The 55,831-nt window shown below is 66.7% G+C and carries 55 protein-coding genes (2 of these 55 cut by a window edge); 30 read left to right on the top strand and 25 right to left on the bottom strand.

What is annotated here, in order from left to right:
• On the top strand, window positions 1-204 hold the 3' end of the coding sequence (locus G342_RS0103715) for a polysaccharide deacetylase family protein (RefSeq protein WP_026304085.1). Its footprint begins 882 nt before the window's first position; 204 of the gene's 1,086 nt are visible here — the last part of the coding sequence; its start codon lies off the left edge, out of view; its stop codon occupies window positions 202-204.
• Here G342_RS0103715 and G342_RS0103710 read toward each other — a convergent pair.
• A complete protein-coding gene (locus G342_RS0103710) occupies window positions 167-382 on the bottom strand; it encodes a DUF2842 domain-containing protein (RefSeq protein WP_018181758.1) in 216 nt (71 codons plus the stop codon). The two genes, G342_RS0103715 and G342_RS0103710, sit on opposite strands and share 38 nt — an antisense overlap.
• Window positions 383-596: 214 nt before the next feature.
• Between G342_RS0103710 and G342_RS0103705 the strand changes: the two genes are divergently transcribed.
• Window positions 597-1,688 carry a COX15/CtaA family protein gene (locus G342_RS0103705; protein WP_051094086.1) on the top strand — a complete coding sequence of 364 codons (1,092 nt, stop codon included), beginning with the start codon at window positions 597-599 and terminating at the stop codon, window positions 1,686-1,688.
• Between the two features lie 64 nt (window positions 1,689-1,752).
• On the opposite strand, the gene G342_RS0103700 is transcribed toward G342_RS0103705, so the two are convergent.
• The gene (locus G342_RS0103700) at window positions 1,753-2,847 is read right to left on the bottom strand and encodes a M24 family metallopeptidase (RefSeq protein ID WP_245557208.1); all 1,095 of its coding nucleotides are present in this window, start codon (window positions 2,845-2,847) and stop codon (window positions 1,753-1,755) included.
• A 137-nt stretch (window positions 2,848-2,984) separates the two neighbouring features.
• Here G342_RS0103700 and waaC point away from each other — a divergent pair, with 137 nt between their 5' ends.
• A complete protein-coding gene (gene waaC, locus G342_RS23160) occupies window positions 2,985-4,031 on the top strand; it encodes a lipopolysaccharide heptosyltransferase I (protein ID WP_018181755.1) in 1,047 nt (348 codons plus the stop codon).
• Here the strand turns inward: waaC and G342_RS0103690 are convergent, their stop codons facing one another.
• From G342_RS0103690 to G342_RS23150, 7 genes are all read right to left on the bottom strand, one after another.
• Window positions 4,032-5,156, bottom strand: coding sequence for an AGE family epimerase/isomerase (locus tag G342_RS0103690; RefSeq protein ID WP_018181754.1), 1,125 nt, complete (start codon window positions 5,154-5,156; stop codon window positions 4,032-4,034). It abuts the gene before it with no gap.
• Entirely contained in the window at window positions 5,153-6,592 is a 1,440-nt protein-coding gene (gene rfaE1 / locus G342_RS0103685) for a D-glycero-beta-D-manno-heptose-7-phosphate kinase (RefSeq protein ID WP_018181753.1), read from the bottom strand. The genes G342_RS0103690 and rfaE1 overlap by 4 nt, the downstream gene beginning before the upstream one ends.
• Window positions 6,593-6,601: 9 nt before the next feature.
• Complete coding sequence (locus G342_RS0103680; protein ID WP_018181752.1) at window positions 6,602-7,138, bottom strand: D-glycero-alpha-D-manno-heptose-1,7-bisphosphate 7-phosphatase; 537 nt, start codon at window positions 7,136-7,138, stop codon at window positions 6,602-6,604.
• Window positions 7,135-8,145: an ADP-glyceromanno-heptose 6-epimerase gene (gene rfaD, locus G342_RS0103675; protein WP_018181751.1), complete on the bottom strand. Its 1,011-nt coding sequence runs from the start codon at window positions 8,143-8,145 to the stop codon at window positions 7,135-7,137. Before rfaD ends, G342_RS0103680 begins: the two co-directional genes overlap by 4 nt.
• Before the next feature lie 87 nt (window positions 8,146-8,232).
• Window positions 8,233-9,291 carry a lipopolysaccharide heptosyltransferase II gene (gene waaF / locus G342_RS0103670; protein ID WP_018181750.1) on the bottom strand — a complete coding sequence of 353 codons (1,059 nt, stop codon included), beginning with the start codon at window positions 9,289-9,291 and terminating at the stop codon, window positions 8,233-8,235.
• Window positions 9,292-9,342: 51 nt separating this feature from the next.
• Window positions 9,343-9,684, bottom strand: a complete 342-nt coding sequence (locus tag G342_RS23155) for a hypothetical protein (RefSeq protein WP_018181749.1) — start codon at window positions 9,682-9,684, stop codon at window positions 9,343-9,345.
• Window positions 9,685-9,735: 51 nt separating this feature from the next.
• Window positions 9,736-12,474: a DUF2339 domain-containing protein gene (locus G342_RS23150; RefSeq protein ID WP_018181748.1), complete on the bottom strand. Its 2,739-nt coding sequence runs from the start codon at window positions 12,472-12,474 to the stop codon at window positions 9,736-9,738.
• 170 nt (window positions 12,475-12,644) lie between these two features.
• On the opposite strand from G342_RS23150, the gene G342_RS23145 reads away from it, so the two are divergent.
• The 4 genes from G342_RS23145 to G342_RS0103640 are packed head-to-tail and all read left to right on the top strand — an operon-like array spanning window position 12,645 to window position 16,395.
• On the top strand, window positions 12,645-14,360 hold the full coding sequence (locus G342_RS23145; RefSeq protein ID WP_198010729.1) for an ArnT family glycosyltransferase: 1,716 nt from the start codon (window positions 12,645-12,647) through the stop codon (window positions 14,358-14,360).
• Entirely contained in the window at window positions 14,357-15,310 is a 954-nt protein-coding gene (locus G342_RS25110) for a phosphatase PAP2 family protein (protein WP_018181746.1), read from the top strand. The genes G342_RS23145 and G342_RS25110 overlap by 4 nt, the downstream gene beginning before the upstream one ends.
• Window positions 15,267-16,064, top strand: coding sequence for a glycosyltransferase family 2 protein (locus tag G342_RS0103645; protein WP_018181745.1), 798 nt, complete (start codon window positions 15,267-15,269; stop codon window positions 16,062-16,064). Before G342_RS25110 ends, G342_RS0103645 begins: the two co-directional genes overlap by 44 nt.
• Window positions 16,054-16,395, top strand: a complete 342-nt coding sequence (locus tag G342_RS0103640; RefSeq protein WP_040878130.1) for a lipid-A-disaccharide synthase N-terminal domain-containing protein — start codon at window positions 16,054-16,056, stop codon at window positions 16,393-16,395. The genes G342_RS0103645 and G342_RS0103640 overlap by 11 nt, the downstream gene beginning before the upstream one ends.
• On the opposite strand, the gene metC is transcribed toward G342_RS0103640, so the two are convergent.
• Window positions 16,388-17,566 carry a cystathionine beta-lyase gene (gene metC, locus G342_RS0103635; RefSeq protein ID WP_018181743.1) on the bottom strand — a complete coding sequence of 393 codons (1,179 nt, stop codon included), beginning with the start codon at window positions 17,564-17,566 and terminating at the stop codon, window positions 16,388-16,390. The genes G342_RS0103640 and metC overlap by 8 nt on opposite strands.
• Window positions 17,567-17,898: 332 nt before the next feature.
• Between metC and G342_RS0103630 the strand changes: the two genes are divergently transcribed.
• The 4 genes from G342_RS0103630 to G342_RS0103615 all read left to right on the top strand — a co-directional run bounded on the left by G342_RS0103630 (window position 17,899) and on the right by G342_RS0103615 (window position 22,423).
• Window positions 17,899-18,921 carry an amino acid ABC transporter substrate-binding protein gene (locus tag G342_RS0103630; RefSeq protein ID WP_040878129.1) on the top strand — a complete coding sequence of 341 codons (1,023 nt, stop codon included), beginning with the start codon at window positions 17,899-17,901 and terminating at the stop codon, window positions 18,919-18,921.
• A 130-nt stretch (window positions 18,922-19,051) separates the two neighbouring features.
• Window positions 19,052-20,263 carry an amino acid ABC transporter permease gene (locus G342_RS0103625; protein ID WP_051094084.1) on the top strand — a complete coding sequence of 404 codons (1,212 nt, stop codon included), beginning with the start codon at window positions 19,052-19,054 and terminating at the stop codon, window positions 20,261-20,263.
• A gap of 9 nt (window positions 20,264-20,272) precedes the next feature.
• Window positions 20,273-21,607 (top strand): amino acid ABC transporter permease, encoded by a 1,335-nt coding sequence (locus G342_RS0103620; RefSeq protein ID WP_018181740.1) that lies wholly within the window; start codon window positions 20,273-20,275, stop codon window positions 21,605-21,607.
• A gap of 18 nt (window positions 21,608-21,625) precedes the next feature.
• Window positions 21,626-22,423, top strand: coding sequence for an amino acid ABC transporter ATP-binding protein (locus G342_RS0103615; protein ID WP_018181739.1), 798 nt, complete (start codon window positions 21,626-21,628; stop codon window positions 22,421-22,423).
• Window positions 22,424-22,490: 67 nt separating this feature from the next.
• Here G342_RS0103615 and G342_RS25105 read toward each other — a convergent pair whose 3' ends face one another.
• From G342_RS25105 to G342_RS0103570, 9 genes are all read right to left on the bottom strand, one after another.
• Entirely contained in the window at window positions 22,491-23,750 is a 1,260-nt protein-coding gene (locus tag G342_RS25105; protein ID WP_051094082.1) for an OmpA family protein, read from the bottom strand.
• Window positions 23,751-23,912: 162 nt separating this feature from the next.
• The gene (locus G342_RS0103605) at window positions 23,913-24,455 is read right to left on the bottom strand and encodes an MOSC domain-containing protein (RefSeq protein ID WP_018181738.1); all 543 of its coding nucleotides are present in this window, start codon (window positions 24,453-24,455) and stop codon (window positions 23,913-23,915) included.
• Window positions 24,456-24,471: 16 nt separating this feature from the next.
• Entirely contained in the window at window positions 24,472-25,329 is an 858-nt protein-coding gene (sseA, locus tag G342_RS0103600; RefSeq protein WP_018181737.1) for a 3-mercaptopyruvate sulfurtransferase, read from the bottom strand.
• A gap of 39 nt (window positions 25,330-25,368) precedes the next feature.
• On the bottom strand, window positions 25,369-26,085 hold the full coding sequence (locus tag G342_RS0103595) for an alanyl-tRNA editing protein (RefSeq protein ID WP_018181736.1): 717 nt from the start codon (window positions 26,083-26,085) through the stop codon (window positions 25,369-25,371).
• Between the two features lies 1 nt (window position 26,086).
• Window positions 26,087-27,124 (bottom strand): cysteine synthase A, encoded by a 1,038-nt coding sequence (locus tag G342_RS0103590; protein WP_018181735.1) that lies wholly within the window; start codon window positions 27,122-27,124, stop codon window positions 26,087-26,089.
• Window positions 27,125-27,265: 141 nt separating this feature from the next.
• A complete protein-coding gene (locus G342_RS0103585; RefSeq protein ID WP_018181734.1) occupies window positions 27,266-28,696 on the bottom strand; it encodes a cryptochrome/photolyase family protein in 1,431 nt (476 codons plus the stop codon).
• Between the two features lie 3 nt (window positions 28,697-28,699).
• The gene (locus tag G342_RS0103580) at window positions 28,700-29,719 is read right to left on the bottom strand and encodes an acyltransferase family protein (RefSeq protein WP_026304079.1); all 1,020 of its coding nucleotides are present in this window, start codon (window positions 29,717-29,719) and stop codon (window positions 28,700-28,702) included.
• A gap of 104 nt (window positions 29,720-29,823) precedes the next feature.
• Window positions 29,824-30,186: a hypothetical protein gene (locus G342_RS0103575; protein ID WP_018181732.1), complete on the bottom strand. Its 363-nt coding sequence runs from the start codon at window positions 30,184-30,186 to the stop codon at window positions 29,824-29,826.
• 93 nt (window positions 30,187-30,279) lie between these two features.
• Entirely contained in the window at window positions 30,280-31,422 is a 1,143-nt protein-coding gene (locus G342_RS0103570; RefSeq protein ID WP_018181731.1) for a Gfo/Idh/MocA family protein, read from the bottom strand.
• A 95-nt stretch (window positions 31,423-31,517) separates the two neighbouring features.
• Between G342_RS0103570 and G342_RS0103565 the strand changes: the two genes are divergently transcribed.
• The 9 genes from G342_RS0103565 (at window position 31,518) to mfd (ending at window position 41,588) form a co-directional block, all read left to right on the top strand.
• A complete protein-coding gene (locus tag G342_RS0103565; RefSeq protein ID WP_245557206.1) occupies window positions 31,518-32,384 on the top strand; it encodes a sugar phosphate isomerase/epimerase family protein in 867 nt (288 codons plus the stop codon).
• 19 nt (window positions 32,385-32,403) lie between these two features.
• Entirely contained in the window at window positions 32,404-33,480 is a 1,077-nt protein-coding gene (locus tag G342_RS0103560; RefSeq protein ID WP_018181729.1) for a Gfo/Idh/MocA family protein, read from the top strand.
• Window positions 33,480-34,304, top strand: coding sequence for a sugar phosphate isomerase/epimerase family protein (locus G342_RS0103555; RefSeq protein ID WP_018181728.1), 825 nt, complete (start codon window positions 33,480-33,482; stop codon window positions 34,302-34,304). The genes G342_RS0103560 and G342_RS0103555 overlap by 1 nt, the downstream gene beginning before the upstream one ends.
• Window positions 34,301-35,128, top strand: a complete 828-nt coding sequence (locus tag G342_RS0103550) for an alpha/beta fold hydrolase (protein ID WP_018181727.1) — start codon at window positions 34,301-34,303, stop codon at window positions 35,126-35,128. Before G342_RS0103555 ends, G342_RS0103550 begins: the two co-directional genes overlap by 4 nt.
• The gene (locus G342_RS0103545) at window positions 35,125-35,856 is read left to right on the top strand and encodes a ribulose-phosphate 3-epimerase (RefSeq protein ID WP_018181726.1); all 732 of its coding nucleotides are present in this window, start codon (window positions 35,125-35,127) and stop codon (window positions 35,854-35,856) included. The genes G342_RS0103550 and G342_RS0103545 overlap by 4 nt, the downstream gene beginning before the upstream one ends.
• Window positions 35,853-36,815 (top strand): ROK family protein, encoded by a 963-nt coding sequence (locus G342_RS23130; RefSeq protein WP_018181725.1) that lies wholly within the window; start codon window positions 35,853-35,855, stop codon window positions 36,813-36,815. The genes G342_RS0103545 and G342_RS23130 overlap by 4 nt, the downstream gene beginning before the upstream one ends.
• Window positions 36,812-37,630 carry a DeoR/GlpR family DNA-binding transcription regulator gene (locus tag G342_RS0103535; protein ID WP_018181724.1) on the top strand — a complete coding sequence of 273 codons (819 nt, stop codon included), beginning with the start codon at window positions 36,812-36,814 and terminating at the stop codon, window positions 37,628-37,630. Before G342_RS23130 ends, G342_RS0103535 begins: the two co-directional genes overlap by 4 nt.
• A 161-nt stretch (window positions 37,631-37,791) precedes the next feature.
• Window positions 37,792-38,079: an FAD assembly factor SdhE gene (locus G342_RS0103530; RefSeq protein WP_018181723.1), complete on the top strand. Its 288-nt coding sequence runs from the start codon at window positions 37,792-37,794 to the stop codon at window positions 38,077-38,079.
• Window positions 38,080-38,084: 5 nt separating this feature from the next.
• Entirely contained in the window at window positions 38,085-41,588 is a 3,504-nt protein-coding gene (mfd, locus tag G342_RS0103525; protein ID WP_018181722.1) for a transcription-repair coupling factor, read from the top strand.
• Between the two features lie 263 nt (window positions 41,589-41,851).
• On the opposite strand, the gene G342_RS0103520 is transcribed toward mfd, so the two are convergent.
• Window positions 41,852-43,687, bottom strand: coding sequence for an extracellular solute-binding protein (locus G342_RS0103520; protein WP_018181721.1), 1,836 nt, complete (start codon window positions 43,685-43,687; stop codon window positions 41,852-41,854).
• A gap of 245 nt (window positions 43,688-43,932) precedes the next feature.
• On the opposite strand from G342_RS0103520, the gene G342_RS23125 reads away from it, so the two are divergent.
• The 3 genes from G342_RS23125 to map all read left to right on the top strand — a co-directional run bounded on the left by G342_RS23125 (window position 43,933) and on the right by map (window position 45,815).
• The gene (locus G342_RS23125; protein WP_018181720.1) at window positions 43,933-44,616 is read left to right on the top strand and encodes an invasion associated locus B family protein; all 684 of its coding nucleotides are present in this window, start codon (window positions 43,933-43,935) and stop codon (window positions 44,614-44,616) included.
• Window positions 44,617-44,805: 189 nt separating this feature from the next.
• Window positions 44,806-45,018, top strand: a complete 213-nt coding sequence (locus tag G342_RS0103510) for a ParD-like family protein (protein ID WP_018181719.1) — start codon at window positions 44,806-44,808, stop codon at window positions 45,016-45,018.
• Complete coding sequence (map, locus tag G342_RS0103505; RefSeq protein WP_018181718.1) at window positions 45,015-45,815, top strand: type I methionyl aminopeptidase; 801 nt, start codon at window positions 45,015-45,017, stop codon at window positions 45,813-45,815. The genes G342_RS0103510 and map overlap by 4 nt, the downstream gene beginning before the upstream one ends.
• A gap of 141 nt (window positions 45,816-45,956) precedes the next feature.
• On the opposite strand, the gene hspQ is transcribed toward map, so the two are convergent.
• The 4 genes from hspQ to G342_RS0103485 form a co-directional block, all read right to left on the bottom strand.
• On the bottom strand, window positions 45,957-46,289 hold the full coding sequence (hspQ, locus tag G342_RS0103500) for a heat shock protein HspQ (RefSeq protein WP_018181717.1): 333 nt from the start codon (window positions 46,287-46,289) through the stop codon (window positions 45,957-45,959).
• An 88-nt stretch (window positions 46,290-46,377) separates the two neighbouring features.
• The gene (locus G342_RS0103495; RefSeq protein WP_018181716.1) at window positions 46,378-47,538 is read right to left on the bottom strand and encodes a UbiH/UbiF family hydroxylase; all 1,161 of its coding nucleotides are present in this window, start codon (window positions 47,536-47,538) and stop codon (window positions 46,378-46,380) included.
• A complete protein-coding gene (locus G342_RS0103490; RefSeq protein ID WP_018181715.1) occupies window positions 47,535-48,011 on the bottom strand; it encodes a DUF6691 family protein in 477 nt (158 codons plus the stop codon). The genes G342_RS0103495 and G342_RS0103490 overlap by 4 nt, the downstream gene beginning before the upstream one ends.
• Window positions 48,008-48,445, bottom strand: coding sequence for a YeeE/YedE family protein (locus G342_RS0103485; RefSeq protein ID WP_018181714.1), 438 nt, complete (start codon window positions 48,443-48,445; stop codon window positions 48,008-48,010). The genes G342_RS0103490 and G342_RS0103485 overlap by 4 nt, the downstream gene beginning before the upstream one ends.
• 192 nt (window positions 48,446-48,637) lie before the next feature.
• Between G342_RS0103485 and G342_RS0103480 the strand changes: the two genes are divergently transcribed.
• The 4 genes from G342_RS0103480 to G342_RS0103465 all read left to right on the top strand — a co-directional run bounded on the left by G342_RS0103480 (window position 48,638) and on the right by G342_RS0103465 (window position 52,528).
• On the top strand, window positions 48,638-49,333 hold the full coding sequence (locus G342_RS0103480; RefSeq protein ID WP_156830772.1) for a CDP-alcohol phosphatidyltransferase family protein: 696 nt from the start codon (window positions 48,638-48,640) through the stop codon (window positions 49,331-49,333).
• A 21-nt stretch (window positions 49,334-49,354) separates the two neighbouring features.
• Window positions 49,355-50,074 carry a TerC family protein gene (locus G342_RS0103475; RefSeq protein WP_018181712.1) on the top strand — a complete coding sequence of 240 codons (720 nt, stop codon included), beginning with the start codon at window positions 49,355-49,357 and terminating at the stop codon, window positions 50,072-50,074.
• A 171-nt stretch (window positions 50,075-50,245) separates the two neighbouring features.
• The gene (locus G342_RS23120; RefSeq protein WP_018181711.1) at window positions 50,246-51,439 is read left to right on the top strand and encodes an MFS transporter; all 1,194 of its coding nucleotides are present in this window, start codon (window positions 50,246-50,248) and stop codon (window positions 51,437-51,439) included.
• A gap of 96 nt (window positions 51,440-51,535) precedes the next feature.
• Complete coding sequence (locus tag G342_RS0103465; RefSeq protein ID WP_018181710.1) at window positions 51,536-52,528, top strand: quinone oxidoreductase family protein; 993 nt, start codon at window positions 51,536-51,538, stop codon at window positions 52,526-52,528.
• A 22-nt stretch (window positions 52,529-52,550) separates the two neighbouring features.
• Here G342_RS0103465 and G342_RS23115 read toward each other — a convergent pair whose 3' ends face one another.
• Window positions 52,551-53,501: a LysR family transcriptional regulator gene (locus G342_RS23115; RefSeq protein WP_198010728.1), complete on the bottom strand. Its 951-nt coding sequence runs from the start codon at window positions 53,499-53,501 to the stop codon at window positions 52,551-52,553.
• Between the two features lie 255 nt (window positions 53,502-53,756).
• On the opposite strand from G342_RS23115, the gene uraH reads away from it, so the two are divergent.
• The 3 genes in view from uraH to xdhB are tightly spaced (at most 5 nt apart) and all read left to right on the top strand, a layout consistent with a single transcriptional unit that may run on beyond the window.
• Window positions 53,757-54,107, top strand: coding sequence for a hydroxyisourate hydrolase (gene uraH, locus G342_RS0103455; RefSeq protein ID WP_018181708.1), 351 nt, complete (start codon window positions 53,757-53,759; stop codon window positions 54,105-54,107).
• Window positions 54,108-54,112: 5 nt separating this feature from the next.
• Window positions 54,113-55,597: a xanthine dehydrogenase small subunit gene (gene xdhA / locus G342_RS0103450; protein WP_018181707.1), complete on the top strand. Its 1,485-nt coding sequence runs from the start codon at window positions 54,113-54,115 to the stop codon at window positions 55,595-55,597.
• Window positions 55,584-55,831 carry the start of a xanthine dehydrogenase molybdopterin binding subunit gene (gene xdhB, locus G342_RS0103445; protein ID WP_018181706.1) on the top strand. The gene runs 2,071 nt beyond the window's last position, so only the first 248 of its 2,319 coding nucleotides appear in the window; its start codon is at window positions 55,584-55,586; its stop codon lies off the right edge, out of view. Before xdhA ends, xdhB begins: the two co-directional genes overlap by 14 nt.

Here is a 55,831-nt window from a genome sequence, read left to right as displayed (position 1 = left end):
ACGGCGGTGACGACCCGCCGGGGCGTCGTCGATGCCGACAGCCGCCTGACGGCCTTGCCGCGCATATCGGTGAACGGGCATTTTCAATCGCGGCACTATGTCGACGTGCTGCTTTCCGGCGTTCCCTTTTCGCTGGAGCGCCGGCTGCGGAACTGGCGGAGGCCCGCTAGTTCCTTGGCTCCTGAGGCTTCTGCATCCACTTGATGAGGATGCCGGCCGGGATCACCCAGGCCAGTCCGACGACGACATAGTAGATCATCTGCACATAGCGCGGCGCGTCGGGCAGCTTCAGCTGCGCGATCACCATCGCCGTGAAGGCATAGACGACCACCAGGACGACAAGCGCGATCATGCCGATGAATTTGCGGAGCCGGATGGGCATGATGAGCCTTTCATGATTGCCTTGGCGTCGGCATAGCGCGTTCGAGCGCGAACTTCAAAGCCGGACACGCCGGTGCCCCGCTTGCCAGCGGTCGAGGTTTGGCTGACGTTGCGCGACCCGATGTCGCGCGGCCGATTGGCGTCCGCCGAGGCGGCTCTGTTGTTCGCGCCGGGACGAGCCGCTAATCCAGCCGTTGAAATATTCGAGGTGCGCAATGACGACTGATGGATTGGCCGCGAATGGCACGCTGCAACGGGCTCCCGGGCGGGACAGGACGCGGGATCGCTCGCTGATCCGGATCTGGCTCGGCGCGGTGATTCTGATGGTCATCGCCATGATCGTCGTCGGCGGCGCCACGCGGCTGACGGGCTCGGGTCTGTCGATCACCGAATGGAAGCCGATCCATGGCGTCATCCCGCCGATCGGGGAGATCGAGTGGCAGGAAGAGTTCGCCAAGTACCAGCAGATTCCCCAGTATCAGATCGTCAACAAGGGCATGAGCCTTGGCGAGTTCAAGGAGATCTTCTGGTGGGAATGGGGCCACCGGCTGCTCGGGCGCATGATCGGCGTGGTGTTCTTCGTGCCGTTCCTCCTGCTCTGGATCACCGGCAGGATCGAGCGCCCGGTAATTCCGAGCCTGGTCGGCCTGTTCCTGCTCGGCGGCGCGCAGGGGGCCATCGGCTGGTGGATGGTCAAGAGCGGCCTCGCCGATCGCATCAGCGTCAGCCAGTACCGGCTGGCGACTCACCTCCTGATCGCCTGCCTGATCCTCGGCGCCGCCGTCTGGATCAGCCGCGGCCTTGCTCCGGACAGGGGCGAGAACCGGGTTAAGGCAGCGCCGCTCAAGGGCATGGCGAGTTTCATCATCGTCATCGTGTTTCTGCAGATCTTCCTCGGCGGCCTCGTCGCCGGGCTGAAGGCGGGCATGACCTACAACACCTGGCCGCTGATGGATGGCAGCATCATCCCGTCCGGCGTCTTCGACTATGCGCCGCGCTGGCGCAGCGTCTTCGAGGACGTCATGACGGTGCAGTTCGACCATCGCGTTGTCGCCTATCTGCTGGTGATCGCCGCGATGATCCATGCCTTCCAGGCCTGGAAGCTGGTGCCGCGTTCGCCGGCGGCGCGCCGCGCCCGCCATCTGGCGGTTCTGGTCCTGGCGCAGGCCGGCATCGGCGTGGCGACCCTCATCGCCGTGGTGCCGCTCGACCTGGCCCTGCTGCACCAGTTCGGCGCGGCGGTCGTGCTGTGGGCGGCGGTCGCGCATCGGCGTGCGTTGAACGAACCGACGCCGGTGACCGCCTAGAGCAATCCAGGCGGCCTCCCGGCTCTTCGTTTGGTCGCGTTTTCTTCACGCGCTCCAGGCTGGCTCAGGCGTCGGTCGGCGCTACGAAGACATCGCGGGGCAGGCGGCTGACGATACGTGGGCCGTCCGCCTCGAGGATGACGATCTCTTCCAGCCGGATACCGAACTTGCCCTGCAAGTAGATGCCGGGCTCGATCGAGAACACCATGCCTTCTTCCAGGATCGTCTCGCTGGTCGAGGTCAGATAGGGCGGCTCATGCCCTTCGAGACCGAGACCGTGACCGGTGCGGTGGGTGAAGTAGGGGCCGTAGCCCGCTGCCGTGATGACGCCGCGCGCCGCCGCGTCCACATCCTTCGCCGCGACGCCCGGGCGAGCCGCCGCGCAGGCGGCCTGAACCGCCGCCTCGACGACAGCATGCACCTTCCGATACTCAGCGCTGGGCTCGCCGACAAACGCCATGCGCGTCAGGTCACTGGAAAACGCGCCGGAGCGCGCGCCGATATCCATGACGATCGCGTCGCCGACGGCCACTGGCTGGTCGCCGGTCGCATAGTGCGGAAAGGCGCCATTGCCACCGGCGCCAACGATAGTGAAGAGCGGCGTGGCGCCAGCCTCCTCGAACACGGCGCGGGCAGCGTCGGCGATCTGCCGCTCGGTGACACCGGGCCGGATCGCGGCGAACGCCGCTTCCATGGCGCGATCGTCGATCTCGGCATTGCGCAGGATCTCGGCTTTCTCGGCCTCATCCTTCGAAAGCCGCATCCGGCCGACGCTCTCGGCGGCAAATCCGGCCTTGGGCGAACCAAGTGCCTCGATCACCAGCAGGGCGAAATCGGCGCGCATGGTCTCGTCGACCTGGACGAGCTTCGTGCCTTTCTCGATGCCGAGCGATTGGATCAGCGCGGCGAGCGCGGCCTGCGGTCCGGTCGCGTCGGACCAGGTGAAGAAGGGCAGGTCGGTCTGCCGGCGCATCTCGTCGGCATTCAGCTCCGGCATCAGCACGCCGGCGCCGCTCGGCGTGGCGATCAGGAGGCAGGGCCGTTCGTCGGCGTGCGGATGGACGTCGGCGATATAGGCCATGTGCGGCCCCGGCCCGAGGGCGACGGCGTCGACGCCATTCTGGCGCAGCATCGATTGGAGGGTAGCGAGCCGGGTCATGGTGGTCTCCTGCATGAATTTCACTATTGGTAAAAACTCTGCCGGAAGCGGTCAACCGGCAAGGCTGTGAACGCGGCTTGCGGAGGCGGGCGGATTGCTGCATTGCCTTTGTCATCGGCCGAACCCACCACAGGCTCATGATGCGCGTCCTTCTCGTCAAATTGTCGTCGCTCGGCGATGTCGTGCACACCTATCCGGCGGTGACGGACGCCGTCCGTGCCGTGCCCGGCTTCGAACTGGACTGGGTCGTCGACGAGGCTTTCGCGCCGTTGGCGCGGCTGCATCCGGGTGTGCGCCAGGTCATCGCGCTGCCGATCCGTCGGATGAAGAAGGCACCCCGCGAAACCCTGGCCGAGATGAAGGCAGCGGTCGGCGCGCTCCGGGGCGGCGGTTACGATCTGCTGATCGATGCACAGGGGCTGATGAAGAGCGCGCTGGTCGGCGTGTTCTCCGGCGTCAAGCCGCGCCATGGCTTCGCCCGCGGCAGCGCGCGCGAGAGCATGGCGACCTGGTTCTATCAGGTCGGTCACGATATCCCCGAGACCGAGCATATGGTCACCCGCATCCGCAGGCTGTTCGCCGCTTCGCTCGGCTATCCGATGCCGACGACGGCGGCTGATGCCGGCCTCGTGCCGGATCTTGCCAATCGGGGTATCCGCGAGCGGAGCGGCGACGGCGTCGTGCTGATCCACGGCACCAGCTGGACCACCAAGACCTGGACCGTCGAAGGCTGGCGGGGTGTGGCGGAGCGCTGCGCCGCCGCCGGGCTCGACGTCAAGCTCTTCGCCCATGGCGCCACGGAGACGGAACGCGCGGCGAAGATCGCCGCCGGCCTGCCGAACGTCGAGCAGGTTCCCGCCGGCGGACTCGAAGGCCTCATCCCGGTGATTGCCAACGCAGCCGGCGTCGTCACCGTCGATACCGGCCTCGGTCATCTCGCCGCCGCCTTCGGCATTCCAACACTCGGTCTCTACGGCCCCACCAATCCCGGCCTGACGGGGCTGGTCGGGCCGGATGTGGAGGAGTTCGTGTCGACGCGGAGCTGCGCGCCCTGCGAGCAGACGTCCTGCCGGATCAAGCCGGATTTCGGCGAGGGACCGCCCTGTCTAGCCGACCAGTCGCCCGAGCGCGTGTGGCAGGCGCTGGCGGCGCGGCTGCGCCTGCCATCACCCGACGGGACCTGATCAGGCGAGCTGCTCGGCTTCGAGCAGAGCCCCCATGACGTGATAGAGCGTCGACGCCGGCATGTGATCGACCATAGGGGCACCATCGGCGTCGAACCGGTCGATCCAGCCGCCTTCCAGCATATCCGGACAGAAGGTCAGCAGGCTGGCGAGCAGGTGATCGGCCATTTGGGCAGCGCCCGACTGACCGGACTTCGCGGCCGTGACGAACGCCTTGACGCCTTCGGCATGCGGCCAGGAGCGGAAGCTCGGGCTCAGCATCGAGCCCGTCTCCGTGACGGCATCGACGATCAGGCCGCTCTCCTGATCGATACCATGATCGAGGCCGAAATCGAGCAACCGGTCGGTCACTTCCTCGGGTATCGCGCCGCCGAGCCGGCGATATTCGCCGAGCAGCCAGTACCACTCGAACTGATGACCGGGCTCGACGCGGTTGTGCCCGCGCGGTTGCAGCGGCCGCCAGTCCGGCGCGAAATCTTCGAGCAGCGCGCCGGCTTCCGCGTCGATGAAGCGGCTCGTCGCCAGCTCGACCAGGGCGCCGGCCCGCACGAGATCGCGCTCTCTGCCCGTCGCCTCATACAGCGCCAGCACGGCCTCCAGCAGATGCATATGTGGATTCTGGCGTCGCGTCGGATCGGAGGAGGGCGACGCGTCCAGATGGCCGCCGAGCGGCGCCGCCAGCGTCACGTCGATCTCGGCGAGCGTTTCGTCGGCAAGCCGGATCGCATGCGGATCGCCGGTCAGGCGATGGCTCCAGGCCAGCGCGTAGATGATGAAGGCATGCGCGTAGAGGTCGCGCACCCGGCTGGCGGGCTTGCCGTAAGGGTCGATCGAGAAGATCCAGCCAGGATGGCCGTCGGCGCGATGATAGAGGCGCTCGACATTGGCGAGGCATGCGGCCAGAACCGTTTCAGATCCGCTGTGCCAGCCGGCCAGGCTGGCGCGCGAGAAAGTGGCGATCTGGCGGGCCTGGACCATCAGCCGCGTCGCCGGCAAGGCGATCGGGTTTCGCTCGAAATCGAGACGCTCGTGAAACAGGCCGCGCGCCATGTCGAAGCCGACGCCGCTCCAGAGCGGCAAGGCGAGCTCCGTCGCCCAAGCCTTTGCAAAGGCGAAGCTCTTCACGACCGGGCCGCCGCGACGAGGGCGCTGGTCGAGCGACCGGGAATGATATTGGCCAGCACCAGCCGGCCGCCATGCGCCTTGACGAAATCGGCACCGACCACCTGGTCCTCGCGATAGTCCGCGCCCTTGACCAGGACGTCCGGCTTCAGCGCCTGGATCGTCTCGAGCGGCGTATCCTCGCCGAACAGAACCACGAGGTCGACGGCGCGCAGGGCTCCCATCACGCGGGCGCGCGCCTGCTCGTCCTGCAACGGCCGTGTCGGCCCTTTCAGGCGTTGTACCGAGGCGTCGGTATTGAGCCCGACGACCAGCCGGTCGCCCTCGCGCGCCGCGGCCTCGATCAGCGCGATGTGACCGGGATGCAGCAGGTCGAAACAGCCATTGGTGAAGACGACGCGCGAGCCGCGCGCCTGCCAGCGAGCGACAATCTTCGCCGCATCCTCCAGCGCGACGAGCGCGCCGGCATGGTCCTCGGCATGGCTGGCGCGATCGAGCGCGGCGGTAAGCTCCGCCCGCGTCACAACGGCCGTTCCGAGTTTGCTGACCGCGATGGCGGCGGCGGCGTTAGCGGTGATGACACTGGCTTCCAGCGGCTGTCCGACCGCGAGTGCTACGGCCAACGCCGCGACGACTGTATCGCCGGCGCCGGAGACGTCGAACACTTCGCGCGCCTCGGCCGCGACATGAGTAACGGATCCATCCTGGCGCCAGAGGGTCATGCCCTTTTCGGCGCGCGTGACGAGGACGTCACCGCCGAACTGGCGGCCGGCTTCCGCCGCCGCGCGCACGGCCTGGTCATCCGTGTCGTCGGCGAGACCGGTCGCCTCGAACAATTCCTTGCGGTTCGGCGTCACGATCGTGGCGCCGCGATAAGCTTCGAACGTGCGGCGCTTCGGATCGACGATGACAGGCACACCGCGCAATTGGGCTTCAGCGATCAGGGCCGTGACGACGGAATCCGACAGCACGCCCTTGGCGTAGTCGGACAGCACGACGACATCGGCGCCGGCGATGGCGCGCTTCCCCGATGCGATGAGCGCGGCCTCGGCTTCCGCTCCGGGCGCGCCGGGGCTTTCCGCGTCGATGCGCACGATCTGCTGGCGGCCGCTCATCACGCGGGTCTTGGTCACGGTGGGGCGCGCCGCGTCGATGACGAGATAGCCGAGATCGATGGCTGGATGGCTGCCGAGCGCGGAGCGAAGCTCGTCCGCTTCGGTGTCGGCGCCGACATAGCCGATGAGTGTGACGTCGGCCCCGAGGGCCGCGGCATTGGCGGCGACGTTGGCAGCGCCGCCAGCGACGATGCGGACATCGCCGTGCAGAAGGACGGGCACGGGCGCTTCCGGCGAGATCCGGCTGACAGACCCCGTGATGTAGCGGTCGACCATGACGTCGCCGATCACGGCAACCCGTCCGGAATGCAGTTCGTCCAGCATCGAATATTCCTATATCGGACTGTTGTCGGCGCTCGCCTGTAGGAGCACCGCGGCGACGAAATCGTCAAGGTCTCCACCGTGAAAGCGGTGTCCGGCGACGCCGGCGCCGCTGGCTGCCGCCATGTCGCTCGGCAGGTCGCCGATCAGGAACGACCGGGCGGGGTCGATCGGCAGCTGTCGCAGCGCCCGCAGGATCATGCCGGGCTTCGGCTTGCGGTCGGGATGGTCGACGCGATAGGCGGCGACATTCCCCTCGGCATGATAGGGGCAGGCATAAAAGGCATCGATCCGCGCTCCCGCTTTCGCCAGTTCGCGCTGCATATGGGCATGAAAGCGGGCGACGTCATCTTCCGTGTAATAGCCACGGGCGACGCCGGACTGATTGGTGACGACCACCACCAGATAGCCGGCCTCGTTCAGGCGGCGGATGGCGTCCGGCGCCCCCTCGACGAAGACGAGATCTTCGGGCCTGTAGGTATAGCCGTGATCGACATTGATAACGCCGTCGCGATCGAGAAATGCCGCCGGCTGGCGTTCACGGCTCAAAGCGCGATGCCCTTGGCGAGATAGTCGCCGACATAGCTGCGGATGCCGTCCTCGAGCGAGCGGAAGTCGGCATTGTAGCCGGCGCGGCGCAGCTTCGAGACGTCGGCCTCGGTGAAGTACTGGTAGGCGTTGCGGATCCGCTCCGGCATGTCGACATAGTCGATCCGCGGCTCGCGGCCGGACGCCGTGAAGACAGCGCGGGCGAGATCGGCGAAGCTCCTCGCCTTGCCGGTACCGACATTGAAGATGCCGCTGACGCTAGGACTCGTAATCAGCCAGCGGACGACGTCGACGCAATCCGCGACATGCACGAAATCGCGCAGCTGGCCGCCATCTTCGTAGTTCGGGTCGTGCGAGCGGAACAGGGTCACCGCCTCGCCGGCGGCGGCGGTCGGATAGATCTTGTGGATCACCGAGCGCATGTCGTCCTTGTGCGCCTCGAACGGGCCGTAGACGTTGAAGAATTTGAGGCCGGCCCATTGCGGCGGCGCGGCGCGGCCGGCCCGGACGTCGGCGATGATCTTACGGTCGACGGCGAGCTTGCTCCAGCCATAGGCGTTGAGCGGCCGCAGGCTGGCGAGATCGGCGGGATCCTCGCTGTCGACGAACCCGCCCTTGCCGTCGCCATAGGTGGCGGCCGACGAGGCGTAGATGAAGCGGATGTCGCGCGCGGCGGAGAGCGCCCAGAGATCGAGCGTGGCTCGGATGTTGCGTTCGAGGATCAGGTCGACGTCCTGTTCCGTCGTCGCCGAGATCGCGCCCATATGTACGATCGCCTCGACGCGGCGGTGGTTCTCGCCGAGCCAGCCGAGGATCGCCTCGGGCCGGATGACGTCGTCGAGCAGGATGTCGGCGACGTTGAGCCATTTGCGGCCGGTGCCGAACCAGTCCGCGACGACGACCCGCCAGCCCTCCGCCGCCAGGGCCCGGGCCATGTTGGATCCGATGAAGCCGGCGCCGCCGGTCACCAGGATCGTGTCGCGCCCGTCTCTCGCATTCGCGCTCATCGGCAATTCCTCAGGGCGAGCGACCGAAGGATCGCCGCAAGTTGTCGTTGCGCGGGTGGCACGCAATGGTCGGTTGGATAGCGCAAGTCAGGTGGCGATGGAACCGTCGGCCGCGGCCCTGGCTACGGTGATCACGCGCTCGACGGCGGAAAAGACCCGCTGCGCGTCGATGCCTTCCAGGCAGGCCAGCGTGCCGAGCGGACATTCCCGCTTGAAGCAGGGGCGGCAGGAGAGTTCGATCGAGACGACCTCGGCGTTCGGCGCGGTCGGCGGCGTCATCTTCTCGGAGCTAGAGCCGTAGACGACGACGAGCGGCCGATCGAGCGCGCCAGCGACATGCATCAGGCCCGAATCATTCGAGACGACGGCGTCGCAGCGTCCCAGCAGCGCCGCGGCCTCGACCAGCGAGGTCCGGCCGGAGATGTCTTCGACGGGCACGCCGGCGAGACGGGCGATCTCGGCCGAGATCGCCTTGTCCTTCGGGCCGCCGAACAGCCGCACCGCATAGCCGGCTTCCTGCGCAAGGCGGGCGAGGGCGGCGAACTTCGCGGCCGGCCACTGCTTGGCAGGACCATATTCTGCGCCGGGACAGAGACCGAGCACGGGCTTGCCGTCGCTCAGGCCGAATTTGGTGATCAGGGCGGCGATGTTGACGTCCGGCTGCTGGAGCCGAGGGCGGGGCGAGGCCGGCGGCTGACCGGCCGGGCCCGCGAGCGCGACGAAGCGGTCGATGGTGCGGGCGGTCTTTCGGGCCGAGTCGTTGCGCGCATCGGTAAGGAGCAGGCTGCGTCCCTCGGCAGCATAGCCGATCCGTTCCGGGATTCGCGCCGCGAAGGAGGGGATGGCGGCCTTGAAGGCGCGCGGCAGCACGATGGCGGTGCCGTAGCCAGCCGATTTTAACGAGCGGCCGATCTTCCAGCGCCCCGACAGGCCGAACTGGCCATGGCCGAAGCCGAGCGGGATGAGATTGCGCACACCCTCGATCAGTCCAGCAATTGGCAGCGAGGCCGGCGGCGCCAACACATCGACCGGGCGGCCGGGATAGCGCCGACGCAAGGCGGCGACGAGGCTCGCGGCCATGACCATGTCGCCGACCCAGGACGGGCCGACGAGAAGGATGGGGGAGGATGGATCTGTGGCGCGCATGTGTGGCTCGGGGCCTTCATGGCCCCGGCCCGGCCGGCCGTCAAGCGTGCATCAGGATCGGGGCTCGCCGATCGGGAATTCCTGCGGCGAATTGCCGGGGAGTTCCTGCGGGATCGGCTGGATGTCCGGCGGCCTGGGCGGCTGCTCCGGCTGCGGTTGCGGATCGTGGACGGGAGGAGCCGGGCGCGGCGGCGCAGGGGCTGGCACGTCGGGATTGCCCGGCAATTCCTGCGGCGGGACCGGCGGAATGTCGGGCGGTTTCGGCGGCTGGTCCGGCTGCGGTTGCGGATCGTGCACCGGCGGCGCCGGGCTGGGCGGGGCGGGATTCGGCGGCTGGCCGGGATCCGGCGCATCGGGGCCGGGCGCGGAGGTCGTACGATTCTGTTCGATCATTCAGGTCTCCCTTCGCCAGCCCAACGGGACAGGGCGAAGGGAGTTCCGTCTTCACGAACCGGTCGGTGCGCCCGGTTCGACCGTTGCATCCGGTGGCGACGGGTCGGCCTGCCCGCCGCCGAACAGCAGGCGCTGATAGACCAGGCCGATGCCGATCAGGACGGCGCCGAGTCCCATGAAGGAGAGGGCACGCCAGACGCCTTCGAGGTTCGACATGTCGATCAGGAAGACCTTCAGCACGGTGACGACGATCAGCAGCGCCGAGGCGAGCCGGGCCGCGCGCTGGCGGAAGACCAGGCCGAAGGCGAGCAGCAGGATGCCGAGAACCAGCCAGGCGGCCGAGTAGGTGTAGGACTCGGCCGATCCGATCGTGTCCCAGGAGAGATCCGGCGACGTCGCGAACAGGAAGCGGATTTCGAGCGTGACGGCGGCGAAGGCGAGGATCAGGGCGACCGCACCCGTCGCCGGCTGCAGCCAGCGCGGCCGGGCGACCGGCATCGTCCAGGCGACGAGCCCGGCCAGTATGGCCGGCAGGCCATAGGCGAGCAGGATCTCGTTGAAGATAGGTCCGCCGACGACGCGATCGCCCGTCACAAGCGGATTGGCGACAAAGCCGAGCCCAATCACGGCATTCAGCAAGCCTAGGATGCGTGCCAGCATGCCGCCGATACGGAAGACCGGGCTCGGCCGGCTGCGCGCCAGGCGCGTCAGGCCAAGCGCGAAGGCGAAGGCGGCGGCCGTCGTCAGGCCCTGTTCGCTGAGCGCGGTGGTCGGCGACAACAGGTCGCCGCCGAACACGATGGCACGGATCTCAAACATCACCAGCAGTGCGGAGAGGATCACCGCCAGCGCCTCGGCGGCGTAGACCGCGCGATCGACGCGGACGCGCCGGAGCAGGATCGAGGCGACGGCGAAGGCGGCGGCCGGAATGCCGTAGCCGATCAGGATCGACAGATAGATGCCGGACCCGGAGCGCACGCCGAAGATGTAGGGATCCCAGGCAACGCGGCCGAGGACCAGCAGCGCGAGGACAGCCACGGCATAGCGCAGCACGCCAATGGGCCGCCAGGTCTGCACCCAGGCGGCGCCGAGCCCCGCCAGCGCCAGCGCCGTGGTCAGCATGCCGCCTTCGAGCGCCATGGTGAGGGCGCTGGCGATGGCCGCGACCGCACCGGCCGCGAACACGCCGGTCGGTATGGCGTCGGTGACAAGGCCGGCCCGCTCCCGCCGCGCGAAACGCTCCGTCAGGAAGGCGTAGAGACCAGCCAGCGCCAGGGCGATGGCCGCGAAGCCGATGTTCGAAACGAAGCCGGCGATGCGCAGATAGGCGACGATCGCGACCAGCACCGGCCCGCCCGTCGCCGCCACGGCATGGGCTGTCGTGGCGAACACGCCGGATACCGGCGAGGCCTGCAAGCGTCCGAGCGCCGTCGCCAGCAGCGCCGCCGCGCCCAGAAGCGCAACGATGCCGAACATGCGGATGGCGTCCGGCATCGGGAAATAGTCCGCGAGGGCGTCGACAACATACGTCGTCGGCTCCAACGCCGCCTGCTGGGCTGCCGGCCAGAAGAAGAGCAGGGCGATCAATTGCGCCGCCGCAACCGGCGAAACGAGCGCCACCGCGTCATAGCGCCGGGCGAGAAGCAGCAGCATGGCGCCGCCGATCAGGTTGGCGGCGATGCTGGCCGAGGCAAAGTTGCTGGAATAGGCGCCGAGCAGCAGCAGGGCGGCGATGCCGGCGAAGACGCCGACGGCGAACCAGTCCGGCCGGTCCGTTGGCTCGCCACGCTGCACATCGACGACGAGGAACAGCGAGGAGAGCGCGAGCAGCACGATGGCGTAGATGCCGCTCTCGATCGCCGCGGCGCCGGCGCCGAACATCGCGACGCCCCACAAGATCGCGGCGACGCTGGCGGCGATCGCCAGCCAACGCCAGAGGCGCAGCCGCGCGAGGGCGAAGGCGAAGGCGGTCACGACGACCAGATAGATCATCAGCGCCAGGATGTTCGGCGCGTTGGTTTCGATGAGGGCCGGCGTCGCATAGGAGCCGACCAGGCCGAGCCCCGAGAGCCAGGCGCCATGCAGTCCGGCGGCCGCCATGGTCGCCATGCCGATCAGTGCCAGCAGGATGAAGGCCGTCGTCGGTCCGATCAGGTCGTAAAGCGCATAGGCGGCATAGACGGTGGCGAACAGGCCGACCGTGCCGGCGGCCGTCAGGATGCCGGGGATGTTGGCGGAGGGAATGCGCGAGATCGCCGTGATGCGGTCCGACCGGCGCAGCCATTCGCCAACGGCGAGCAGGGCGATCGAGAACAGCGCGCCGAAGGCGATGCGGACGCCGGGGCCGAGCAGGCCGGCCTCGATGGAGAAACGGACGAGGAAAATGGCGCCGAGCGCCAGCGCCAGGCCGCCGACCCAGACGGCCCAGCGGGCGCCGAGCTTCTGCTCGAAACTCTCGGCCGGCCGCTTGGCCGCTTGCGCGGGCAAGGGTTCGACAGGCTCGAACGCCTCTGGTGGCGGCGGCTCGTCCGGAGCTGCATCAGCCGTATCGGCGGCAAGTTCGATCGGCGCGGGTTCGTCCGGTGTCGGCTCAACGACGACAACGGCGTCCGAATCGTCGATCGCGGCTGCCGGCGCCTCCTGGCCGACAGGCCGGCTTTCGAGCGCGCGCAGCCGCGATTCGAGGGCGCGGATGCGTCCGCGCGCGCCGAGCGACATGACAAAGGCCGAAATCGCCATAATCGGCAGGGCGACGAGGGCGAGAATCCCGAGTGCGATCAATCCATCCATGCGATTCTGTTAGCATGACTGGGAGGTGAGGGCTGTGATCGAATTCGCACGCTATTTTCATGCCGCCCCTGCGGCCATCCCGCGCTGCCCTCCCTGCCGCTGTTGCCGCCGGACAGACTTCGCTATATCCCGCAGCCTTCGTGCGGGACACATCAATGGACGGTAATCGCGTGAGCAAAGCCGAAGCGACCGCAAGCGGGACGGGAACGATCTGGTCGCGCCTGGCGACAACGATCGAGAACGGGGTCGACCGCATTGCGAGTTCGTCGGCGATGAGCCTGGCGCTGATCGCGATCGTCGCGTTGCTGTGCTTCCTGCCCGGGCTGACGACCTTGCCGCCGGTCGACCGGGACGAGCCGCGCTTCGCCCAGGCCACGCACCAGATGGTCGAGACCGGCAACTATCTCGATATCCGCCTGCAGGAAGAGACGCGCTACAAGAAGCCGATCGGCATCTACTGGCTGCAATCGATCGCCGTCTGGGCGACGGGCACGGCCCCGGACGCGCCGATCGGCGTCTACCGACTGCCGTCCCTTCTCGGCGCCATTCTCGCCGCCTGCCTGACCTGGTGGCTGGCAATCGCCTTTGGCCGACCGCGCGTCGCGCTGCTGGCCGGGCTTTTGATGGCCTCGACCATCCTGATCGGCATCGAGGCGCGCCTTGCCAAGACCGATGCCGTGCTGCTGGCGACCATCCTCGCCGCGCATGGTGCGCTCGCTCGTGCCTGGCTTTCGAAGTCAGTGGAGCGCAACTGGCGCCTCGCCACGATCTTCTGGTCGGCGCTCGGCCTCTCGATCCTGATCAAGGGGCCGCTCGGACTGGCGGCCATCGCCTGTCCGCTCGTTCTCCTCTCCGTGATCGGCGGTTCGTTCCGTTGGCTGAAGCAGCTGGCGCCGCTTCCCGGCCTGATCTGGATGCTGGTGATCGTCGCACCCTGGTTCGTCGCGATCGGCATCGCCAGCAAGGGCGCCTTCTTCGAGGAAGCGGTCGGTCGTGATCTGATCGGCAAGGTCGTCAGCGTGCAGGAATCGCACGGCGCGCCGCCGGGAGCCTACTTCCTGCTGCTGTTCTTCACCTTCTGGCCGGTCGCCGCCTATCTGAGCACCGGCGTGTCGTGGATCATGGACCGGTTTAAGCAGCCGGCAATCCTCTACGCCGTCGTGTCCGTCGTGCCGTTCTGGCTGGGCGTCGAGGCGATGCCGACCAAGCTGCCGCATTATGTCTTGCCGCTTTATCCGCTTCTCGCATTGGCGACGGCGCTGGCGCTCGATGGCGGCGGTATTCGCACCACCGGCTGGTTCGCGCGTTTCGCCGCCTCGGGCGCAGCGCTGCTACCCTTCGCACTGGCCATTGCTGCGGTCGTCATTGCGATCCTGCTGGGCGAGACACCTTCGATTGCCGGCGTCTTGGTCCTGCTGATCGCGACCGCCGTGGGTCTGGTGTCGGCGCGGCTGTTCGCGATGTCGCCGATCGCCAGCGCCATGGTCGCCATCCTGGCGGCGATGATCACCTATCTCGGCATCTTCGGCATGGTGCTGCCCGGATTGCAGCATGTCCGTATCAGCGAAAGCCTGGCGCGCGCCGGCCATGCGGCGCTCGACTGCGCCGATCCGCGCTTCGTCAGCGCCGGCTATGCCGAGCCGAGCCTGGTGCTGCTCGCCGGCACCGACACGGTGCTGACCGATGGCGTCGGCGCCGCGACCTTCCTGTCGGAAGGCCAATGCCGCGCGGCCTTCGTCGAAAGGCGACAATTGCCGTCCTTCCAGGAGCGCGCCGAGGATCTGGGTATGATGGTCGACGCCGCCGGAACGGTACGCGGCTATGCCATCAATGGCGGCCGCATCGTCGAATTCCAGGTCTTCGTGCCGAGGAGCGCTACGCCATGAGCATCTGGCGTTTCCGTCTGGCCAAGCGCCTGTCCTGGCCGCGCGAGAACTGCGCTGCGATCGCCGAGCGCGCCCGTCGCGTGCAGCAGCGGCCGACGATCCATGCGCCCGTCTTCCAGGCCTCGGATCTGATCGCGCTGCTGGTGATCAGCGTCGCGCTGATCCTGATCGCCGGCTTTGCCTTCGATGCCCTGTCGGTCGAGCGGGCGCGCGCGCTTCCGCGTCCGATCTATTTCATCGCCGATTGGCTGTCCTATTTCGGCAAGTCGCAATGGGAGCTGGTACCGGCCGGTCTGGTCGTCCTGATCCTGATATCGGGGCGCTGGAAGATCGTGCCGCCCGCGGTTCGCGCCGCCTGGGCGGAGATCGGTGCGCTGGCGGCCTACATCTTCTTCGCCATCGCCGGCTCGGGCATTCTCGTCAACATCCTGAAGCAGATCATCGGACGCGGCAGGCCGCCGACCTTCGACGAATATGGCGCCATCGCGCTGCATCCGTTCGAGTTCGTGCATCGTTTCCAGAGCTTTCCATCCGGACACGCGACCACGGCGGGAGCTCTGCTCGCGATCGGCTTCCTGGTTTTTCCGCGCTGGCGCATCGGCTTTTTGCTGTTTGGACTGCTGATGTCGGCGAGCCGCGTCGTCGTCGCGGCGCACTATCCAAGCGACATCCTGGCCGGCCTGATCTTCGGCTACGCCTTCAGCCTCTGGCTCGCCGGACGATTTGCCGCCGCAGGCTGGGCCTTTGCACGCGGATCGACCGGCTCTATAACGGCACGCACAGCGGCGATCCGAGCAGCATTCGAAACTCCCGCCCGCATCGCAGTCCTCTTTGCCGGGCTGCTGGATGCGCTGGCGGGGCGGCGTATCTGGATCGCGGCGCTCAAATCCATCGGAGACGGTTCAGATGACGATGCCCGCTTCCAGCGAGACCGTCTTGGCAGATCCTGACGCGAACGCCCGGACGCTCGTGCGCCCCGACGTCTCGGTGATCATTCCGTGCAAGAACGAAGCCGAGAACCTGCCCGAACTGATCGGCGAGGTCGCCGCGGCGCTCGACGGGCGCCGCTTCGAGCTCATCGTCGTCGATGACGGCTCGACAGACGCCACGTCGGCCGTGGTGCTCGAGCTGATGCGCGACCGGCCCTGGCTGCGCTCGATGCGCGACACGCGTTCCAGCGGCCAGAGCGCCGCCGTGCGCACCGGCCTGCTGGCGGCGCGCGGCGACGTGGTCCTGACCATCGACGGCGACGGCCAGAACAATCCGGAATTCATGCCGGCGATGCTCGACGCGCTGGCGAAGGGCGGTCCGCGCACGGCGCTGGTCGCCGGGCAACGCCTGAAGCGCACGGATTCCGGCGCCAAGCGCATGGCTTCACGCTTCGCCAACCGGCTTCGTGGCGCAATCCTCAAGGACGGCACGCGCGATTCCGGCTGCGGCCTGAAGGCCGTGCGCCGGCATGTATTCCTGCTGTTTCCCTATTTCGATGGCTGGCACCGCTATTTGCCGGCACTGGCGATCCGCGAGGGCTACCAGGTTGCGCATGTCGACGTCGTCGACCGCAACCGCCGTCACGGCACGTCGAAATACGGCATCATGGATCGCGCCCTGGTCGGGGCGCTCGATCTGTTCGGTGTCTGGTGGCTGATCCGACGACGAAAGAACATTCCTGCGCCGACGGAGGTGACGATCGATGGTCGGTAATATGTTCAGCGCCATCGGCGATTGGCTGCATCATGTCTTCGTCGAGCAGTTCGACGTCTGGATTCTGCTCGGCTTCGTCGCGCAGGCGATGTTCACCATGCGCTTCGTGGTGCAATGGATCGCCAGCGAGCGCGCCAAGAAGAGCGTCGTGCCCGCCGCGTTCTGGACCTTCTCGATCCTCGGCGGCGGACTGCTTCTGATCTATGCGATCTACCGCAAGGATCCGGTGTTCATCGCCGGCCAGGCGGCGGGCCTGTTCATCTACTTCCGCAACGCCTGGTTCATCCTGCACGAGCGGAAGCAGAAGCAGGAAACGGGCGCCGTCAGCTGAGATTGCTGACGCGCGCGAAGCTCGCCTCGAGGTCGCCGATCAGATCGGCCGTGTCCTCGAGGCCGATCTGCAGGCGGATGATGTGATCGCCGGCGGGCCACGACCCCGCCGTGCGGCGCGGCCTGCCGATGATGGCGAGGCTTTCGAAGCCGCCCCATGAGAAGCCGAGACCGAACAGACGCAATCCGTCCAGGAACGCCTTAACCTTGTCGAGGCTCCAATCGTTCGGCACGACGCCGAACAGGCCGCTCGAGCCGGTCATGTCCCGCTTCCAGAGCATGTGGCCGGGGTCGGACGGCAGGCCCGGATGCAGCACGCGGCTGACTTCGTTTCGCTCCGACAGCCAGCGCGCGATGGTCAGCGCCGACTGCATCTGCCGATCGAGCCGAACACCCAGGGTGCGCATCCCGCGCAGCGTCAGGTAGATGTCGTCGGGACCGACGCAGAGGCCGAGATGGCCATGCGTATCCTTCAGCATCGGGAGAGCGCGGGCATTGGCGGCGATCGTGCCGATCATGACATCCGAATGGCCGCAGAGATACTTGGTGCCCGCCTGGATCGACAGGTCGACGCCATGGGCGAGCGGCTTGAAGAAATAGGGCGTGGCCCAGGTATTGTCGGCCAGCACGAAGGCGTCCCGGGCGCGAGCCGCGGCGACGATCGCCGGAATGTCGGAAACCTCGAAGGTGAGGGAACCGGGGCTCTCCAGGTAGACGGCCCGTGTATTCGGCCGGAACAGGCCGGAAATCGCCGCGCCGACGGTCGGCTCGAAGAAGGTCGTCTCGACGCCCATGCGCTCCAGCACGCTGGTGGCGAAGGAGCGGGCGGGATCATAGACATTGTCGGCCATCAGGAGATGGTCGCCCGACCGCAATACCGACAACAGCGCGGTCGACACCGCCGAAAGGCCGGACGGGCAGAGCACCGCGCCTGCCGCCGCCTCGATCTCGCTGATGGCGGATTCGAGCGCCTCGATCGTCGGCGTGCCACGGCGGCCATAGACGTAGCGCTGCGTGCCGCCCAGCAGATCGTCGGCGGTCTCGAACAGGACGGTGGAGGCGTGCACCACTGGCGGATTGACGAACGGCCCGGTGACGGCGCCGTCACGACCGCTACGCACCAGGCGCGTGAGGGGTTTTTCGCTGGTGAGGTCGTGGTCGTGCCGTGACATGGGGGCTCCGAAGATACTGGCAGAGGGACGGGGGCCCGGAACACGCGTCCCGCGCTGGCGCATCGAGCCAAAACCTTTGCTGGAACAATGGTCTGTCGGCGGAACAGCGCCCCCTTGACCCGCTTGGCATAATGCCATGTGATGCAGGGGTCAATTCAAGTTACGACAAGCGGGGCATTGGCTAAGCCATGGGTGCAGGCCGTCGGCCCAAGATGGAGCGCGATGATCGAGCCATCACCCATGGACAAACAGCTGCTGCAAAGATCTCGGCAACGGGACGATACTGCATCGAACTGAAGAGACGGGTCACTCCAGGGGAAAAAGGCTGCACGATGTACAGGAAGATTGCTTCTATTCTGGCTGGCGCCACGATGGCGCTGATGGCCGCGACGGCGGCGAGTGCCGGAACGCTCGAAGACGTCAAAGCCAAGGGCTTTGTTCAGTGTGGCGCCAATGGCGGTAATCTGATCGGTTTCGGCGCCACCGACGAAAAAGGCGAGTGGAGCGGCATCGACGTCGACTTCTGCCGCGCCATCGCCGCCGCGATCTTCAATGATCCGACCAAGGTCAAGTTCACGCCGCTCAACGCGAAGGAGCGCTTCACCGCGCTGCAATCCGGCGAAGTCGACGTGCTCTCGCGCAATACGACCTGGACGATGTCGCGCGACAGTTCGCTCGGGCTGCAGTTCGTCGGCGTCACCTATTATGACGGCCAGGGTTTCATGGTCCGCAAGTCGCTCGGCGTCTCGTCGGCGCTGGAACTCTCCGGCGCTAAGGTCTGCACCCAGACCGGCACGACGACGGAGCTGAACCTCGCCGACTTCTTCCGTTCGCACAACATGCCCTACGAGGTCGTGGCCTACGAGAAGAACGAGGAAGTGCTGCAGGCCTATGAGGCCGGCCGCTGCGACGCCTATACGACCGATGCTTCCGGCCTCTACGCCGAGCGCCTGAAGCTGACTGCCCCGGACGATCACATGATCCTGCCGGAGATCATCTCGAAGGAGCCGCTTGGCCCGGCCGTCCGCCAGGGCGACGACAAGTGGTTCACATTGGTCAAGTGGACCCTGTTCGCGCTGCTCAACGCCGAGGAACTCGGCCTCACCAAGGCGAACATCGACGAGAAGAAGACCTCCGACAATCCCGAGATCAAGCGCTTCCTCGGCATCGAGGGCGACTTCGGGACGCCGATTGGCCTCTCGAGCGACTGGGCCTACAACGTCATCAAGCAGGTCGGCAATTACGGCGAGATCTTCGACGCCAATATCGGCCCCTCGACCCAGTTGGGCATTGCGCGCGGCCTGAACAATCTCTGGTCGAAGGGCGGCATCCAGTACGCGCCTCCGATCCGCTGATTCAACGGCATCCGACCACGGGCGGCCCAGCCGCCCGTGGCATTGCCAAGGCCTACGGACGCCAAGATCCGGGCCATGGCAGTGAAGGGAAGCGGACCGGCTAGCACCGGTCGACCAAGGGGAAAATCGTTTGACCGACAGAGGCGCGGCGCCCGCAGGGGGACGCATTGCAACCCTCCTGAACAATCCGACTGCCCGGGGCATAGCATTCCAGAGCATCTTCGTGCTCGTTCTCGGCTGGCTCGTCTGGGACATCATCGAAAACACGGCCCGCAATCTGCAGAAGGCGAACATCGCCGCGGGCTACGGCTTTCTGGAGCGCACGGCCGGATTCGGCATCATCCAGCGGCTGGTTCCCTATACCGAGGCGTCGTCCTACGGCCGCGCCCTCTTCATCGGCCTGCTGAACACGCTGCTGGTGGCCGGACTCGGTATCATCCTGGCCACGATCCTCGGCTTCATCGTCGGCATCGCGCGGCTGTCGTCGAACTGGCTGATCTCGCGGACGGCCGCCGCCTATGTCGAGATCCTGCGCAATATCCCGCTGCTGCTGCAATTGTTCTTCTGGTATTTCGTCGTGCTCCGCTCGCTGCCGGGCATGCGCGAGAAATGGACGCTGTTCGATGGCGTTCATATGAATATCGGCGGACTGCATGTGCCGAGGCTGGTTCCCGGCGAAGGCATCTGGCTCGTCATCGCCGCGGTGCCGGTCGCGATCGCTGCCATGCTCGTCGTGACGCGATGGGCGCACGCCCACCAGGCCCGGACCGGCATTCGTCCGCCCGTTGGCCTGATCAACACGGCCCTGTTCATCGGATTGCCGCTGGCCGCCTTCCTCGCAACCGGCCGCCCGCTGCACATAGATCTGCCGGTGTTCAACGAGACCGGGCCGCTGCTGCGGCGCGGCTTCCAAGCGGGCTCGGGGATGACCATCATTCCGGAATTTGTCGGCCTGCTGCTGGCGTTGACCCTCTATACGGCGACCTTTATCGCCGAGGTGGTGCGTGCCGGCATCCAGGGCGTCAACCGGGGCCAGACGGAAGCTGCCCGTTCGCTGGGGCTGCGCTCGGGCCAGACGCTGCGTCTCGTGGTGCTGCCGCAGGCGATGCGCATCATCATCCCGCCGCTGACGAACCAGTATCTCAACCTGACCAAGAACTCGTCGCTGGCCGTCGCCATCGCCTATCCCGATCTCGTCTCGGTCGGCGGCACCGTCCTCAACCAGACGGGACAGGCCGTCGAAATCGTCAGCATCTGGATGCTGTTCTATCTCGGCCTCAGCTTCCTGACCTCCGCCGTCATGGGCTATTTCAACAAGCGCGTCGCGCTGGTCGAACGGTGAGGGGGCATCATGTCCGTGACAACCGATACCTTCGTCCGCGACGACCTGCTTCCGGCCAAGGCGCCGCCTCGCAATACGGTCGGCGTCGTCGGCTGGCTACGCCAGAACCTGTTCTCGACGCCGCTGAACGGCGTCATGACCATCATCATCCTGGCGTTCATCGTCTGGACGGTGACCCCTTTCATCCGCTTCACGCTGATCGACGCCGTCTGGACCGGGCCGGACCGTTCCGTCTGCGCGACCGCCACGGGAGCGTGCTGGGCCTATGTGAAGGCCTATCTGCCGCAGTTCATCTATGGCCGTTATCCGATCGGCGAACGCTGGCGGGTGGATCTCGTCTTCGTGCTGCTGCTCATCGGCCTGATCCCGATGCTGATCCCGCGCGTGCCTTACAAGGCGCTCAACGCGATCTTCCTGATCGGCGTATTTCCGGTCGTCGCCTACATCCTGCTGACCGGCGGGCATCACCAGTTTGTCGGCAGCCTGATTCCGTCGAGCCTGATGGCGCCGTCGCCGCTGCGCTTCGCCGTGCAGTATGCAGTCTTCTCGGCGGTGATCCTCGGTCTGCTGGCGCTCTATGCCAGACTGGCGGGCAGGCCGATTTCCCGAACGACTACCCCTGCAGCCATGATCCTTGGCTACATCGCGGTCATTCTCGTGCTCGTAAGCCTCGATTTCGGGCTGGTGCCGGTTGAGACGGCCAATTGGGGCGGCCTTCTGGTCACGCTGGTGGTGGCGATCACCGGCATGGTCGCGGCGTTTCCGCTCGGCATCCTGCTGGCGCTGGGGCGGCGCTCGAACATGCCGGTCGTGAGCCTCGCCTCGACCATCTTCATCGAGGTCTGGCGCGGCGTGCCGTTGATCACCGTGCTGTTCATGGCGTCGGTGATGCTGCCGCTCTTCCTGCCTGAGGGGGTGACCTTCGACAAGCTGCTCCGGGCGCTCATCGGCGTGACACTGTTCCAGGCGGCCTACATGGCCGAAACAATCCGCGGCGGCCTGCAGGCCATCCCGCGCGGCCAGTATGAAGGCGCGATGGCGCTGGGCCTCGGCTATTGGCAGATGATGCGCAAGATCATCCTCCCGCAGGCCCTGCGCATCGTCATCCCGGGCATTGTCGGATCCTTCATCTCGCTGTTCAAGGATACGACGCTGGTCATCATCATCGGGCTCTACGACTTCCTGGGGCAGATCCAGGCGTCGGCCAACGATGCCAAATGGGCCTCGCCCGTCACCGGTCTTACTGGATATATCTTCGCGGCCATGGTGTTCTGGGCCTTCTGCTTCGCGATGTCGCGCTATGCTGCCTTCACCGAACGACGGCTCGACAGGGGCCGCAGATAGAATTCAAGGGGTGTCCCAATGTCGGATCCGTCCATTGCCATCATCGACCTGCCGTCGGTGCCGCCACCCTTGGTGTCCTCCACCGATGTCGCGGTCGAGATGGTCGACGTCAACAAGTGGTATGGCGAGTTTCACGTCCTGCGCGACATCAACCTGACTGTCATGCGCGGCGAGCGCATCGTCATCTGCGGTCCGTCCGGATCGGGCAAGTCGACGCTGATCCGCTGCATCAACCGGCTGGAAGAGCACCAGAAGGGCAAGATCGTCGTCGACGGCAAGGAACTCACCAACGACCTGCGCAAGATCGATGAGGTGCGGCGCGAAGTCGGTATGGTGTTCCAGCACTTCAACCTGTTCCCGCACCTGACGATCCTCGAGAACTGCACGCTGGCGCCGATCAATGTCCGCCGGATGCCGAAGCGCGAGGCGGAAGAGATCGCCATGCACTACCTGAACCGGGTCAAGATCCCGGAACAGGCCAACAAATATCCGGGTCAGCTCTCGGGCGGCCAGCAGCAGCGCGTCGCCATCGCCCGGTCGCTCTGCATGAACCCGCGCGTCATGCTGTTCGACGAGCCGACCTCGGCGCTGGATCCGGAGATGATCAAGGAAGTGCTCGACGTCATGGTCGGGCTGGCGCTTGAAGGCATGACGATGGTCTGCGTCACGCATGAGATGGGCTTTGCCCGCCAGGTCGCGAACCGGGTGATCTTCATGGATGGCGGCCAGATCATCGAGCAGAACGACCCGGTCAGCTTCTTTACCAACCCGCAGCACGAGCGGACGAAGCTGTTCCTGAGCCAGATCCTGCACTGACCGACACTGCTCTCAGCTAAAATCAAAGAAGCCCGGCAAGTTACTTGCCGGGCTTCTTTTTTCTGGATCAACGCCCGTGCAGCAGGGGCGTGATGTTGCGGATGGTGACGCGGCGGTTTTGCCGCTCGGGCCCATCCGTCGGCACCTTCAGATAGCGCTCGCCATAGCCCTGGCTGACCAGGGCGTCGCGCGGAATGTCGAAATAGTCCGACAGAATCCCGGCGACCGCGGCGGCGCGACGATCGGAGAGCTCCAGGTTGGCGAGGTCGGTGCCGACCGCATCCGTGTGGCCCTCGATCAGGAAGACGGCGCCGGGATCGCGATCGACGACGCGACCGATGGCGCGGCCGATTGAGCGCAGCTTCCGCACCTGATCGTCCGGCACGCGGGCGGAGCCGAACTCGAAGGTGATCGAGTCGAGATCGACGCGGCGCACCATGTCGCGGACGCGCGGATCACGGCGGATCTCCTTCATCGAATAACCGCGATCGATCCGCTGGACCGGCGCTGCGCGGAACGTGTCCTCGATCTGCCGCTCCGTGGCGCGGCCGCCGTCGATGAAGCGGTTGTTCGGCCGGTAGGGACGGCTATCACCGCGATAGCCCGGAGGCGGCGGCACTTCGCGATCTCCGAGCCCGGGGCCCTCGATGAAGATGTCCCGCTGCGGGGGGCCGTCACGATAACCATCCGGATAACGCCCATCGTTGCGGTCGCCGGGGCGCGGCGGTCGGGCATCCGGGCGTGGCCGCTCATTGCGCGATCCTTCCGGACGGGCCTGTTCGCTGCGCGACGGGCGACTGTTCGTGTCGGCCGGGCGCTTGTCGGGAGCCGGCTGCGCCTTCGGCGGCTGGGGCTTCGCCTCGCTCGGCGTCGGCTTGCGATCGGGGGCGGGCTTTGCCGACGGCTCAGCCGGCTTCTTGCCGCCGGCCGGCGGCTCATAGGGCTTCGGCTGATTACCGTCGCCGGCCGAAGGACGCGTGGGGCGCTCGCGGCTGTCATCCGCCTTCGGCGGCTGCGGCGCCGCGGGCTTGCCTGCCTCGGCGGGCGCCGAGCCGCCACGGGTCTCCGCCGCGCGCAGATCCTTCATGGCATCGGCCACACCGCGGCGCGCGGCCCGGACATCTCCGCCGGTTTCCTCGGCCTGCTTCAGCGAGTTCTGCGCCTTTTCCAGCAGTTCGCGCGCCCGCTGGACCCGGTCCTCGGCAGCCTGGGCCACGATGATGGGGCGGCCTTCCATCCGCTGCTGATCGGCGAGGGCCATCGACGGGCCGCCGAACAGGACGGGAATGGCAACCGAAGAAAGCAGAAGGAAATAGGAGGGTTTCATGGTCTTCCTGCAGCTTGGCCTGAGCCGGCCGTTGTCCAGAACGGAGCTGACGATCCGTCCGAGTGCCTCTTTTGCATGCCGCTCAAATGCGGCAACCGTGAGAGGCATATGCGCGGATCGCCGCTGAACGGGCGCTGAATGGCTTGTTCAGGAACAGCCCGGCTAGACGCGCTCGAGCGGCCGATGCGGGGCTGCGGGCAGGACGATCCGTATGGGATCCTCGACGCGGACCAGGCCGCCTGCCCGGACGATCGCCATCACGCCGGCCTTGCGGAGGAGATGGCCATCCTCATCGCGGTCGAGCGTCGCGGCCATCAGGCCCTTCTGGTAGCGGTCGAGCTGGACGCAGGGATTTCGTAGGCCCGTGATTTCGACGATCGCCTCGGCGCCGATGTGGAGCAGGGCGCCACGCGGCAGACCGAGCAGATCGATCTCCCGCGTGGTGATGTTTTCGCCGATCGTGCCGGCCCCGACAGCGAAGCCGCCCGCCTGCAATTCGTCGAGCAGCTCGGCATGAACGAGATGCACCTGGCGGAGATTGGGCTGCGTCGGATCCTGCGCGACGCGCGAGCGGTGCTTCACCGTTTCTCCCATATGCGCATCACCATCCACGCCCAGTCCGGCGAGCAGCCGGATCTCGGTCTGGATTGCCTTGCTGAAGCTGTGGGTCGCGCTGAGCGCGACGGACAGGACGCGGGGCGCCATTGGCCGGGTCCGAGTGCTACTTGTCGGCGGGACCCGTGACGACGGGCGCATCCTTCGCGCCGCCCCATTCCGCCCAGGAACCATCATAGAGCGCGACGTCGCGCGCGCCGATTGTCTCCAGGCCAAGCGCCAGGATGGCGGCGGTGACGCCGGAGCCGCAGCTGGTGACGATAGGCTGATCCGGGTCGACGCCGGCGGCTGCGAAGGCGGCCTCGATGTCGGCGTCGCCCTTGAGGCGACCATCGGCCACGAGCGCACCGGCAGGCAGGTTGCGGCTACCGGGCATGTGGCCGGAGCGGAGGCCAGGACGAGGCTCCGGCGCCTCGCCGCGAAAGCGTTCGCCGGATCGCGCATCGACGACGGTGGCGCTGCCGGTGGCGACGATCTCCCGGACCTCGTCGATCGAACGGACGGCCTCGGCATCGAAATGAGGGTGGAAAACCTTCGGCTCGGGCTTCGCTTCGCCGGATTCGACCGGTCGGCCGTCGGCGATCCATTGCGGGAACCCACCCTCGAGGATGCGGACATCCCGGGCACCCATCGTGCGGAACGTCCAGCGGACACGGGGGGCGGAGAACAAGCCGGCGCCGTCATAGACGACCAGGACCTGTTCGTCGGAAATGCCGAGGGCGCCGACGGTGCGGGCGAAGTTCTCCGGGGACGGCAGCATGTGCGGCAGGCCCGAACTGGTGTCGGCGACCTTGTCGAGATCGAAGAAGACGGCGCCGGGAATGTGTGCCTTGCGGTATTCGGCCGCCGGGTCGCGGCCTTCGGTCGGCAGGTACCAGGATCCGTCGATGATCGCGACGTCCGGATCGCCCAGATGCGCGGCGAGCCAGTCGGTTGAAACGAAGGTGGCGGCGCGGTCGGTCATGTCCGTCTCCGGTATGCGAATGTCTGGTGTGGAGTGAGTTCAGGCGAAGCGGATGCGCACGCGGCGGTTCTGCTTGCCCTTGTTCTCGATCTTGGCAACCACGAGACCGCCGATTTCAGCCGTCGACTGCACATGCGTGCCGCCGCAGGGCTGCAGGTCGATGTCGCCGATACGGACGAGCCGGACGCGGCCACTGCCCATCGGCGGCATGACGCTCATCGTCTTGACCAGGCCGGGATTGGCGAGGAGTTCCTCGTCGGTGATCCACTCCGTCGAGACCGGATGGTCAGCGCCGGCAAGCGCGTTGAGCCGTTCCTCGATCTCTTCCTTGGCGGGCACGGCGCCGTCGATATCGAAGTCGAGATGACCTTCCTCGGCGCCGATGCGGCCGCCCGAGACGGGAAAGGGCAGGGCGACGGTGAGAAGATGCAGGCCGGTGTGGATGCGCATGTGGCGATGCCGCGTCGCCCAGTCGAGATGCTGGACGATCGTCTCGCCGGGCGCCGGCAGGGCGGAGCCCTCCGCCGGCACATGGACGATCTCGCTCTTGTTGTCGCCATAGACGGCGGTCGCGATCTTGACCATCGAGCCGTCGTCGCGCTCCAGCGTGCCAATGTCTCCGGGCTGGCCGCCGCCTGTCGCGTAGAACACGGTCCGGTCTAGGATGATACCGGCCCGCTCATTGATGCCGACGACCTTGGCTTCAGCGGTCGAGAGATAGGGATCGTCGCGGAAGAGCAGGGTCGTGTCGGCCATGTCATGCCTCTTCGTAGGGAACAGCGCTTTCGGTCCGGCGCTCGAGCCAGCCGGGAACCGGCAACCCCTTTTCGCGCAGGAACGTCGGATTGAACAGCTTCGATTGATAGCGCGTGCCGTAGTCGCAGAGGATCGTCACGATCGTATGGCCGGGACCAAGCGCCTTGGCGAGGTGGATCGCGCCGGCGATGTTGATGCCCGAAGAACCGCCGAGGCAGAGGCCTTCGTGCTCCGCGAGTTCGAAGACGACTTCGAGGGCCTCGGTATCGGTGATCTGGTAGGCCGCGTCGACCGGAGCGCCTTCCAGATTGGCGGTGATGCGACCCTGGCCGATGCCCTCGGTGATCGAGGAGCCCTCTGCCTTCAGGACGCCGGTAGTGTAATAGCTGAACAGCGCCGCGCCGAGCGGATCGGCAAGCGCGATCTGGATGCTCGGATTGCGCGCCTTGAGCGCGATGCCGACACCTGCCAGCGTGCCGCCGGATCCGACGGCCGAGACGAAACCGTCGACCTTGCCGTCCGTCTGTGCCCAGATCTCCGGACCTGTCGTATCGATATGCGCCTGGCGGTTGGCGACGTTGTCGAACTGGTTGGCCCAGATCGCGCCATTCGGTTCCGTCCGCGCCAGCTGCTCGGCGAGGCGGCCCGACAGCTTCACGTAGTTGTTGGGATCCCGATAGGGCACGGCCGGAACCTCGATCAGCGTCGCGCCGGCGAGCCGCAGCGCATCCTTCTTCTCCTGCGACTGCGTTTCCGGAATGACGATGACCGTCTTGAAGCCGAGCGCGCTGGCGACAAGCGCCAGGCCGATGCCGGTGTTGCCGGCCGTTCCCTCGACGATCGTGCCGCCGGGGCGAAGCTGCCCCTTGGCGAGCGCATCCTGGATGATGAACAGCGCGGCGCGGTCCTTGACCGACTGGCCGGGATTCTTGAACTCGGCCTTGCCCAGGATCTCGCAGCCGGTTTCATCGGAGGCACGACGGAGACGGATGAGCGGCGTGTTGCCGATGGCTTCGACGACGGAAGAAAGGACGGCCATGATTGCTTTCTGGACTTTGAGACAGGGAGGCTAGCTGGCCCACAGACTGTCTTCAAGCCGGTCTCCCTCGCAAAGCACCATTCCCCCGTGCCCATCCGGTCGGCGAAATATCATTCTTCGGAGGCGGCCCCTGCGAGAAGACTATTCCTCGTCGTCGTTGCGAAGCCGGGAAAAGGCGCGAAGCGCCCGTTCGCGCGTTACCCCGAGGTCGACGATCGGATCCGGGTAGCCGGCAACGCCGCCTGCCTTGGCCGGGTTGTGAATCGACTTGGCGTCGAGGCGTGCCAGCTCCGGAACATGGGTGCGGATATAGGCGCCGCCGGGGTCGAATTTTTCGCTTTGCAGCAGCGGATTGAAAATCCGGAAATAGGGCGCCGCGTCGGCTCCCGAGCCGGCGACCCATTGCCAGCTCGCCGGATTGTTGGCCGCATCGGCATCGACCAGCGTATCCCAGAACCATGCCTCGCCGACGCGCCAGTCGATGAGCAGGTTCTTGACCAGGAACGAGGCCACGATCATCCGGACCCGGTTGTGCATCCAGCCGGTCCGCCAGAGTTCGCGCATGCCGGCGTCAATGATCGGGAAGCCGGTCCTGCCGCGCCGCCAGGCTGTCAGCGCGTTCTGGTCGACCGCGGGCCAGGGAAAGGCGTCGAAGCGCGGCTGGAAGTTCCGGGTCGCCAGATCCGGCTGGTGATAGAGCAGGTGCCAGGAAAACTCCCGCCAGCCGATTTCGGATAGGAACTTGTCGAGATTGGCCGTATCGGCATCATCTGTGGAATGGGGCTGAGACAGGCCGTGCCAGAGCTGGAACGGACTGATTTCACCGAAGCGCAGATGCGGCGAGAGCCGGGACGATGCCTCGGCCGCCGGCTCGTCGCGCTGGCGGGCATAGCGTAGCAACCGTTCGCTGCGAAACGCCTCAAATCGCGCCGTCGCGCCGGCTTCGCCTGGCGTCCAGGCCTCCCGGAGGCCGCCGGCCCAGTCCGGCTGGCTCGGCAGCAATCGCCACGAGGCGAGCGCGTCGGAGGCCACTCCGTCGATGGGGGCGGGCAGGGCCTCCGGACGGGGCAGGGGCAATCGCGGTGGCAAATGGGTGCGGCAGGCCTTCCAGAACGGCGTGAAGACCCGGAAGGGCTGGCCGCTCTGGGTTTGCACCGTCCAGGGCTCGCAAAGCAGATTGGCCTGGAAACTGTCGACGCGGACGCCCTTCTGCTTGAGCTCCGACTTGATCGCCGTGTCGGCCGCCCGTTCGCCCGCGCCATAGCGCCGGTTCCATGTGACCCGGTCCGCGCCGATCGCTTCGGCGAGCGCCGGAATGACCTCCGCCGCCGGTCCACGCCGCAGTACCAGCGAATGTCCAAACGCCGAGAGATCCCGGTCGAGGGCGGCGAGCGAATGATGCAGCCACCATTTCGCGGCCGCTCCCAGCGGGCGAATGCCTTCGCTCATCTCGTCGAGGACATAGATGATGACGATCGAGGTAGCGTCCGCGACCGCCGCCGACAGGGCGGGATTGTCGCCAAGACGAAGGTCGTCACGAAGCCAGACGAGCGTCCGAGGGGATGCGGGCACGATCTATTCCGCCGGAGCTAGGCCGGACCGCACCCGGTCGAGGCGCGCCCAGCCCGGCCGCACGAACAGGAAATTGAAGCGGGTGCCGCGAACGAGCCACTCCAGCAATAAGGGCGCGATGACACCTGCCGCTGTGACGATCAGCGCGACGGTGCCGAGATCCGGGATAAACCCGGTCTTGAGCAGGATGGCACGGGTCGCCGCCATCGGCAGGAAGAAGGCGAGATAGATGGCGATCGAATGCTCGCCGAAATAGCGCAGCGGCGCCATCAGGTCGGCCTTCGAAAGCAGCGCCGAGAAGGCGACGACGGCACAGGCGCCGAGGACGCCGAGACCAAGGCCGACGAAGGGCAGTTCGGAATAGCCGGCGAACACGACGAGCCCGTTGACGAGAGCCCAGACTAGCAAGCCGAACCCCGCCAGCCCGGGTCGTGCGATGACGGCCGCGGCGAGCCGGAAGACCTGCGGTGCCAGCACATAGCCCGCATAGAAATAGACGAAGCGCGCGGCGAACTCGTCCGGGATCACCCAGCCGGTATGGACAGGGGCGATCTCGAGCGCCGCCGCGGCGACGAGGACGATCCAGGTGGGAACGCCGCGCAGCAGCTTGGTGACGGCGAAGAAGATCGGCAGCAGATAGATGAACCAGAGCGTGCCGAACGGCTCGATGAAAGCGAGGAAGAACTCGCCGAGCGCGCCGCCGGCGCCTTGCTCGGCGACCATGCCGGGCGCCTTGAATACGAACTGGATCACGAGCCAGAGCACGTAGAAATAGACGAAATGGACGATCTTCTTGTCGGCATAGGTTCGCCAGTCGCGATCTATGACGCGGGACAGGAACAGGCCAGAGATAAGGAAGAAGTCCGGCATGCGGAACGGCTTGGCGAAAGCGACCAGATGGCCCATCCAGCTTTCGGCCCCGGCCGCCTTTTCGACGCCGAGGGTCGAATGCATCATCACAACTATGACGATGCAAAAACCCTTGGCGTAGTCCACCCAGTCAATTCGCGCACGTCCCGACATCGATCCCGACCCAGCCCTGTTCCCGAGCAAGCCTGCGGCGCGGGAAGCGACGATCCTGTTGGCTCACGAGGCGGCGGATACGCCGCCGCCTCGGCTCAAAGCAACTACTGGACGCCGCGCTGGGCGGCGCAATTCTTGGCGACGGCGACTTCGATCAGCGCGATGCGCTCGCCGCGGACATGCGCCATGAAGTCCTCGTAGGTCGGATTGGGCGTGCGGATGCCGAGCAGGATGAATTGCAGCGTCGGGTTGCGGCGCAGCTCGTCCCAGCTGTTGCTGTCGCTGGAGATCGGAACGTTGAGCGCCTGGATGCGGGAGGCGATCTCGTCGCAGGAGAGCTTGCGGAACTGGCTGGAATCGACGGGATCAATGCGCTCCGACTGGGCCGATGCGGGGACGATATAGGCGATGAAGGACGCGACGATCAAAAACAGGCCGGCCAGCAAGATCAACAAATTCCGATTCATGGTTCTCTCCTAATCGCCAATGCCGCGCTGCGGTTGCAGCGACTATAGCCCGTCGCCGGATGCATTGCATCGCGGCATTGGTGCGATGGTTACTCATCCACCGAGTGCCACCGCCTCCGATTCTGTAAGAGGCGCCGGGCGGACGCTCCGTTCGGGGAGATGCACGGGCGCGCCGGAGATCGAGGCTTCGAGCATACCTTCGAGGACTTCCAGCACATGCAGGGCGAGTGCGCCCGAGGCGCGCGCCGGCCGGTCCTCTTCCAGCGCCGCCGCGAGATCGGCCACGCCGAGCATGCGATAATTGGCGCGGTCCGGTGCGTCATAAGGCCAGTTGAGCCGGCCATGCCGAAGCCCGGCGGTCGCGTGTTCCTCCCAATCGGCCCCGCGACGGCTGATGGCGACCGTTCCTCCGAATGTATCGGGATCGGGCAGGCGCAAGGATCCTTCCGTGCCGTGCAGTTCGATCGGATGGTTGCCATGCCGGAATACGTCCCAGCTCATGCCGGCGACGACCGTCGCCCCCGAGGCGAATTCGATCAGCGCGGTGATCGTCGTCGGCGTGCCGACGCTGAACCGCGCGCCATGCGTTGGTCCGGGCGCGGTGATCCGGCGTTCCGGCTCGCCGGTGGTGTTCATCGCCATGATTCGCCGAGCTGGCCCGAGCAAATTGACCAGCATGGTGATGTAGTAGGGCCCCATGTCGAGCACCGGGCCGCCGCCCGGCTGGTAGTAGAACTGCGGATTGGGATGCCAATGCTCCATGCCGCGCGTCATCATGAAGGCGGTGCCGGTCACCACCTTGCCGATCGCACCATCCTCCACCATCCGGCGCGCCAGGCGGCCCGCGGCGCCCAGGAAGGTATCGGGCGCCGAACCGATCGCAAGCCCAAGCCGCTCCGCCTCGGCGACAAGACGGCGCCCCTCGGTCGCCGTCGCGGCCAGCGGTTTTTCCGTGAAGACGTGCTTGCCGGCCGCCAGCGCTGCCATCGAGACGGCGAAATGCGCGTTCGGCACCGTGAGGTTCAGGACGAGATCGACGGCATCATCCGCCAGCAAGGCATCGAGGGGCAGCGCTTTGAGGCCGAACTCGTCGGCCCGCCGGGACGCGGCCGCTTCGTCCAGATCGGCGCAGGCGCGAAATTCGACGCCGGAAAACAGGCCGGCATTGCGCAGGTAAGTGCCGGCGATGTTGCCGCATCCGACGAGCCCAATGCCGAGCCGTTCTGATCGCTTCATGTGAACCTTCCCCCGCCTTGATGGACAAGCAACTCTGCCGGTGAATGCGCCTTCCTGCATCACAATGCTTGACCGTTGCGCAGAAAGCAGCAAGCATGAATTCAGCTAGACGCAGCCTGACGGCGCGTCGCCCAACCCGGATCGGGCCCATCATGCTGCAGATCGGCTGCCAGACCTATACCTGGGAAATGCTGGGAGAGAGGTGGTCCGGCGGGCCGGCAGAGCTCATCGAGACGATCGGGGCGGCCGGCTATTCCGGCATCGAGATCACCAACCGGATGATCGGCGGCTATGCGCATCGGCCGGCTGCGTTCGGGCGCGTTCTCGCGGAGCACGGCCTGGAACTCGCCGCCTTCGCCTGCGCCAGTCCGAGCGGCTTCACCGAGCCGGATCAACTCGACGCCGACCTCGCCATGGTCGACCGCGCGCTCGACTTTGTCGCCGCCTTTCCCGGCGCTGTTCTGTCGCTCGGCAGCGCGACAGTGATGTCGGCCGGCCCGCGCGACGAGAAGTTCGCCGCGGCGGCGACCTTCTACAATGCGGCGGGCAGGCTGGGGCAGCGCGCCGGCGTGCCGGTGGCGCTGCATCCAAGCTCGCATCATGACACGTTGCTCTTCACGCGCGCTGACTATGACCAGCTGTTCGACCAACTCGATCCCGACCGGATCGGCTGGGTGCCGGATACCGGCCACATCCTGCGCGGCGGCCACGACATCCTCGACACGCTCGCAACCTATCGGGACCGCATCCGCTACCTGCATCTGAAAGATGTCGATGCGAACGGCGAATGGCGGATGCTGGGCAGCGGCATCTGCGAGACGCGGGCGGTGATCGATCTCGTCGCCGCCAGCCCGAACTTCAACGGCTGGCTGATCCTGGAAGAAGAATCGGACCTCGCCGCTGCCGATCCGGCCAAGGCCGTCCGGCAGAACCGCGAGACGATGCGCACGCTCGTCGCCTGAACCGCAAGAAGGACATCCCATGATCAAGAAGGAAGCGCGCAGGCTGCGGATCGGTGTTCTCGGCTGCGGGCCGATCGCGCAATTCGCCCATCTCGAATCCTGCGTGAAGGCGCGCAACGCCGATCTCTACGCCATTTGCGACGCCGCCCCGGACCTGCTCGCCCGCATGGCGGCGACCTACGAGCCGCAAATGGCCTATGCCGACTACGAGGCCATGCTGCGGGATCCGGAGGTCGAGGCGGTGATCGTTGCGATCTCGGACAGTTTTCACGTTTCCATGGCGATCCGGGCGCTGGAAGCCGGCAAACACGTGCTGTGCGAGAAACCGCTCGGCACCTCGGTCGAGGAAGTCGAGGCGCTGAAGGAGGTGGTCGAGCTCACCGGGCTGACCCTGCAGGTCGGCCATATGAAGCGCTTCGATCCCGGCCTGGAGGCGGCCCGGGATTTCATCCAGAACGAAATGGGCCAGCTGCTGGCGCTCAAGGCCTGGTATTGCGACAGCACCCATCGCTACACGATGACGGATGCCGTGCAGCCTCTGCCGGTCACGAGCAGGTTCGCGAAGAAGCCGAGCGAGGATCCCAAGGCCGATCTGCGCCGCTATTTCATGCTCGCCCATGGCAGCCATCTCGTGGATACCGCGCGGTTCCTCTGCGGCGAGATCACCGAGGTGCGGGCGCGGCTGTCGGAGCGTTTCGGCGCCTATAGCTGGTTCGTCGAAACCAGCTTCGCCAATGGCACGCTCGGCCATCTCGATCTGACGGTCGCGGTGCGCATGGACTGGTTCGAGGGCTTCCAGCTCTATGGCGAAAACGGCAGCATCGTCGCGAAGACCTACAATCCCTGGTACTTCAAATCGAGCGACGTCGAGATCTTCTCGGAGAAAGACGCGACCTATCGCCGGCCGCTGGGTGCCGACGGTCATTTCTTCCGCCGCCAGCTCGAGGGCTTCGCCGATACCATCCTGAACGGCGCGAGGCAGCAGGGCGCCGATATCCATGACGGGCTCGCCTCGGTGCGCGCCATGGCGGCGATCGCCGAGTCGGTCCGGACCGGCGAGGCGGTCAGCGTGCCCGACAGGGTGGGGGCGGTCTGATGCGCCTCGGCATCTTCGCCAAGACCTTTTCTGGTAGCACTCCGTTAACCGTGCTGGCCGCCTGCAAGGCGGCCGGCTATCGCTGCGCCCAGTTCAACATGGCCTGCGCAGGATTGCCGGCCATGCCGGACGAGATCCCGGCCGCGACGATCGACGGGATCCGCCAGGCCGTCGCCGAGACCGGCGTCGAGCTGGTCGCGCTCTCCGGCACCTATAACATGATCCATCCCGACCCTGCGGTGCGGGAGGTGGGCATGCGCCGGCTCGGGCTCATGCTGGCGGCGGCGCGCGCGCTCGACATCCCGCTGGTGACGCTTTGCACTGGCACCCGCGATCCCGTCGATCAATGGGCTCATCACCCCGACAATACGACCCCGGAGGCCTGGGCCGATCTCCTCACCGAAATGGACAAGGCAGTCGCGCTGGCCGAGGCCGCCAGCGTCGATCTCGGCGTCGAGCCGGAACAGGCCAATGTCGTCACCTCGGCCGAGGACGGCGAGAGGCTAGTCGCGGCGATCGGTTCGAAGCGCATCCGCTTCGTGCTCGACCCGGCCAATCTGTTCGAGATCGCCGACCGAGACACGGCACGGCAGGTCGTGGCCGAGGCGATCGGCAGGCTCGGCGGCCGCATCGCCATGGCGCATGCCAAGGACCGCAAGGCCGATGGCAGCTTCGCCACCGCCGGAGCCGGGATTGTCGATTTTCCCGATTTTTTCGCGCGCTTGCGGGCGGTGGGCTTCGATGGCCCGGTGGTAACGCATGGCCTGTCGGCCGAGGAAGCGCCCGGCGTCGCCGCGTACCTTTCCAGGCAGCTCAGGCCATGACCGCATCGAGCCTCCGGCGCGACGACGCCGATCTCCGTGTTTTCGATAGCGGTGCCGGATTTCCGGTCGTCTTCCAGCATGGCCTCGGTGGCGACAATCGCCAGATCGTCGAGAACTTTCCCGATAGTCCCGACTATCGTCGCCTGACCGTCGAATGCCGCGCCCAGGGCCGATCGACACCCGGCAGCGTCCGGCCGTTTTCCAAGGCGATGTTCGCCGACGACGTGCTCGCGGCCTGCGATGCAAAGGGCATCGAACGCTTCGTCGTCGGTGGCATCTCGATGGGGGCTGCGATTGCGCTCCATATCGCCACGCGCCATCCGGATCGCGTCGCCGGGCTCGTGCTCGCTCGGCCGGCCTGGCTGTTCGGGCCCGCTCCGGACAATATGCGTCCCTATGCCGAAGTCGCCGACTGGATGAAACGCCTTCCACGCGACGCGGCGCGGGCTGCCTTTGCCAATTCGGCGACCGCCGACCAACTACGGCGGCAAGCCCCTGACAATCTCGCCTCGCTGCTCGGCTTCTTCGACCGGCCGGACTTCGCCGTCACGGCGGATCTCCTCGGCGACATCGCGCGCGATGGCCCCGGCGTCAGCGAGGCCGAGGTCGCCGCCCTGAGGGTGCCAACGCTGGTGATCGGGCACGGCGTCGATCACGCCCATCCGCTGGCCTATGCCCAAAAGCTCGCCGCGACCATTCCCGGCGCCCGCATGGTCGAAATCCCACCGAAAGCGATCGACAAGTCGCGCCACATCTCCGAATTCCGCGCCGCGCTGGACCATTTCCTGCGCGTCAATTTTCCGGCAAGGGAGCCGAACCGATGACACTCGCCAACAGGCCCGCGAACGGTTGGCTCGCCGCCCTGCCGCGCCACCGCATGCTCGCCGAATTCTCGCTGTGGTCGGCCGACCTCTGCAACATGGAGCGCGACCTCGCGCGCACCGGTCCGCATGTCGATCTCTTCCATATCGACGTCGCCGATGGCCGCTTCGCGCCCACCTTCCTGTTTTTCCCGGACCAGGTCGCCCGCATACGCGCCCTGACGACCCGGCCGCTGCATGTGCATCTGATGGTCGAGGGCGACATCGTGCTGTCGCAGATCCGTCAGTTTGCCGAGGCCGGTGCGGACCTGATCTCGATCCATGCCGAGAACGGCCCCGTCGTCGGCGAGGCGCTGGCGCTGATCCACGAGCTGGGCGTCGAGGCAGGCCTGGTGTTGCGCCTGGAAACGCCGGTCGAGGCGGTCCGGCCCTGGCTTGACCAGATCGCCTTCGTGACGCTGCTTGGCACCGAGATCGGCGTGAAGGGGGTAGGGCTCTCCGACCACGCCTGTCCGCGCCTGCAAGCGGTGCGCGCCATGCTGCGGGCCGCCGGCCGGGAGAATGCCGTGCGGCTCGCTGCCGATGGCGGCATTCGCGAAAACACGGTGCCGCGCCTGCGCGCCGCCAGCGCCGAAACGGTGGTGATGGGCTCGCTCGCCTTCGGCGACCCGGATCTGGCGGCACGCATCGCCTGGCTGCATGCGCTGCCCGCGCCTGGCGAGGCGACATGACGACAGGGGGAACCCGCGCGGCGCTGGCAATCGACCTCGGCGGCACCGAGCTGCGCGCGGCCGTGGTCGAAGAGACCGGCCGCGTCGCCGCCTTCGCCGCGACGTCGACCGACGCGCTCGGCGGGCCGGATGCCGTGATCGAGCAGATGGTCGCGCTGATCGGAACGGTCCGGGCCGAGGCGCCGGATGCCGAGATCGTCGGCCTCGGCGTCGGCGCGCCGGGTCCGCTCGATCCCGACGCCGGCATCGTCGTGGCCGCGCCGACCCTTTCCGGCTGGCGGGACGTTCCGCTGGCCGCGATCCTCAGCGAGCGCCTCGGCGTCGCCGTCCAGCTCGAGAACGACGCCAACGCGGCGGCGCTCGGCGAGTGGCGCTTCGGCGCCGGGCAGGGAACAAAGTCGATGGTGTTCATCACCGTCTCGACCGGCATCGGCGGCGGCGTCATCGTCGATGGCCACCTCCTGCACGGACGACGCGGGCTCGCGGGCGAGATCGGCCATATGACGATCGCCGCCGGCACCGAGCGCTGCGCCTGCGGTGGCGTCGGCTGCTGGGAAGCGCTCGCCTCGGGCACGGCGCTGGCGCGCGAGGCGACGAAGCTGGTGGCTTCCGGGACCGCGCCGGCCCTGCAGCGGATCGTCGGGTCGGAGCGTGTCTCCGGCCGCCATGTCGCGCAGGCCGCGGCGGCGGGCGACGCCCGGTCGATCGCGCTGCTCGACGCGGAGGCGCACTGGCTCGGCATCGGCCTCGTCAATCTGCTCCATCTCTATTCGCCGGAGCGGCTGATCCTGGGCGGTGGTGTCGGTACCCTATTGCCGCAGCTGCGCGGGACGATCGAGCGCACGATCCACGAGCGGGCGATGTCGGCCTTTCGCGAAGTCCCGGTGGTCGGCGCCGCGCTCGGTCGCAACGCCGGACTTGTCGGCGCTGCCAGTCTCATGCTGGAGAAGCGGCCATGAGCCTCGACGACACACACCTTCCCAATGACTCCGACGCCGGATCCGGCGTCCTGCCGGCCTTGCGGCACAGCCGGCTGCTGCATTTCCTGCAGGATCGCGGCCAGGCGACCGTGGCGGAGCTGGTGACGTTGCTGGAAGTCTCGCGCGACACCGTCCGGCGGGATCTCGACCTGCTGGAGCGGCGCGGGCTTCTGGTCCGCACCCATGGCGGCGCCGTCACCAATGATCGCCTCGTCCGCGTCGATACGACGATGGGCCTTCGCATGGACGAGCATGTCGAGGCGAAGCGGCTGATCGGCCAGACGGCGGCCGGCCTGATCCGCGACGACGAGACGCTGATCCTGAATGGCGGCTCGACGATCGCCTTCTTCGCCGCGGCGCTCAGCGCACGCCGCAACCTCACCATCGTCACCAACAATTTGCGCCTGCCGGCGGTGCTGCCGGAGAACAGCGTACAGTCGATCCACATCCTCGGCGGCGCCTATTGGCCGAACTATCAGGTGACGATCGGCGCCATCGGTTTCGCCGCCGTGGCGGGCATCAACGCCGATACGGCGGTGGTCGGCTGCACCGGCGTGTCCGCCTCCGGCATCTCGATGACCAAGCTGGACGAGGCGGCGCATACGGCCGGTATGATCCGGGTGGCGACGCGCACCATCGTTGTCGCCGACCAGTCGAAATTCGGCATCACCGCCTTCGCCAGCATCGCGACGCTGGACGACATCCAATGCCTGGTGACGGATGCGCCGCCGCCGGCCGAACTCGCGGAAGCCCTGGATCGCGCCGGCGTGCAGGTGGTCATCTGCGGCGAGTGAGGGGGCAGCGATCCGCGTTGCCGCGCGATCCTCAACAATAGCCCTCGCCTGCGACCTCACCCTCGCCGTCATCCCGGACGCAGTGCGCCCTTCTCAGGCTGACAATCCCGGTCGAGGGGGCTATACCTCGCCGCATCGAACTGGATCGGCGGAGTTGAGAGATGAGCGGCACGACATTGTCGAGCGATGGGCTGGACACGCGCCGCAGGCGTACCCATTTCCGCTGCTGGCATCGCGGCATGCGCGAGATGGACTTGATCCTCGGCCGCTTCGCCGACGCCCATATCGCCACTCTGACCGATAGCGAACTCGATGTCCTCGAGGCGCTAATGGAAGAGCAGGATCGCGATCTGCTGATCTGGCTGACGGGCGAGGCTCCGACGCCGGACGACGTCAATACCGAATTCTTCCGAAAGCTCGCCGCCTTCACCGGCGCTACTCCCCGATAGGCGCAATGGTCCAATTCAAATACATCCTGGGTCGCCCCTCGACGGTCCTTTCGGGCGTTCCCGACGGCTTTGACGGCAAGGTCGTCGCCGATATCGCGGCGCTCGCAGCGCGCGAGGATCTGCCCTACGTCCTGGTCGTCGCCCGCGATGGCAACCGCATGGCCGATCTCGAACAGGCGATGCGCTTCTTCTCGCCCGGCACCGAGGTCGTCTCCGTCCCGGCCTGGGACTGCATGCCCTATGACCGCGTGTCGCCGAACACCGCCGTGGTCGCTCGTCGCATGGCGGCGCTGTCCTATCTGGCGCACCATCAGCCCGTGAAGGGCCGCGCGCTCGTCGTGCTCACCACCGTCAACGCCGCCGTGCAGCGCCTGCCGCGCCGCGAACAGGTGGCACGGCAGAGCCTTTCCATCGCCAGCGGCAACCAGCTTTCCATGGACAAGCTGATCGGTTGGCTGGAGGACAATGGTTTCCTGCGTACCTCGACCGTGCGCGAAGCCGGCGAATATGCCGTGCGCGGCGGCATCATCGATCTGTTCGCGGCCGGGCAGGGCGAGCCGGTCCGCATCGACTATTTCGGCGATACCGTCGATTCCATCCGTACCTTCGACGTCGAGAGCCAGCGCACGGTAGCGCAGAAGAAGCGCCTCGACCTGGTGCCGATGAGCGAGCTGGTGCTGTCGCCGGAGGCGATCGCCCGCTTCCGCGAGCGCTATGTGGCGATGTTCGGCGCGACCGACCGCGAGGATCTGCTGTACCAGTCGGTCAGCGAAGGCCGCCGCTATACTGGCGTCGAGCACTGGCTGCCCTTCTTCGTCGACGGCCTCGACACGCTGTTCGACTATGTGCCGGGCGCGCCGGTCGTGCTCGACCATCTGGTCGAGGAGGCGATCGCCGAGCGCTTCGACGACATCACCGATCACTATGACGCGCGCAAGAGCGGCATGGGGCAGGGGCAGGGCGGCGTGCCCTACCGGCCGGTACCGCCCGACCAGCTTTATCTCACGCCAGACGAGTGGAAGAGCCGCGAGAAGCTGGCGCCGCTGCTGCGCATGACGCCCTTCGCGGAGGCCGACGACACCATGGTCGTCGATCTCGGCGGCCGGCATGGCCGCACCTTCGCGGCCGAGCGGACCGCCGGCGACGTCAATGTCTTCGACGCCGTGATTAGCTACATCTCCGGACTGCGCGAGAAAAAGCGCGTCGTCATCGCCTCCTGGAGCGACGGCGCGCGCGACCGCCTGGCGCAGGTGCTCGACGATCACGGCCTGAAGCGGGTCGAGCGGATCGAGGATTGGGCCTCGGCCGAGAAGCTTGCCAAGGGCGTCGTCGGTCTCGGCGTACTCGGCCTCGAATCCGGCTTCGAGACGCCGGACATGGCCGTTATCGGCGAGCAGGACATTCTGGGCGACCGGCTGGTGCGCCCGCGCAAGCGCTCGAAGCGCGCCTCCGATTTCCTGAGCGAGGTTACCGGCCTTTCCGAGGGCGACATCGTCGTCCATGTCGATCACGGCATCGGTCGCTTTGTTGGCCTGAAGACGATCACGGCGGCCGGCGCGCCGCATGACTGTCTCGAGATCGTCTATCAGGGCAATGACCGGCTCTATCTGCCGGTCGAGAACATCGAGCTGCTGTCGCGCTATGGCTCGGAAGATGCCGAGGCGACGCTCGACAAGCTCGGTGGTGTCGCCTGGCAGGCGCGCAAGGCCAAGCTGAAGCAGCGCATCCGCGACATGGCGGGCCAGCTGATCAAGGTCGCCGCCGCGCGCGCCATGCGCCATGCCGAGCCCTTGGCGCCGCCGGACGGGCTCTATGACGAATTCGCCGCGCGCTTCCCCTATGAGGAGACGGAAGACCAGCTGGCGGCCATCGAGGCCGTCATCGCCGACCTCGGCGCCGGCACGCCGATGGACCGCCTGATCTGCGGTGATGTCGGCTTCGGCAAGACCGAAGTGGCGCTGCGCGCCGCCTTCGTCGCCGTGATGAGCGGCAAGCAGGTCGCCGTCGTCGTACCGACGACGCTGCTGTCGCGCCAGCATTTCAAGACGTTTTCGACCCGCTTCGCCGGCTTCCCGATCCGCGTCGAGCAGGCCTCGCGCCTGGTCACGCCCAAGGAGCTGGCCGAGACCAAGAAGGGCACCAAGGAAGGTCAGGTCGATATCGTCGTCGGCACGCATGCCCTGCTCGGCAAAGGGATCGAGTTTCGGGATCTCGGCCTGCTGATCATCGACGAGGAGCAGCATTTCGGCGTCAAGCACAAGGAGCGCCTCAAGGAGCTGCGCGCCGACGTGCATGTGCTGACGCTTTCGGCGACGCCGATCCCGCGCACGCTGCAGCTGGCCCTGACGGGCGTGCGCGAGCTGTCGCTGATCACCACGCCGCCGGTCGACCGCATGGCGGTCCGCACCTTCATCTCGCCCTTCGACGCGCTCGTCGTGCGCGAGGCGCTGCTGCGCGAGCGCTATCGCGGCGGGCAGAGCTTCTATGTCTGCCCGCGCCTGTCGGATCTCGCCGAACGCAAAGAGTTCCTGGAGAAGTTCGTGCCCGAGGTGAAGGTCGCGATCGCGCATGGCCAGATGCCGGCGACCGAGCTCGAGGACATCATGACGGCGTTCTACGAGGGCGCCTATGACGTGCTGCTCTCGACGACGATCGTCGAATCCGGCCTCGACATCCCGACCGCCAACACGCTGATCGTGCACCGCGCCGACATGTTCGGCTTGGCGCAGCTCTACCAGCTGCGCGGCCGCGTCGGCCGCTCGAAGACCCGTGCCTATGCGCTCTTCACCGTGCCGGCCGAGAAGCGACTGACGGCGATGGCCGATCGCCGCCTCAAGGTGCTGCAGTCGCTCGACACGCTCGGCGCCGGCTTCCAGCTGGCGAGCCACGATCTCGACATCCGCGGCGCCGGCAATCTGCTCGGCGAGGAACAGTCGGGCCACATCAAGGAAGTCGGCTTCGAGCTCTACCAGCAGATGCTGGAGGAAGCGGTGGCGCAGCTGCGCGACGGCGGCGCCGAGGAACACGAGGCAGACGGCCGCTGGTCGCCGCAGATCACGGTCGGCACGCCAGTCATGCTGCCGGAAACTTATGTGCCGGATCTGCAGCTGCGCCTGTCGCTCTATCGGCGCCTCGGCGATCTCGACGAGCCGGAGCAGATCGACGGTTTCGGCGCGGAGCTGATCGACCGCTTCGGCCCGCTGCCCGACGAGGTCGAGCACCTGCTGAAGATCGTCTACATCAAGGCGCTCTGCCGCAAGGCGAACGTCGAGAAGGTCGATGCCGGCCCGAAGGGCATCGTCATCGCCTTCCGCAATTCGACCTTCGCCAATCCGGCCGGCCTGATCCGCTACATCGGCGAGCAGGGCAGCCTGGCCAAGGTGCGGCCCGACCAGAAGATCGTGCTGATCCGCGACTGGGAGAAGCCGGAGCAGCGCCTGAAGGGCACCGCGGTGATCCTGACCCAGCTCGCGCGCATGGCGGAAGAGGCCAACAAGAAGGCGGCGTGAGTATCGGACACGGAAGGCGTCAGGCGGGCTCGACGCCGTCCGACGCGGGGCGTCATCCCGGCGGAAGCTGGGATCCACGCCTCGGCGAGCTTGACGCCGGGCGTCCATGGCTCAGCGTCAACTCATCACCCGCTGTCAATTCGTCTGCCCCGCCGCGCCAGGCGGCCAACCGTCTCGCTGCCGATGGATGGATCCCGGATCTCCGCTTCGCTGCGTCCGGGATGACGGCGAGGGTGTCGGGCGAAGCCGTCACCCGATTGGTGTCATTTCGCCGGCGTCGCGTACCAGGTCGGGTAGGTGTAACCGCTGACCGATTGTGTCTCGGGATGGCCGACGCGCGACCAGCGGGCGACCCACTGCTCGGGCAGGTAATAGAGTGGCACGACATAGTGCTGCGAGATCAGGACACGATCGAGCGCCCGCACCGTCTCGATGAATTCGGTGCGTTCCTCGGCTGCGAGGATCGCCTTCAGCAGCGCATCGATCGCCGGGCTTCTGGCGCCGACATAGTTGTACGAGCCGGGCACATCGGCCTGGGCGCTCGACCAGCGATAGTTCTGCTCGTTGCCGGGTGACAGGGAAGCGACCCATGACGTCATGATCATGTCGAAGTCGAATTCCTGGACCCGCCGCTCATATTGCGCCGAATCGACGGTGCGGATCGACGCCTTGATGCCGATGCGGGCCAGCGTGCGGGCGAAGGCGAGGCCGACGCGTTCCTGCTCGCGATCCTTGAGCAGCAGCTCGAAGGTGAACGGCTTGCCCGTCTCGACATTGAGCAGGGTGTTGCCCTTCAGCTCGTAGCCCGACGACTTCAGGAGATCGAGCGCGGCGCGCAGCAGCTTGCGATCGCCGCCCGAGCCGTCGCTGACGGCGGGACGATAGCTGCCATCGAGCACGTCCGGCTCGACCGCGCCGGGGAAGGGCGCCAGCAGGGACTTTTCCAGATCCGAGGCCGGGATGCCGATCGAGGAGAGTTCCGAGCCCTCGAAATAGCTGGCGTTGCGCTGGTAGACGTCGAAGAACAGGTTGCGGTCGACCCACTCGAAATCGAATAGCGAGGCGAGCGCCTTGCGGACGCCGACATCCTCGAAGATCGGGCGGCGTGTGTTCATGGCGAAGCCCAGCATGCCCTTGGGCAGGCCGGTGACGACGCCTTCCTTGACGACGCGGCCATCGGTGACGGCCGGGAAATTGTAGCCATTGCGCCAGTTGGCGGGATCGGCCTCGGCGTTGACGTCGTAGAGGCCCTTCTTGAAGGCCTCGAACATGGCGTTGCGGTCGCGGTAGTAGTCGATCTTGATGGTGTCGAAATTGTCGAAGCCGCGCTTGATCGGCAGGTCCTTGCCCCAATAGTTCGGGTCGCGCTTCAGCTCGAAGCTCTGGCCCGGCTTCACCTCGCCCATCGTGTAGGGACCGCTGCCGATCAGCGGCTTCAGCGTCGAGCGATCAAAATTCTCGATGTCGGTGGCGTGCTTGGGCAGGATCGGCATCAGGCCGAGCAGCAGCGGCAATTCGCGGTCGGCACCGTCGCCGAAGTTCATCTTGACGCCGTGTTCGCCGATCTTCTCGGTCGACTTCACCTTGGAATACCAGGACTTGTAGTTCGGCCGGCCCTTGTCGCGCAGGATCTCCAGCGAGAAGATCACGTCGTCCTGCGTCACCGGTACGCCATCGGAGAAATGCGCCTTCGGATTCAGGTTGAAGGTGATGGAACTGCGGTCTTCGGGGACCTCGACGCTCTCGGCGAGCAGGCCGTAGAGCGAGAAGGCTTCGTCGCGGTTGCGCGCCAGAAGGGCCTCGAACACGTTGTTGCCAAGCGACACATCCCAGATGCCGCGCGCCGTCGTCTCGGCGCCCTTCACGATGAAGGGGTTGAGGCTGTCGTAGCTGCCGACGAAGGCATAGGTGATTCTGCCGCCCTTCGGCGCGTCGGGATCGGCATAGGGCAGGTGGGTGTAGTCGGCCGGCAGCTTGGGCTGTCCGTGCATCGCCAGGCCGTGGCGCGGCTCGGCCTGCCCCGCTCCCGCGAGACAGATCATGGCAAGGGCGGACACGGCAAAGGCGGCGGACCTGGGCCCGAAAAAGCCGATCGGCATAGCAAACTCCTCCCGAAAAGCGTCCGGGCAACGAATCGATGAAAAAAACCGTAGCACGGCCACTGGGGCAATCTTGTGCCGCTGGAAATCACTACGCCGTCCGGCTATTGATGCGCGTCAGCTTCTCCGTCACCGTGTCGCCTCATTTGCTGGTCATCCAGCCTCGGCGCGCGGCCAGCCTGCAAAACAGGCGAACCGTCGGTCGTCGAAGCGCAGGGTTTGAGATAAACGCAAGGACACGCTCGATGTCGCATCGTTGGAATTCTGGTCTGGTTCGGGTGCCGCATCTGGCTGCCGCTGCGCTGGTCATGGCTCTGTCGGCGCCGATGGCGCAGGCTCAGGACGCGGCGCCTGCCGCGACTCCCGCTGCCAAGGCTCCCGCCGCCGCTGCGAACGCGGCGCCGCCGGTTTCGCCCTGGGTCAAGGAATGCGGCCAGGACCCGCAGTCCAAGAAGAAGCTCTGCATCACCTCGCAGGAACTTCGCGCCGAGACCAATCAGTTCATCGCTTCGCTGCAGATCCGCCAGCTCGAGGGCGAGCCGAAGATGGCGCTGACCGCCGTCGTTCTGACCGGTCAGCTGATCCAGCCGGGCCTGCGCGTCCAGGTCGACCAGAACAAGGCGGCCGAGCTCAAATATGTCGTCTGCGAGCCGAGCGTCTGCTACGCCCAGGCCGAAGTCGATGCGGCCTTCATCGCCTCGATGAAGAAGGGCAACAAGGTCACGGCGATCTCGCTGAATCCGCAGGGCAAGCCGATGGTTTTCCCGTTCTCGCTCGCCGGCTTCACCAAGGTCGTCGATGGTGAGGGTCTCGACCGCGCCGCCGGCAAGGCGCGCCGCGACGCCCTGCAGGATCAGCTGCAGAAGAATGCCGAAGAGAATCGCAAGAAGCTCATCGAGCAGCAGAACAAGGAACGCGGCGCCGAGTGAGCCGCTGACCCGAGACTTAGCGAAAGGGCGCGTCCGCAAGGAGGCGCCCTTTTTCGTTTGGGCCTGCGTCGCCCGATTGATGACCGCAGGCGACGGGCGCTTCCGAGGGCTGCTGACGCCGCCCTTGGCAATTCGGCATATGGTATATATACGTTTCATATACGCCGTATATCGAATAGGGAAACTGCCATGGGTATCGTCAGCATCGACGACGATCTGCACGAACAGTTGCGTCGGGCGAGCAAGGTGTCGTGCCGCTCGATCAACGCGCAGGCTGCCTTCTGGATCAAGGTCGGCATGCTGTGCGAGACCAATCCGTCGCTCAGCTTCACGGAGATCATGGAGCGCGAGCTGCGCTCCGCTGGCGTTTCGGCTCCGCCGCTGGCCATGAGCCACGCATGATCAAGAAGCCTCAGGAACTGGCTCTTCTGGCTCAATCCGGGCGGTTGCTGGCATCCGTGTTCGCCTTGCTGGATCGAACCCCGCTGGTCGGCCGATCGACGCTCGAGATCGATGCGATGGTCGAACGCTTCATCGTTGAGGATCTCAAGGCGCGCCCCGCGAGCAAGGGCCAGTACGACTATGGCTTCGTGCTGAATTCGTCAGTGAACGAGGTGGTCTGCCACGGCATTCCCTCGCAATCGGACGTTCTTCGGGACGGCGATATCGTCAATTTCGACATCACGCTCGAGAAGAACCGCTACATCGCGGATTCCAGCAAGACCTATCTGGTGGGCGAGGTGGATGCGGGCGCCCGCAGGCTGGTCGAGACCACCTACGAAGCGATGTGGATGGGGATCCGCGCGGTTCGCCCGGGCGCACGGCTCGGCGATATCGGCTGGGCCATCGAACGACATGCCAAGCGGAATGGCTATTCCGTGGTGCATGAATATTGCGGACACGGAATCGGCCGCGAGATGCATGAGGATCCGCAGATCCTGCACTTCGGCAAGCCGGGCACCGGCCTCGTCCTGCGCGAGGGTATGGTCTTCACGATCGAGCCAATGCTCAATCGCGGCCGGCGGAACGTGGTGACCGGATCGGATGGATGGACCGTCGTGACGAAGGACGGATCACTCTCGGCCCAGTTCGAGCACACTGTGGCCGTGACGGCTTCCGGCGTGTCCGTTTTGACGCTGCGGCCGGACGAATCGCGCACGGGCACGATCCGGCGGCGCGCGGTAGCGGAAGCAGGTTGATCCAATCGCGGCGCGAAAGGCGCGCCGCCTGGATGACCTCGCGGTCAAAGGCGTCGATATGTCGGCGCGAGGCCGGTTGGCGACAGGATGCGGTCGCCGGGCGGTACCGAAGGCAATCGGCTCCCTCGACGGACCCGCAGCCTAGTTCAGCCCGCCGGGCCTCGACACGTAAACCTGCCCGCGTCGCTCCTTGAAGTGCTCGTGCAGCTTCGGATGGCGAAGCGGTTCCTCGCTGTCGTCGGCGAGCAGGTTCTGCTCCGAGACGTAGGCGACATACTCCGTTTCGGCGTTCTCGGCGAGCAGGTGGTAGAAGGGTTGATCCTTCGCCGGCCTCGCATCGGCCGGGATCGCGTCCCACCATTCGTCGGTGTTGTCGAAGACGGGATCGACATCGAACACCACGCCACGAAACGGATGCGTCCTATGCCGGACGATCTGCCCGATCTGGAATTTAGCTATGCGCGGCTGAACCATGGTCTGTGCCCTCTTTGCGGGGGGCCAGAAGCCACGCTGCCACACCCGCGTCAAGCCGTAACGTCCACCAGCATGCGACCACTTTCTGTCAAACCCGTGGCGCGAGACCCTGCCGCATGATGGCGCGCTTCAGCACGGGCAGGCGGTCGATGGCGTAGAGACCGATGCCGCGCAGCGCCTGCACCGGCAGGAAATCGGTCAGGAGCGTGCGGTTCAGGGCGTCGACCGCGGTTGTCCTCGACAGGATGTCGCCGGCCCGGGCCCGATCATAGGCGGCCATGGCGTCGGCGCCGCCCGGATCGGCGCGGTGATCGCCGACGACCGCAGCGAACGCCGCCGCGTCGCGCAGGCCGAGATTGAGGCCCTGGGCGCCGATGGGCGGGAAGACGTGGGCCGCCTCGCCGATCAGAGCGATTCGGCGCGCCGCGAAATGCCGGGCCGTCTGGCCGGAGAGCGGGAAGACCTGGCGTGGGCCGCGCAGGATGATCTTGCCGATGATCGAATGAGCGCGGCGCTCGAATTCGGCCGCGAGCTGATCGTCGTCGAGCTTCGACAACCTTTCGGCCTCGGCCGGGCTTTCGACGCAGACGATGGCGGAGTGCAGGCCCGGCATCGGCACGATGGTGAACGGGCCGGTCTCGGTATGGAACTCGGTCGAGACATCGTCATGCGGCAGGCTGTGGCTGATGTTGGCGACCAGCGCCGCCTGCGGATAGGACCAGCTGCGCACGGCCAGGCCGGCGGCGTCGCGCGCCCGCGAGCGCCGTCCGTCGGCGGCGCCGACCAGCCGGGCCCGGACCGAGCACTGGTCGGGAGTGACGATGGTGACGGCGTCGTCGCCGGGTTGGATATCGGAAGCGAAGGCGGTGATCCGCTCGATACCGGCCTGCTCGACAGCGGCGTCGAGCGCCTCGACCAGGATGGCGTTGGGGATATTGTAGCCGAAGGCGTCGAGGCCGACTTCGCGGGCATGGAATTCGACCAGCGGCGCGCGGATCAGCCGGCGCGTGCCGTCGACGATTCGCATCGTCCGCAGCGGCGCCGCCTTGCCGGCGATCGCCGGCCAGATGCCCGTCTGCTCCAGGATCTCGACGGAGGCGCCGAGCATGGCGACCGTGCGTTCGTCGCGCGGCGGCGCCTTCGGGGCGACCAGGACGACAGAAGCGCCATGCGCGCGCGCCAGCAGGGCGGCAACCAGCCCGGCGGGGCCTGCGCCGACGACGGCAACATCGCGAAGTTGTTCGGTCATGATCCGGCCTGTGTCTTGCGATCGTTCGAGGCGCCGAGCCGGCGCGTCATGTGCACGCCGCCCCAACCCACTGCCATGGCGACGAGAAAGATCAGAATTTCGGGAAGGGAGAAAGCGATATTGGCGATCGCCGGTCCTGGGCAGAGGCCCGACAGGCCCCAGCCGACGCCGAACAGGACCGAGCCGACGAGGAGCGGGGAATCGACGCCGGCATCGTCCGGTGGCGAATAGGTGAGGGCGGCGAGCGGATGGCGCCGCCGATGGCCGATTCGCAGCGCCACCATGCTGACGAGGACGGCCGAGGCCAGCACGAAGGCCAGGCTCGGATCCCAGCCGCCGGTCGGAATCGCCGCGATGTCGAGAAAGTTCGTCACCTTGGAGGGATCGACCATGCGCGAGATCCCGAGCCCGATGCCGAACAGGAGGCCGGAGGCGAGCGCGCCGAGATTGTAGAGGGCGGGGCGATCCGTCACGGCCCGTGCCTCACAATGTAGACGGTGAGGATCGCCGCCGCCAGGAAGACGAGGACGGCGACCATGGAGCGGACGGAGAGCCGCGCCATGCCGCAGACGCCGTGGCCGGACGTGCAGCCGCGGGCGAGGCCCGTGCCGATGCCGACCAGCAGCCCGGAAATGGCGAGGCCGAGCGGCCCGAGCTCGAGATCCGGATAGCTCTTCGAGGCATCCTCGATCATGCCGGGCGCCAGGAAGAAGCCGATGGCGGCGCCGGCCGGCAGGCCGATGAGGAACAGCAGCCGCCACGGCCGATCGGCCCGGCGAGCCGACAGCGCCATGCCGAAGATCGACGATACCCCGGCGACGCGACCGTTGACGATCCACAGCAGTCCGGCGGCGGCGCCGATGAAGGCGCCTCCGATGGTCGCGGATACGGGCGAAAAGCCTAACATGCGATACTCCTGCAACTGGAGCATGGTGATCGCGTGGCAGGGGAGCGGCAATCCTGTCAGATGTCGCAGGACAGGACGCCGCAGAGCCTATTGCAAGGCCGCGGCTGAGCACGTATCGACTGTTCTTTAGCCAAAAGGCGCTGGATACGGCCGTACAGCCTGTGCGGGCGGCCGATGCAGCAGGGGAGCCTCATGCCGAAGACGAAGACCTGGGCCGTTCATCTCCTTACGGCGAGCGGTGCCGGCTTCGCGCTCTTGGCGGCGCTCGCCGTCGCGCGCGGGGCGTGGGTGGAGACCTTCATCTGGCTGGGCGCCGCCCTGTTCGTCGATGGCGTCGATGGCCCGCTGGCGCGTGGCGTCCGGGTCGGCGAGCGGGTGCCGTGGTTCGACGGTGCCATCCTGGACATGGTCATCGACTACACGACCTATGTGTTCATTCCCGCGCTGATCCTGGCCCGGTCGGACCTGATGCCGCCGACGCTGGCGACGCCCGCCGGCATTCTGGTCGCGGTGATCGGCGCCCTCTATTTCGCCGATACGCGGATGAAGACGCGCGAATACGGATTCCGCGGCTTTCCGGCGGTCTGGAACATGGTCGTCTTCGTGCTGATGGTGTTCGCGCCGCCGCCGCTGTTCTCGGCGCTGGTGATCATCGCCCTGGCCGCGCTGACCTTCTCGCCGGTCGAGTTCGTTCATCCCGTGCGGGTCACGCGGCTGCGGCCGCTGACGCTCGCCGTGACGCTCGCCTGGGCGATTTTCTCACTGCTGTCCGTCGTGGCGGAGCTCCAGCCGAATCAGTTCGTGCTGGCCGGCCTCGGCCTGACGACGATCTACCTGACCTTCATTGGCGCGGCCCTGCAGGCCACGCGGTTTCGTACAACCCCCTAACCAGACGAGGCGTCGCGGCAGATGAACGTGGATCTTCTTTTCCAGCCGGCCGCTTGGGTCAGCTTCCTGACGCTTTCCGCCATGGAAATCGTGCTCGGCATCGACAATGTCGTGTTCATCTCCGTGCTCGTCTCCCGCCTGCCGGCGGCGCAGGCCAAGCGCGCTCGCCAGATCGGCCTGTCGCTGGCGCTGATCTTCCGCATCCTGCTGCTGATGGTGCTGTCGTTCCTGATCGGGCTCACGGCGCCTGTCTTCACGCTGTTCGAGCACGCCTTCTCGTGGCGCGACCTGATCCTGCTCGCCGGCGGCCTGTTCCTCGTCTTCAAGGCGACGCACGAGATCCACAGGGGCGTCGAGGGGCATGACGAGGGCGGCAAGGGCGCGATCACGGCCGGCTTCTCCGCCATTGTCGCCCAGATCATCGTCATCGACATCGTCTTCTCGGTCGATTCGATCGTCACCGCGATCGGCATGGCCGAGCACATCGAGATCATGATCGCCGCCGTCATCGTCGCGATGATCGTCATGTATATCGCCTCCGGCCCGATCTCTTCCTTCATCGAGAAGCATCCGACGACCAAGATGCTGGCTCTGGCCTTCCTGCTGATGATCGGCGCGGCGCTGATCGCCGATGGCGTCGGCTTCCACATTCCGCGCAACTATCTCTATGTGGCGATGGCCTTCTCGGCGCTCGTCGAAATGCTCAACATCGCCGCCAGGCGCAACCGCGCGGCGAGTTGACGGCCAAGGCCGCGACAGCGGCAGCCGGGGCGGCTTGAATCGGTTCTAGAACCGGTTGCAACGCCCCGGCGCCGCCTCTACAACGGTTGATCCTGAGCAAAGCGCCATCCTCCGGAGGGCGCTTTTTCGCGGCCGAGGCTGCGCTCCACAACCAGCACTGACAGTATCGCCATGGGCCTTTCCTTCGCGTCCGCACGCCTCATCATGGGGCTCTTCTTCGTCTATTCGAGCTCGATGTCGAACTGGCTGATCCGCATTCCGGACGTCCAGCACAAGCTCGGCCTGGAGCCGGCGACCCTCGCCATCTGCCTGCTCGGCGTTCCCATCGGTCTCGTAACGTCGATGGCGTTCTCCGGCGCCCTGGTCGAGCGGATGGGTCCGCGCCGCGCCATCAAGGTCGGCTTCCTGCTGCTGCTGGCGCCGCTGCTGCTGCCGGGCTTCGCGCCGACGGCGACGCTGCTGTTCTTCGCGCTGGTTCTGGTCGGCCTCGGCATGGGCCCGCTCGAGGTCGCGCTGAACGTCATGGCCGACCGGATCGGCCGGTCGATCGGCCGTACGGTGATGTCGCGCTGCCATGCCTTCTGGAGCTTCGGCTTCATGGCCGGCGGCATCACGGGATCGCTCGCCGCGACCTACGGACTGGAGCCTGGCGTCCACATGGTCATCGTCGTCGTGATCGCGCTGGTCGTCGGCGAGGCACTGGCGACGCGCTTGCCGATGGCCAATGTGGGCGAGACGCGCGAATCGCAGGAAAAGGCGCCGGTCTTCGTCATTCCCTCCCCGAAGATCGTGCTGCTCTGCCTGTTCGCCTTCGGCATGCTGCTGGTCGAGGGCGGCATCGCCGACTGGAGTGCGATCTACCTGCGCGACGTCTTCGGCGCCAAGCCGCCGGTAACCGGCTTCGCCTTCACGGCGTTTGGCTTCGTCATGGCGATGGGACGCCTGGCCGGCGACTGGTTGTCGATGCGCTACGGCGCCGTGACGATGGCGCGCGTCTGCTGCGCCATCGGCCTTGTCGGTCTGCTGGCCATGGTGCTGGCGGTCGAGCCGATACTCGTCATCATCGGCGCCGGCCTGACCGGATTCGGCGTCTCGATCGTCTTCCCGCTGGCAGTGACGGCGGCGGCGGCGCGCGAGGGATCGCCGGCCGTCAATGTCGCAGCGCTGTCGCTGCTGTCGTTCTCGGGCTTCCTGCTCGGGCCGCCGATGATCGGCTTCGTCGCCGAGGTGGGCGGTCTTCGCCTCGGCATGGCGACGCTGCTGCTCGCGGGCGGCATGAGCCTCTGGCTCTCCGGCGAAGTGCGGCCGCGCAAGGCGGGCAGCACACCGGTACCGGCCAAGGAAGCCGTCACCGAGGCGGCGTAGAATAGCGGATCACTCCGCACGAACCGACCTGGCCGCCTCGCGGCCGGGTCCTCCTCTTCCATCGGCGCCGCCGGGCGCGAAATATCGGAGACAGTCATGGTCCAGGCAATCAGCGTCCACGCGATCCGGGTTCAGGCGCATGGCGGTCCCGAGGTGCTCTCCTACGATACGATCGAGGTCGGCGCGCCCGGCGCCGGTCAGGTCCGCCTTCGCCACACTGCGATCGGCCTCAACTTCGTCGACACCTATTTCCGCACCGGCCTCTATGCCGCGCCCGGCCCGTTCCCCTTCGTTCCGGGTAGCGAGGGTGTCGGCGTCGTCGAGGCGGTCGGCGAGGGCGTCACCGAATTCAAGGTCGGCGACCGGGTTGGCTATGCCGATCCGATGGGCGCCTATGCCGAGGCGCGGCTTGCCCCCGCCAACCGCCTGATCGCCATCCCGGACGGCGTCAGCGACACCATCGCGGCCTCGTCGATCCTGAAGGGGCTGACCGCCCGCTACCTGCTGCGCGAGACGTTCCGCGTCGGTCCGGAGCATACGATCCTGTTCCACGCCGCCGCTGGCGGTGTCGGACAGATCGCGACGCAATGGGCTAAGTCGCTCGGCGCCAGCGTGATCGGCACGGTCGGTTCGTCCGCGAAGGCTGAGATCGCCAGAAGTCTCGGCTGCGACCATGTCATCAACTATCAGACCGAGGATTTCGTCGAGCGCGTGCGCGAGATCACCGGTGGCGCCAAGGTCGACGTCGTCTACGACTCGGTCGGCAAGGATACGTTCCCGGCCTCGCTCGACTGCCTCAAGCGGCGCGGCACCTGGGTGTCGTTCGGCAACGCATCCGGCGCGGTGCCGCCGTTCAGCATCGGCATCCTGAACCAGAAGGGTTCGCTCTACGCCACCCGCCCTTCGCTGGGTGGTTATGTCGCCGAGCGCTTCGAACTGGTCGAGTCCGCCAAGGATCTGTTCGACGTCATCCTGTCGGGCAAGGTCAAGGTGGCGGAACCGCAGACCTTCAAGCTCGCCGACGCGGCGGAGGCCCAGCGCGCGCTGGAAGGCCGCCGCACGACAGGCTCGGTCGTACTGATCCCCTGAGCCGTCCCGGTCGGGGGCGGCCCTAGCGCAGCTCTTCCGACTGGTTGAAGTGATGGCTGGCGAGGTTGAAGAAGGCGGCGGGCGCGAAGCGCAGATTGCCGCCTGCGCGGATCACCATGCCGAAACGGTTGAGCGCCAGCCCCTTGTCGGCGATCGGCCGGAACACGACGTCGCCGGATGCGAGCTCCTGCTCGATGCCGAGCGGCGTCATGAAGGAGAGATAGCGCCCCGTCTTCGCCAGCTCGAACAGCATGCGGATCGAGTTGACCTCGACATAGGAGCGTCTCGCCGAGGCGTCCTGATGGAGAAACGGCTCGATCATCTCGCGGATCGACAGGCCGCGCCGGGGCACGGCGAAGGGATGGGCGAAGCAGGTGGCAAAGCTCGGCCGGACTTCGCCGGCGAGCGGATGATCCGCCCGCATGACGACGCCGATCGGCAGGTCGCGCCGGGTGGCGATCTCGATCTCGCGATTCGGCTTGGCGATGAAGGTGAAGCCGATATCGACTTCGGCGCCGACCACAGCGTCGATCACCTCCGACGCCGACGCCATGCGGATATCGACATGCAGGCTCGGATAATGCGCGCCGAAGGCGGCGACCAGGCCGGGCAGGATGGTGAGGCCGACGCTCTCCACCGTGGCGATCCGCACCGTGCCGGTCTTCATTCCGGCAAGTAGACCCAGTTCCGACACCGCGGCTTCCAAAGGACCAGCGAGCTGGCGGGCATGGCGAAGCAGGATCTCGCCCGCCGGCGTCAGGCGAAGCCGGCGCGCCTCGCGCGTGAATAGCGGCATGTCGAGCGTCTGTTCGAGATGGCCGATCTGCCGCGCCACGGCGGAGGAGGCGATGTTGAGCCGCCTGGCCGTTTCCCGCATCGAGAGCGTCTCGGCGACCATGACGAAATAGATCAGCGACGGCGTCTGGAACAGCCGTGCGAGACTGGCGGAAGACAGGCCGGCCTTCGGTTGCATGATGCCAACCCCTTTGCGGCTCTCGCGGTGCATTGCTGCCTTTTCGGCAGCGGTCCGCGCTCCATCAGGCACTATCATGGACACCCGGTCCGGCCTAGCATGATGTCAGGGGATGGCGTCAGGTTTGCGTTGCGACGTGGACTTGCCGCGATAAGGTGCACCAATTGATCAAAGATTCCATTTGATCACGCCTTAGGCATTTCCCTATGGTTCGTCCAAGGTCGGACGCCTGGTACGTACTGGAATGGAACGGAAATGGGCCGCCTCACCACGCATGTTCTCGATACCGCCGCCGGCCGTCCGGCTGCGGGGCTGAAGATCGACCTCTATCGCCTCGGGTCGACGCCCGTGCTGGTGAAGTCCGTCACGACGAATGCCGATGGCCGGATCGACGGGCCGCTGCTCGAGGGCGCGGCGCTGGAGGAGGGCAACTACGAGTTGCTCTTCCATGCCGGTGATTATCTGCGCGCATCCGGCGCGGAGCTACCGGCGACCCTGTTTCTCGACGTCATTCCGATCCGCTTCGGCATCGGCGCGCCGTCGGAGCACTATCACGTGCCGCTGCTGATCTCGCCTTACGGCTATTCCACCTATCGGGGCAGTTGAGCAGCATGCGCGAAACCGTTCGCTTCGTTCGCCGGGGCCAGATCGTCGAGGTCGGCAAAGTCGATCCGATGACGACGCTGCTCGACTATCTGCGCCTGACCGAAGGGTCGACCGGCACCAAGGAAGGCTGCGGCGAGGGCGATTGCGGCGCCTGCACTGTGGCGATCGGGCGCTCGCGCGGCGGCAAGGTCGTCTACGAGCCGGTCAATGCCTGCATCCAGCTGCTCGGCATGGCCGACGGCACCGAGATCGTGACGGTGGAGGATCTGGCCGACGGCGTGACCCTGCATCCGATCCAGCAGGCCATGGTCGAGAAGCACGGCTCGCAATGCGGCTTCTGCACGCCGGGCTTCGTCATGAGCCTGTTCTCGCTCTATGAGGGCACCGACGGCCCGGTCGGGCGCGACGAGGTCAATGATGCGATCGCCGGCAATCTTTGCCGCTGCACCGGCTATCGACCGATTGTCGAGGCGGCGTTGTCGGCCTGCGCCGGCCCGCGCGATGACAAGTTCCGCAAGACGGCCGAGGACATGGCCGGCATCCTCGATTTCATTACCGACGACCGCGATATCTTCATCGGCGACGACGACCGCTTCTTCGCGGCGCCGGCCTCGATCGACGGCTTGGCCGCGCTCTATTCACGCCATCCCGATGCGATCCTGGTCGCCGGCGCCACCGATGTCGGCCTCTGGATTACCAAACAACTCAGGGACTTGCCCAAGATCATTCATCTGGGGCGTGTCAAGGATCTCGACGGCATCGAGGATACCGGGCGCGAGGTGCTGATCGGCGCGGCGGCGACCTATGCCGGCGTCGAGCCCTATATGCGCGCCATCGATCCCGATCTCGGCGAGCTGTTCCGGCGCATCGGCTCCAAGCAGGTGCGGGCGCGCGGCACGGTCGGCGGCAATGTGGCCAATGGCTCGCCGATCGGCGATACGCCGCCGGCGCTGATCGTGCTCGGCGCGACGATGGAGCTGCGCCGGCGCGACCGCTCTCGCGTCCTGGCGGTCGAGGATTTCTATATCGAGTACGGCAAGCAGAACCGCGCGGCGGGCGAGTTCGTCACCGGGCTGCTGATCCCGAAGCTGCGGCCGGATCAGGTATTCCGCTGCTACAAGGTCACCAAGCGTTTCGACCAGGACATTTCCTCGGTGATGGGCGCATTCCGCTTCACGCTCGACGAGCAGGGCGTGATCCAGGAAGCGCGCATCGCCTATGGCGGCATGGCCGGCATTCCGAAGCGGGCCAAGGGCGCGGAAGCGGCCCTGCAGGGGGCCGGCATTCGCGACGCGGCCGCCTGGTCGAAGGCGTTCGTCGCGCTGCGGGACGATTTCGCGCCAATGGACGACCATCGCGCCAGCGCCAATTACCGCGCCGAGACGGCGCATGCACTTCTCGGCAAGGCCCTGCTCGAAGCGGCCGGCACGCCGACCTCGCGCACACGTCTCGTCGGTCGGCGGGAGGGCTATGTCCATGCTGCTGAATAAGCCTCCCATCGTCGCCGATGCCGACCTCGCCGTCGTCCGCAAGCCGCTGCCGCATGACAGCGCGCCGCGCCATGTGACGGGCACCGCCGCCTATATCGACGATATCCGCGAGCCGTCCGGCACGCTGCATGTCGCGCCCGGCTATGCGCCGATCGCCAGCGGTCAGATCACCAGCCTCGATCTCGACGAGGTGCGCGCTGCGCCCGGTGTCGTCGCCGTGCTGACGGCGGCGGA

It is taken from the genome of Kaistia granuli DSM 23481, from assembly GCF_000380505.1.
Classification (GTDB): Bacteria; Pseudomonadota; Alphaproteobacteria; order Rhizobiales; family Kaistiaceae; genus Kaistia; species Kaistia granuli.
This window is presented reverse-complemented; position numbering and strand designations above follow the sequence as displayed.

Excerpts from the sequence above, each read along its gene's own strand:
- G342_RS0103710 (WP_018181758.1), bottom strand. The coding sequence starts at position 382 with ATGCCCATCCGGCTCCGCAAATTCATCGGCATGATCGCGCTTGTCGTC.
- G342_RS0103705 (WP_051094086.1), top strand. The coding sequence starts at position 597 with ATGACGACTGATGGATTGGCCGCGAATGGCACGCTGCAACGGGCTCCC.
- G342_RS0103700 (WP_245557208.1), bottom strand. The coding sequence starts at position 2,847 with ATGACCCGGCTCGCTACCCTCCAATCGATGCTGCGCCAGAATGGCGTC.
- waaC (WP_018181755.1), top strand. The coding sequence starts at position 2,985 with ATGATGCGCGTCCTTCTCGTCAAATTGTCGTCGCTCGGCGATGTCGTG.
- rfaE1 (WP_018181753.1), bottom strand. The coding sequence starts at position 6,592 with ATGCTGGACGAACTGCATTCCGGACGGGTTGCCGTGATCGGCGACGTC.
- rfaD (WP_018181751.1), bottom strand. The coding sequence starts at position 8,145 with ATGAGCGCGAATGCGAGAGACGGGCGCGACACGATCCTGGTGACCGGC.
- waaF (WP_018181750.1), bottom strand. The coding sequence starts at position 9,291 with ATGCGCGCCACAGATCCATCCTCCCCCATCCTTCTCGTCGGCCCGTCC.
- G342_RS23155 (WP_018181749.1), bottom strand. The coding sequence starts at position 9,684 with ATGATCGAACAGAATCGTACGACCTCCGCGCCCGGCCCCGATGCGCCG.
- G342_RS23150 (WP_018181748.1), bottom strand. The coding sequence starts at position 12,474 with ATGGATGGATTGATCGCACTCGGGATTCTCGCCCTCGTCGCCCTGCCG.
- G342_RS25110 (WP_018181746.1), top strand. The coding sequence starts at position 14,357 with ATGAGCATCTGGCGTTTCCGTCTGGCCAAGCGCCTGTCCTGGCCGCGC.
- G342_RS0103645 (WP_018181745.1), top strand. The coding sequence starts at position 15,267 with ATGACGATGCCCGCTTCCAGCGAGACCGTCTTGGCAGATCCTGACGCG.
- G342_RS0103640 (WP_040878130.1), top strand. The coding sequence starts at position 16,054 with ATGGTCGGTAATATGTTCAGCGCCATCGGCGATTGGCTGCATCATGTC.
- metC (WP_018181743.1), bottom strand. The coding sequence starts at position 17,566 with ATGTCACGGCACGACCACGACCTCACCAGCGAAAAACCCCTCACGCGC.
- G342_RS0103630 (WP_040878129.1), top strand. The coding sequence starts at position 17,899 with ATGTACAGGAAGATTGCTTCTATTCTGGCTGGCGCCACGATGGCGCTG.
- G342_RS0103620 (WP_018181740.1), top strand. The coding sequence starts at position 20,273 with ATGTCCGTGACAACCGATACCTTCGTCCGCGACGACCTGCTTCCGGCC.
- G342_RS0103615 (WP_018181739.1), top strand. The coding sequence starts at position 21,626 with ATGTCGGATCCGTCCATTGCCATCATCGACCTGCCGTCGGTGCCGCCA.
- G342_RS25105 (WP_051094082.1), bottom strand. The coding sequence starts at position 23,750 with ATGAAACCCTCCTATTTCCTTCTGCTTTCTTCGGTTGCCATTCCCGTC.
- G342_RS0103605 (WP_018181738.1), bottom strand. The coding sequence starts at position 24,455 with ATGGCGCCCCGCGTCCTGTCCGTCGCGCTCAGCGCGACCCACAGCTTC.
- sseA (WP_018181737.1), bottom strand. The coding sequence starts at position 25,329 with ATGACCGACCGCGCCGCCACCTTCGTTTCAACCGACTGGCTCGCCGCG.
- G342_RS0103595 (WP_018181736.1), bottom strand. The coding sequence starts at position 26,085 with ATGGCCGACACGACCCTGCTCTTCCGCGACGATCCCTATCTCTCGACC.
- G342_RS0103590 (WP_018181735.1), bottom strand. The coding sequence starts at position 27,124 with ATGGCCGTCCTTTCTTCCGTCGTCGAAGCCATCGGCAACACGCCGCTC.
- G342_RS0103580 (WP_026304079.1), bottom strand. The coding sequence starts at position 29,719 with ATGTCGGGACGTGCGCGAATTGACTGGGTGGACTACGCCAAGGGTTTT.
- G342_RS0103575 (WP_018181732.1), bottom strand. The coding sequence starts at position 30,186 with ATGAATCGGAATTTGTTGATCTTGCTGGCCGGCCTGTTTTTGATCGTC.
- G342_RS0103570 (WP_018181731.1), bottom strand. The coding sequence starts at position 31,422 with ATGAAGCGATCAGAACGGCTCGGCATTGGGCTCGTCGGATGCGGCAAC.
- G342_RS0103565 (WP_245557206.1), top strand. The coding sequence starts at position 31,518 with ATGAATTCAGCTAGACGCAGCCTGACGGCGCGTCGCCCAACCCGGATC.
- G342_RS0103560 (WP_018181729.1), top strand. The coding sequence starts at position 32,404 with ATGATCAAGAAGGAAGCGCGCAGGCTGCGGATCGGTGTTCTCGGCTGC.
- G342_RS0103555 (WP_018181728.1), top strand. The coding sequence starts at position 33,480 with ATGCGCCTCGGCATCTTCGCCAAGACCTTTTCTGGTAGCACTCCGTTA.
- G342_RS0103550 (WP_018181727.1), top strand. The coding sequence starts at position 34,301 with ATGACCGCATCGAGCCTCCGGCGCGACGACGCCGATCTCCGTGTTTTC.
- G342_RS0103545 (WP_018181726.1), top strand. The coding sequence starts at position 35,125 with ATGACACTCGCCAACAGGCCCGCGAACGGTTGGCTCGCCGCCCTGCCG.
- G342_RS23130 (WP_018181725.1), top strand. The coding sequence starts at position 35,853 with ATGACGACAGGGGGAACCCGCGCGGCGCTGGCAATCGACCTCGGCGGC.
- G342_RS0103535 (WP_018181724.1), top strand. The coding sequence starts at position 36,812 with ATGAGCCTCGACGACACACACCTTCCCAATGACTCCGACGCCGGATCC.
- G342_RS0103530 (WP_018181723.1), top strand. The coding sequence starts at position 37,792 with ATGAGCGGCACGACATTGTCGAGCGATGGGCTGGACACGCGCCGCAGG.
- mfd (WP_018181722.1), top strand. The coding sequence starts at position 38,085 with ATGGTCCAATTCAAATACATCCTGGGTCGCCCCTCGACGGTCCTTTCG.
- G342_RS0103520 (WP_018181721.1), bottom strand. The coding sequence starts at position 43,687 with ATGCCGATCGGCTTTTTCGGGCCCAGGTCCGCCGCCTTTGCCGTGTCC.
- G342_RS23125 (WP_018181720.1), top strand. The coding sequence starts at position 43,933 with ATGTCGCATCGTTGGAATTCTGGTCTGGTTCGGGTGCCGCATCTGGCT.
- G342_RS0103510 (WP_018181719.1), top strand. The coding sequence starts at position 44,806 with ATGGGTATCGTCAGCATCGACGACGATCTGCACGAACAGTTGCGTCGG.
- map (WP_018181718.1), top strand. The coding sequence starts at position 45,015 with ATGATCAAGAAGCCTCAGGAACTGGCTCTTCTGGCTCAATCCGGGCGG.
- hspQ (WP_018181717.1), bottom strand. The coding sequence starts at position 46,289 with ATGGTTCAGCCGCGCATAGCTAAATTCCAGATCGGGCAGATCGTCCGG.
- G342_RS0103495 (WP_018181716.1), bottom strand. The coding sequence starts at position 47,538 with ATGACCGAACAACTTCGCGATGTTGCCGTCGTCGGCGCAGGCCCCGCC.
- G342_RS0103485 (WP_018181714.1), bottom strand. The coding sequence starts at position 48,445 with ATGTTAGGCTTTTCGCCCGTATCCGCGACCATCGGAGGCGCCTTCATC.
- G342_RS0103480 (WP_156830772.1), top strand. The coding sequence starts at position 48,638 with ATGCCGAAGACGAAGACCTGGGCCGTTCATCTCCTTACGGCGAGCGGT.
- G342_RS0103475 (WP_018181712.1), top strand. The coding sequence starts at position 49,355 with ATGAACGTGGATCTTCTTTTCCAGCCGGCCGCTTGGGTCAGCTTCCTG.
- G342_RS23120 (WP_018181711.1), top strand. The coding sequence starts at position 50,246 with ATGGGCCTTTCCTTCGCGTCCGCACGCCTCATCATGGGGCTCTTCTTC.
- G342_RS0103465 (WP_018181710.1), top strand. The coding sequence starts at position 51,536 with ATGGTCCAGGCAATCAGCGTCCACGCGATCCGGGTTCAGGCGCATGGC.
- G342_RS23115 (WP_198010728.1), bottom strand. The coding sequence starts at position 53,501 with ATGCAACCGAAGGCCGGCCTGTCTTCCGCCAGTCTCGCACGGCTGTTC.
- uraH (WP_018181708.1), top strand. The coding sequence starts at position 53,757 with ATGGGCCGCCTCACCACGCATGTTCTCGATACCGCCGCCGGCCGTCCG.
- xdhA (WP_018181707.1), top strand. The coding sequence starts at position 54,113 with ATGCGCGAAACCGTTCGCTTCGTTCGCCGGGGCCAGATCGTCGAGGTC.